Annotated in this window: 49 protein-coding genes and 1 tRNA gene (1 of these 50 running past the window's edge); 22 read left to right on the forward strand and 28 right to left on the reverse strand. The window is 68.4% G+C overall.

What is annotated here, in order from left to right:
• On the forward strand, nucleotides 1–248 hold a 248-nt coding region (locus AC2DFQ_RS10480), incomplete at its 5' end, for an integrase core domain-containing protein (protein WP_484533848.1).
• Here AC2DFQ_RS10480 and AC2DFQ_RS10485 read toward each other — a convergent pair.
• Nucleotides 245–544, reverse strand: a complete 300-nt coding sequence (locus AC2DFQ_RS10485) for a Dabb family protein (RefSeq protein WP_484510228.1) — start codon at nucleotides 542–544, stop codon at nucleotides 245–247. The genes AC2DFQ_RS10480 and AC2DFQ_RS10485 overlap by 4 nt on opposite strands.
• A gap of 66 nt (nucleotides 545–610) precedes the next feature.
• Nucleotides 611–1,231: a histidine phosphatase family protein gene (locus AC2DFQ_RS10490; protein WP_484510227.1), complete on the reverse strand. Its 621-nt coding sequence runs from the start codon at nucleotides 1,229–1,231 to the stop codon at nucleotides 611–613.
• Between the two features lie 149 nt (nucleotides 1,232–1,380).
• Between AC2DFQ_RS10490 and AC2DFQ_RS10495 the strand changes: the two genes are divergently transcribed.
• Both AC2DFQ_RS10495 and AC2DFQ_RS10500 read left to right on the forward strand, forming a co-directional pair.
• The gene (locus AC2DFQ_RS10495; protein WP_484533849.1) at nucleotides 1,381–2,085 is read left to right on the forward strand and encodes a spermidine synthase; all 705 of its coding nucleotides are present in this window, start codon (nucleotides 1,381–1,383) and stop codon (nucleotides 2,083–2,085) included.
• Nucleotides 2,086–2,182: 97 nt separating this feature from the next.
• A complete protein-coding gene (locus AC2DFQ_RS10500) occupies nucleotides 2,183–3,442 on the forward strand; it encodes a maltokinase N-terminal cap-like domain-containing protein (protein ID WP_484533850.1) in 1,260 nt (419 codons plus the stop codon).
• 1 nt (nucleotide 3,443) lies between these two features.
• Here AC2DFQ_RS10500 and treS read toward each other — a convergent pair whose 3' ends face one another.
• The 3 genes from treS to AC2DFQ_RS10515 all read right to left on the reverse strand — a co-directional run bounded on the left by treS (nucleotide 3,444) and on the right by AC2DFQ_RS10515 (nucleotide 7,493).
• Complete coding sequence (gene treS / locus AC2DFQ_RS10505) at nucleotides 3,444–5,741, reverse strand: maltose alpha-D-glucosyltransferase (RefSeq protein ID WP_484533851.1); 2,298 nt, start codon at nucleotides 5,739–5,741, stop codon at nucleotides 3,444–3,446.
• An 86-nt stretch (nucleotides 5,742–5,827) separates the two neighbouring features.
• Nucleotides 5,828–6,394, reverse strand: coding sequence for a GNAT family N-acetyltransferase (locus tag AC2DFQ_RS10510; RefSeq protein ID WP_484533852.1), 567 nt, complete (start codon nucleotides 6,392–6,394; stop codon nucleotides 5,828–5,830).
• Between the two features lie 328 nt (nucleotides 6,395–6,722).
• Nucleotides 6,723–7,493 (reverse strand): helix-turn-helix domain-containing protein, encoded by a 771-nt coding sequence (locus AC2DFQ_RS10515; protein ID WP_484510222.1) that lies wholly within the window; start codon nucleotides 7,491–7,493, stop codon nucleotides 6,723–6,725.
• Nucleotides 7,494–7,512: 19 nt separating this feature from the next.
• On the opposite strand from AC2DFQ_RS10515, the gene AC2DFQ_RS10520 reads away from it, so the two are divergent.
• From AC2DFQ_RS10520 to AC2DFQ_RS10545, 6 genes are read left to right on the forward strand one after another with little or no spacing between them, the layout of a single operon-like run.
• On the forward strand, nucleotides 7,513–11,031 hold the full coding sequence (locus AC2DFQ_RS10520; protein WP_484533853.1) for a tetratricopeptide repeat protein: 3,519 nt from the start codon (nucleotides 7,513–7,515) through the stop codon (nucleotides 11,029–11,031).
• 5 nt (nucleotides 11,032–11,036) lie between these two features.
• Nucleotides 11,037–12,059, forward strand: a complete 1,023-nt coding sequence (locus AC2DFQ_RS10525) for a substrate-binding domain-containing protein (protein WP_484533854.1) — start codon at nucleotides 11,037–11,039, stop codon at nucleotides 12,057–12,059.
• Nucleotides 12,060–12,113: 54 nt separating this feature from the next.
• Entirely contained in the window at nucleotides 12,114–13,619 is a 1,506-nt protein-coding gene (locus AC2DFQ_RS10530) for a sugar ABC transporter ATP-binding protein (RefSeq protein ID WP_484533855.1), read from the forward strand.
• Between the two features lie 12 nt (nucleotides 13,620–13,631).
• Entirely contained in the window at nucleotides 13,632–14,669 is a 1,038-nt protein-coding gene (locus AC2DFQ_RS10535) for an ABC transporter permease (RefSeq protein WP_484510218.1), read from the forward strand.
• Between the two features lie 56 nt (nucleotides 14,670–14,725).
• Nucleotides 14,726–15,799 carry a zinc-dependent alcohol dehydrogenase family protein gene (locus AC2DFQ_RS10540; RefSeq protein ID WP_484533856.1) on the forward strand — a complete coding sequence of 358 codons (1,074 nt, stop codon included), beginning with the start codon at nucleotides 14,726–14,728 and terminating at the stop codon, nucleotides 15,797–15,799.
• A complete protein-coding gene (locus tag AC2DFQ_RS10545) occupies nucleotides 15,796–16,767 on the forward strand; it encodes a hypothetical protein (protein ID WP_484533857.1) in 972 nt (323 codons plus the stop codon). Before AC2DFQ_RS10540 ends, AC2DFQ_RS10545 begins: the two co-directional genes overlap by 4 nt.
• A gap of 425 nt (nucleotides 16,768–17,192) precedes the next feature.
• Here the strand turns inward: AC2DFQ_RS10545 and AC2DFQ_RS10550 are convergent, their stop codons facing one another.
• From AC2DFQ_RS10550 to AC2DFQ_RS10560, 3 genes are read right to left on the reverse strand one after another with little or no spacing between them, the layout of a single operon-like run.
• Nucleotides 17,193–18,680, reverse strand: a complete 1,488-nt coding sequence (locus tag AC2DFQ_RS10550; RefSeq protein WP_484510215.1) for an aldehyde dehydrogenase — start codon at nucleotides 18,678–18,680, stop codon at nucleotides 17,193–17,195.
• Nucleotides 18,681–18,691: 11 nt separating this feature from the next.
• The gene (locus AC2DFQ_RS10555) at nucleotides 18,692–19,471 is read right to left on the reverse strand and encodes an IclR family transcriptional regulator (RefSeq protein WP_484533858.1); all 780 of its coding nucleotides are present in this window, start codon (nucleotides 19,469–19,471) and stop codon (nucleotides 18,692–18,694) included.
• A 47-nt stretch (nucleotides 19,472–19,518) separates the two neighbouring features.
• Nucleotides 19,519–20,898 carry an FAD-binding protein gene (locus AC2DFQ_RS10560; protein ID WP_484533859.1) on the reverse strand — a complete coding sequence of 460 codons (1,380 nt, stop codon included), beginning with the start codon at nucleotides 20,896–20,898 and terminating at the stop codon, nucleotides 19,519–19,521.
• A gap of 235 nt (nucleotides 20,899–21,133) precedes the next feature.
• On the opposite strand from AC2DFQ_RS10560, the gene AC2DFQ_RS10565 reads away from it, so the two are divergent.
• Genes AC2DFQ_RS10565 through AC2DFQ_RS10580 form a run of 4 tightly spaced genes read left to right on the forward strand, consistent with a single transcriptional unit; the run spans nucleotide 21,134 to nucleotide 25,408 of the window.
• A complete protein-coding gene (locus AC2DFQ_RS10565; RefSeq protein WP_484533860.1) occupies nucleotides 21,134–22,309 on the forward strand; it encodes a CaiB/BaiF CoA transferase family protein in 1,176 nt (391 codons plus the stop codon).
• A complete protein-coding gene (locus AC2DFQ_RS10570) occupies nucleotides 22,306–23,172 on the forward strand; it encodes an HpcH/HpaI aldolase/citrate lyase family protein (RefSeq protein WP_484533861.1) in 867 nt (288 codons plus the stop codon). Before AC2DFQ_RS10565 ends, AC2DFQ_RS10570 begins: the two co-directional genes overlap by 4 nt.
• Nucleotides 23,169–24,026 carry a cyclase family protein gene (locus AC2DFQ_RS10575; protein ID WP_484533862.1) on the forward strand — a complete coding sequence of 286 codons (858 nt, stop codon included), beginning with the start codon at nucleotides 23,169–23,171 and terminating at the stop codon, nucleotides 24,024–24,026. The genes AC2DFQ_RS10570 and AC2DFQ_RS10575 overlap by 4 nt, the downstream gene beginning before the upstream one ends.
• A complete protein-coding gene (locus tag AC2DFQ_RS10580) occupies nucleotides 24,023–25,408 on the forward strand; it encodes an MmgE/PrpD family protein (protein ID WP_484533863.1) in 1,386 nt (461 codons plus the stop codon). The genes AC2DFQ_RS10575 and AC2DFQ_RS10580 overlap by 4 nt, the downstream gene beginning before the upstream one ends.
• A gap of 93 nt (nucleotides 25,409–25,501) precedes the next feature.
• Here the strand turns inward: AC2DFQ_RS10580 and AC2DFQ_RS10585 are convergent, their stop codons facing one another.
• On the reverse strand, nucleotides 25,502–26,830 hold the full coding sequence (locus AC2DFQ_RS10585; RefSeq protein ID WP_484533864.1) for an MFS transporter: 1,329 nt from the start codon (nucleotides 26,828–26,830) through the stop codon (nucleotides 25,502–25,504).
• 115 nt (nucleotides 26,831–26,945) lie between these two features.
• Here AC2DFQ_RS10585 and AC2DFQ_RS10590 point away from each other — a divergent pair, with 115 nt between their 5' ends.
• The 3 genes from AC2DFQ_RS10590 (at nucleotide 26,946) to AC2DFQ_RS10600 (ending at nucleotide 30,317) form a co-directional block, all read left to right on the forward strand.
• The gene (locus AC2DFQ_RS10590) at nucleotides 26,946–27,185 is read left to right on the forward strand and encodes a hypothetical protein (RefSeq protein WP_484533865.1); all 240 of its coding nucleotides are present in this window, start codon (nucleotides 26,946–26,948) and stop codon (nucleotides 27,183–27,185) included.
• 466 nt (nucleotides 27,186–27,651) lie between these two features.
• Nucleotides 27,652–28,812, forward strand: a complete 1,161-nt coding sequence (locus AC2DFQ_RS10595) for an alcohol dehydrogenase catalytic domain-containing protein (RefSeq protein WP_484533866.1) — start codon at nucleotides 27,652–27,654, stop codon at nucleotides 28,810–28,812.
• Nucleotides 28,809–30,317, forward strand: coding sequence for a CoA-acylating methylmalonate-semialdehyde dehydrogenase (locus AC2DFQ_RS10600; RefSeq protein ID WP_484510205.1), 1,509 nt, complete (start codon nucleotides 28,809–28,811; stop codon nucleotides 30,315–30,317). The genes AC2DFQ_RS10595 and AC2DFQ_RS10600 overlap by 4 nt, the downstream gene beginning before the upstream one ends.
• Before the next feature lie 150 nt (nucleotides 30,318–30,467).
• On the opposite strand, the gene AC2DFQ_RS10605 is transcribed toward AC2DFQ_RS10600, so the two are convergent.
• Together AC2DFQ_RS10605 and AC2DFQ_RS10610 are read right to left on the reverse strand one after the other, a co-directional pair.
• A complete protein-coding gene (locus AC2DFQ_RS10605; RefSeq protein ID WP_484533867.1) occupies nucleotides 30,468–31,070 on the reverse strand; it encodes a DUF998 domain-containing protein in 603 nt (200 codons plus the stop codon).
• A 532-nt stretch (nucleotides 31,071–31,602) separates the two neighbouring features.
• Entirely contained in the window at nucleotides 31,603–31,971 is a 369-nt protein-coding gene (locus tag AC2DFQ_RS10610) for a winged helix-turn-helix transcriptional regulator (protein WP_484533868.1), read from the reverse strand.
• A 65-nt stretch (nucleotides 31,972–32,036) separates the two neighbouring features.
• On the opposite strand from AC2DFQ_RS10610, the gene AC2DFQ_RS10615 reads away from it, so the two are divergent.
• Complete coding sequence (locus AC2DFQ_RS10615) at nucleotides 32,037–34,241, forward strand: LLM class flavin-dependent oxidoreductase (protein ID WP_484533869.1); 2,205 nt, start codon at nucleotides 32,037–32,039, stop codon at nucleotides 34,239–34,241.
• A gap of 265 nt (nucleotides 34,242–34,506) precedes the next feature.
• Here AC2DFQ_RS10615 and AC2DFQ_RS10620 read toward each other — a convergent pair whose 3' ends face one another.
• The 4 genes from AC2DFQ_RS10620 to AC2DFQ_RS10635 form a co-directional block, all read right to left on the reverse strand.
• The gene (locus AC2DFQ_RS10620; protein WP_484533870.1) at nucleotides 34,507–35,403 is read right to left on the reverse strand and encodes a nucleoside hydrolase; all 897 of its coding nucleotides are present in this window, start codon (nucleotides 35,401–35,403) and stop codon (nucleotides 34,507–34,509) included.
• Between the two features lie 19 nt (nucleotides 35,404–35,422).
• The gene (locus AC2DFQ_RS10625; RefSeq protein WP_484533871.1) at nucleotides 35,423–35,608 is read right to left on the reverse strand and encodes a hypothetical protein; all 186 of its coding nucleotides are present in this window, start codon (nucleotides 35,606–35,608) and stop codon (nucleotides 35,423–35,425) included.
• Nucleotides 35,609–35,635: 27 nt separating this feature from the next.
• Nucleotides 35,636–35,764, reverse strand: a complete 129-nt coding sequence (locus AC2DFQ_RS10630; protein WP_484510614.1) for an ABC transporter permease subunit — start codon at nucleotides 35,762–35,764, stop codon at nucleotides 35,636–35,638.
• Nucleotides 35,765–35,888: 124 nt separating this feature from the next.
• A complete protein-coding gene (locus tag AC2DFQ_RS10635; protein ID WP_484533872.1) occupies nucleotides 35,889–36,314 on the reverse strand; it encodes a winged helix-turn-helix transcriptional regulator in 426 nt (141 codons plus the stop codon).
• Nucleotides 36,315–36,355: 41 nt separating this feature from the next.
• Here AC2DFQ_RS10635 and AC2DFQ_RS10640 point away from each other — a divergent pair, with 41 nt between their 5' ends.
• Entirely contained in the window at nucleotides 36,356–37,207 is an 852-nt protein-coding gene (locus tag AC2DFQ_RS10640) for an enoyl-CoA hydratase/isomerase family protein (RefSeq protein ID WP_484533873.1), read from the forward strand.
• Between the two features lie 243 nt (nucleotides 37,208–37,450).
• Here the strand turns inward: AC2DFQ_RS10640 and AC2DFQ_RS10645 are convergent, their stop codons facing one another.
• From AC2DFQ_RS10645 to AC2DFQ_RS10655, 3 genes are all read right to left on the reverse strand, one after another.
• Nucleotides 37,451–38,401 (reverse strand): SDR family NAD(P)-dependent oxidoreductase, encoded by a 951-nt coding sequence (locus AC2DFQ_RS10645; protein WP_484533874.1) that lies wholly within the window; start codon nucleotides 38,399–38,401, stop codon nucleotides 37,451–37,453.
• A gap of 542 nt (nucleotides 38,402–38,943) precedes the next feature.
• Nucleotides 38,944–39,034, reverse strand: a tRNA-Ser gene (locus AC2DFQ_RS10650).
• Nucleotides 39,035–39,109: 75 nt separating this feature from the next.
• The gene (locus AC2DFQ_RS10655; RefSeq protein ID WP_484533875.1) at nucleotides 39,110–39,949 is read right to left on the reverse strand and encodes a class II glutamine amidotransferase; all 840 of its coding nucleotides are present in this window, start codon (nucleotides 39,947–39,949) and stop codon (nucleotides 39,110–39,112) included.
• Nucleotides 39,950–40,121: 172 nt separating this feature from the next.
• Between AC2DFQ_RS10655 and AC2DFQ_RS10660 the strand changes: the two genes are divergently transcribed.
• A complete protein-coding gene (locus AC2DFQ_RS10660) occupies nucleotides 40,122–41,075 on the forward strand; it encodes an L-lactate dehydrogenase (RefSeq protein ID WP_484510195.1) in 954 nt (317 codons plus the stop codon).
• 4 nt (nucleotides 41,076–41,079) lie between these two features.
• Nucleotides 41,080–41,850, forward strand: coding sequence for a hypothetical protein (locus AC2DFQ_RS10665; protein ID WP_484533876.1), 771 nt, complete (start codon nucleotides 41,080–41,082; stop codon nucleotides 41,848–41,850).
• Nucleotides 41,851–41,897: 47 nt separating this feature from the next.
• On the opposite strand, the gene AC2DFQ_RS10670 is transcribed toward AC2DFQ_RS10665, so the two are convergent.
• The 9 genes from AC2DFQ_RS10670 to AC2DFQ_RS10710 form a co-directional block, all read right to left on the reverse strand.
• Nucleotides 41,898–42,557: an HAD family hydrolase gene (locus AC2DFQ_RS10670; RefSeq protein WP_484533877.1), complete on the reverse strand. Its 660-nt coding sequence runs from the start codon at nucleotides 42,555–42,557 to the stop codon at nucleotides 41,898–41,900.
• 78 nt (nucleotides 42,558–42,635) lie between these two features.
• Complete coding sequence (locus tag AC2DFQ_RS10675) at nucleotides 42,636–44,132, reverse strand: M81 family metallopeptidase (RefSeq protein ID WP_484533878.1); 1,497 nt, start codon at nucleotides 44,130–44,132, stop codon at nucleotides 42,636–42,638.
• Between the two features lie 14 nt (nucleotides 44,133–44,146).
• The gene (locus tag AC2DFQ_RS10680; RefSeq protein ID WP_484533879.1) at nucleotides 44,147–45,532 is read right to left on the reverse strand and encodes an aminopeptidase P family N-terminal domain-containing protein; all 1,386 of its coding nucleotides are present in this window, start codon (nucleotides 45,530–45,532) and stop codon (nucleotides 44,147–44,149) included.
• Nucleotides 45,533–45,701: 169 nt separating this feature from the next.
• Nucleotides 45,702–46,739 (reverse strand): LacI family DNA-binding transcriptional regulator, encoded by a 1,038-nt coding sequence (locus AC2DFQ_RS10685; RefSeq protein WP_484533880.1) that lies wholly within the window; start codon nucleotides 46,737–46,739, stop codon nucleotides 45,702–45,704.
• Nucleotides 46,740–46,952: 213 nt separating this feature from the next.
• Nucleotides 46,953–47,801 carry a sugar phosphate isomerase/epimerase family protein gene (locus AC2DFQ_RS10690; protein ID WP_484510189.1) on the reverse strand — a complete coding sequence of 283 codons (849 nt, stop codon included), beginning with the start codon at nucleotides 47,799–47,801 and terminating at the stop codon, nucleotides 46,953–46,955.
• 74 nt (nucleotides 47,802–47,875) lie between these two features.
• A complete protein-coding gene (locus tag AC2DFQ_RS10695; RefSeq protein WP_484533881.1) occupies nucleotides 47,876–49,480 on the reverse strand; it encodes an ABC transporter substrate-binding protein in 1,605 nt (534 codons plus the stop codon).
• A 94-nt stretch (nucleotides 49,481–49,574) separates the two neighbouring features.
• The gene (locus AC2DFQ_RS10700) at nucleotides 49,575–50,408 is read right to left on the reverse strand and encodes an ATP-binding cassette domain-containing protein (protein ID WP_484510187.1); all 834 of its coding nucleotides are present in this window, start codon (nucleotides 50,406–50,408) and stop codon (nucleotides 49,575–49,577) included.
• Nucleotides 50,405–52,228, reverse strand: coding sequence for a dipeptide/oligopeptide/nickel ABC transporter permease/ATP-binding protein (locus AC2DFQ_RS10705; RefSeq protein ID WP_484533882.1), 1,824 nt, complete (start codon nucleotides 52,226–52,228; stop codon nucleotides 50,405–50,407). The genes AC2DFQ_RS10700 and AC2DFQ_RS10705 overlap by 4 nt, the downstream gene beginning before the upstream one ends.
• The gene (locus AC2DFQ_RS10710; RefSeq protein ID WP_484510185.1) at nucleotides 52,225–53,169 is read right to left on the reverse strand and encodes an ABC transporter permease; all 945 of its coding nucleotides are present in this window, start codon (nucleotides 53,167–53,169) and stop codon (nucleotides 52,225–52,227) included. The genes AC2DFQ_RS10705 and AC2DFQ_RS10710 overlap by 4 nt, the downstream gene beginning before the upstream one ends.
• Nucleotides 53,170–53,424: 255 nt before the next feature.
• Here AC2DFQ_RS10710 and AC2DFQ_RS10715 point away from each other — a divergent pair, with 255 nt between their 5' ends.
• Nucleotides 53,425–55,041, forward strand: a complete 1,617-nt coding sequence (locus tag AC2DFQ_RS10715) for a thiamine pyrophosphate-binding protein (protein ID WP_484510184.1) — start codon at nucleotides 53,425–53,427, stop codon at nucleotides 55,039–55,041.
• A complete protein-coding gene (locus AC2DFQ_RS10720) occupies nucleotides 54,953–56,569 on the forward strand; it encodes an aldehyde dehydrogenase family protein (RefSeq protein ID WP_484533883.1) in 1,617 nt (538 codons plus the stop codon). The genes AC2DFQ_RS10715 and AC2DFQ_RS10720 overlap by 89 nt, the downstream gene beginning before the upstream one ends.
• Before the next feature lie 42 nt (nucleotides 56,570–56,611).
• Here AC2DFQ_RS10720 and AC2DFQ_RS10725 read toward each other — a convergent pair whose 3' ends face one another.
• Nucleotides 56,612–57,671: the 3' portion of an aldo/keto reductase gene (locus tag AC2DFQ_RS10725; RefSeq protein WP_484533884.1), read on the reverse strand. Its footprint extends 917 nt past the window's final position; 1,060 of the gene's 1,977 nt are visible here — the last part of the coding sequence; its start codon lies off the right edge, out of view; it ends in the stop codon at nucleotides 56,612–56,614.

Raw genomic sequence — 57,671 nt, forward strand, 5'->3', positions numbered from 1 at the left:
GGAGTCAGCACCGCCGAACTAGGCCATATACCCCCAAGCACAACGGCAAGGTCGAGCGTTACAACCGGATCCTCGCCGAGGAATTTCTCTACGCCCACACCTGGCACTCAGAACAAGAGCGGACCGACGCGGTCGGCACGTGGAACCTGCATTACAACTACCACCGACCTCACGGCGCGCACGACGGAATGCCGCCAGCATCCGTGACTCGATCACGCGTCAACAACGTCTTGGCCTCCTACAGCTAGACCTCGAAGTCGACCGCCAGCCGGGTGCGGTACAGACGGGCGATCACGGGCGAGACGGCAACATGCGCCTCATGGTGGCGGTACTCCTCGAAGTCCTCGAGGTTGTCGAAATCCATCGTCAGCACCAGATCGGCGTTCTCATCCTGCAGCACGGTGTTCGCATCCAGCCGCATGCTCCGGATGGCCGCGATGGCGTCGGGCAGCGGAGACATCGCGTCGATGATCTGCTGCTGCATCCGCGTCCGCTCCGCCACGTCGTCCGAATCGAGCCGCCACATCACCACGTGCCTGAACATCACGTCTCCCCTGAGTGGCCCCAGCGTAACGCAACGGAGTTGCGGCTAATGCGCGCTAGGACCCCCTCACCGCCCGCGCACGTGGTTCCACTGCGCGATGACCTCCGAGCCGTGCTCGTACCCGAGTTCGCTGAGCGCCGACGTGCCCAGGAGGAAGTAGCGACCACCCGCGGCGGTCAGACCGAGCCACACCCCCGCGAGCGCGCGCAGGAAGTGCCCGTGCGAGAACAGCAGTACGTCCTGGCCGCTGCGGACGAGAGGACGGATGGTCTCGAGCAGCGACTCCGCACGGGCGGTGACCTGAGCGACGCTCTCGCCCGGCGTGGCGCCCGCCGGTGTCCCGGCGTCCCAGACCATCCACGGGCGGCGGATCTGTTCGCCGATCTCCGCGCTTGTCAGCCCCTCGTACGCCCCGTAGTCCCACTCCACGAGCCGCGCATCCTGCTGCGCGTCGGCGAAGCCCGCGCGACGTGCGGTGTCCACAGCCCGGCGAAGCGGGCTGGAGAGAACGAGGTCGAAGCGCCGGGAAGCGAGGAGCGTCCCCGCCAGCTCGGCCTTGTACGCGCCGGTCTCGGTGAGCGGGATGTCCGTCAGTCCGGTGTGGCGGCCGTTGCGGCTCCACTCGGTTTCGCCGTGCCGCACGAGCACGATGCGTCCTTCGGATCCGGCCCTCGCTGTCTCGCTCATCCCCTCATCCTGCCCCGGGGAAGACCCGCCACGGCGCGATGGAGGCGAGCTGCGCACTTCGCGGATTCGGTCCGATCAGAGAGGATGAAGCGGCGACGCGCCGGTCGTCCGACGCCATCACCCCGAAAACCAGAGAACGAGAGCCCCACATGATCGCTCGATTCGAGGAACTCGACTGGCAGGAGACGCGCATGGGCGAGCTGACCCTGCGCCGCCGCGCAGACCCGGCGACAGGTGAGCTGATCTACGAGGTGAAGTTGAAGGACGAGTACCTCATGTCCAGCCTGTTCACCCGCGCCGAGGAGGAGCTCGCCACGCTCGGCCTCGCCGCCGCAGACGGTACCGACCTCGACGTGCTCGTCGGGGGCCTGGGCCTGGGCTACACCGCCGCGACCGTGCTGCACGACAGCCGCGTGCGGAAGCTCGATGTGATCGAGGCGCTCCCCGCGGTGGTGGGGTGGCACGAGAGGGAGCTGCTCCCGATGTCCGCACAGCTGGTCCGCGACCCGCGGACGACCCTCGTTCACGGCGACTTCTTCGCTGTGGCGCGCAGCACACCGGGGCCGGAGGACGCGCGGTATGACGTCATCCTGCTTGATGTCGATCACTCCCCGCGGCACACCCTCGATCCCAGTCACGCCGACTTCTACACCGCGACGGGACTCGCATCCCTCTCCCGGCATCTCACCGACGGCGGCGTTTTCGCCCTGTGGTCGGATGACCCGCCCGACGCCGACTTCATGGCGACGCTCGCGTCGGTTCTCGACGACTGCGCAGCCCACGTCGTGGCGTTCGACAACCGCCTCACCGGGGGAACGTCGTCCAACACGATCTACGTCGCAACCCGGGGTTAGGTCGCCCCGATCGGCACGGGTGACCGTCGACGTACTACGCCTGTCCCGCGCCCGTCCACCCCTTCCCCGCGGACCCCACCCCAGGCCATGGTGGAGTGTGCAGTTCACAGACGACCTCGGCGCCTGGGTGGCGCGACAGCGCTGGTACGCGGGCAAGAGCCACCAACCTCGGTTCCGGATCCTCGACGCGCAGCCTGCCCCCGGTGCCACGCGCTACCTGCTCATGGATGACGCGGGCTCGCTGCCGGCGCTCTATCACGTGCCCTTGGCGCTCGTCGCGTCCCCCACGGACACCGATACCGTCGTCCACCACGACGCAGACGGCTATCTCGTGGATGCGACCCAGCATCCGGACTTCACCATCGCGATGCTCGCCGAGATGGGCGTGGACGTCAGCCGGGTGACGGGTTCGCGGGTGCTCACGGGTGAGCAGTCCAACACGTCGATCGTCTTCGACGAGGACGGGCAGCCCACGATCATCCTCAAGCTGTTCCGCACCCTTCATCACGGCGAGAATCCTGACGTCACCGTCCAGCGCGTGCTGAGCGACGCGGGCTCGCCGTTCGTGCCGCGATTCCTCGGGAGCCTCGAGGCGGAGTGGCCGGACGTCGGGCGCGAGCCCGGCGTCGCGCACGGCACCCTCGGCTTCGCGCAGGAGTTCCTCCGCGGCGTGCGTGACGGGTGGGCCGTCGCACTCGAGGCCGCCCGAGACGGGGGGGACTTCACCGAGGCCGCGCGCGATCTGGGGACTGCGGTGGCCGGGGTGCATGGAGCCCTCGGCGCGGCGCTGGAGACATCGGATGCCCGGCCCGACGACGTGGCGGCCACGGCGGCCGCGTGGCGGCGGCGGCTCGCCACCGCCGCGGCCGAGGTGCCCGCTGTCGCCGACCGGTTCGCTGCGATCGACGCCGTCTATCAGGCAGCACTCGAGCGCCCCTGGCCCCGGCTGCAGCGCATCCACGGCGACCTGCACCTCGGGCAGGTGCTCGCGGTACCCGATGGCGGGTGGCGCATCGTGGATTTCGAGGGCGAGCCCCTCCGCCCGATGGAAGAGCGCGCGATCCCCGACCTTCCTCCCCGTGACGTCGCCGGGATGCTGCGATCCTTCGACTACGCGAGCGCGGTCGGCGGCGGACCCGCGGCGGCCGACTGGGCGGCGGCGTGCCGGGCGGCGTTCCTGGACGCCTACGCCGGCGCGCCCGGCTCCGTCGACCTCGACCCCGTGCTCCTGAGGGCGCTCGTGCTCGACAAGGCGGTCTACGAGGCGACCTACGAGGCCCGCAACCGGCCCGACTGGCTGCCGGTGCCGCTCGCGGGCATCGACGCCGCCCTCGCGCCGGAGTCCCTCGCCTCCTGAGTCAGTCGGCGACGGTCTCCACCGGCTGGAGCACGAGGAACAACGCTCCGTACGGGGGCAGCGAAACGGCGAAGCTCTGCAGGTCGTCGACGCGCCCGATCGTCTCGCCCGAGGCCGCGTCCACCACATCGCTGTGCGGCACCAGCTGCTCCGACCGCACGGTGCCCTCCGTCGGCTCGGAGCAGAAGTTCAGCACGGTCACCTGCATCGGGGCATCCGCCTGCGCGTCGCCGTTGTCGAGGCGGTGCACGAGCACGAGCATCCCGGGATGCGCGACCTCCGGGACATCGACCTGCGACGCGGTCGCGATCCCGTACTCCCGGCGGAGGTCGAGGATGCCGGCCAGCCGCGATGCGAACGACGTCGGGTCATCCAGCTGGGCAGGCAACGGGCCGTAAAGCGCGCGCCCGCGCGGCATGCCCGCCGGCGAGCGGGTCGCCCCCGGATCGACGTCGAGCAGATCGTGGGCGCCGCGCTCGATCCACCGCGTGTCGCCTGCTGCGAGCAGGTCGGCGACCTCGTTGGCCGGGATGGTGAGCATCCCGGTGAGGTCCCAGCCGGAGAGGGCGAAGACGCCGGGCTGCCACGCGTTGTACGCGCAGAGCAGGAGGTGCGCGTCGCGGATGGCGGGCACCTCCGCGTCGGTGATCTCCTCGAGCCGCTCGATCCCCCGCGTCGCCGCGATGAGCGAGGTCGACGTGCAGGCGATGCCGTTCTGGGTGAAGACGCGGTTGTAGTCGGCGGTGCCGGTGAGATGCTCGGTGAGGTCGGCGCGCACCTCTTCGGCGAGCTGACCGCCGGAGATCTCGCGCCCGCGGAAGCGGTAGAGATCGTCGTCGTGCCGGGTCGCCCAGTGGACGAGTTCGTAGGTGAGCTCGTCGTGGTTCTGCATCCCGTGCACGAGCTGCACCGGCTGGACGCCGAGCTGGAGTGACGTCGTCAGCGCAAGCCGGAGGAACTCGGTCTGACCCGTTGCGAGGGCGTGGTGGTAGCCCGGACGCCCGATGAAGTCGTAGGAGAGGTCAGCTCCGACGGCCGCGGTGTCGCGGATGTCCTCGATCGTGAGGTTGAGCTCCTGGAAGGTGAAGCCGCCCACCTTGCGCACCATTCCGGCGATGATGTGGTTCGCCGCGTGGGAGAGCGGATGTCCCTCCGACCAGCCCGGAAGACCCTCCGCACTCTTTTCCACGCCGAGGAAGCCGTTCGCGTCCAGGCGCAGGGCGCTCGTGCCGAGCTCGCCCAGTGAGTGCAGGGCATCTCCGATGACCAGACGCATGCCCGCGAAGGTGGGGTCCAGCCAGTTGATGGAGGGCTGACCCTGCTTGAAGTAGTGGAGGTACACCCAGCGGCGCGTGATGCCGTCGGGGCCGATGACGGGCGCGGTCGCGCTCCAGTTCGTCTCCTTCACGCCCGGCGTGTAGAAGATGACCCGCTGGAGAGCACCGATGATGTACCCGCGTCCCTCGAGCTCCTGCTCGGTCGCGGGGTCGAGGTTGACGCTGTCGACCCCATCGGGCACCTCGGGGAGAAGGTCCCAATCCTCGGGCGGGATCTCCACCATGTGGTAGATGCCCGGGTAGTCCTTGAACCCCATCTCCGCCAGCCGGAAGTCGGCGCCCTTCCCGGTGTGCCCGGGCACGATGTCGTCGATGATGCTGCCGCCGTGGCTTTCGGCGACGTCGCACAGGGCACGGAATTCCTCCTCGACGCCGAACGCGGGGTCGATCTCCGTGCTGATGCGGTCGAAGTGGCCGTCGACGCTCGGGGTTTCGAGCCATCCGGCGATGCCGCCCGCCCTCTTCACCGGTCCGGTGTGCACCGCGGTGATGCCGACGCGCTCGAACGCCGTCCACAGCTCCTCGTCGCCGAGCGCCGCGAGGAACGACTGCCCGGGCCGGGTGATGAGCGAGATCGGGTATGCCGTGAACCACACATCGCTCGTCGCGATGGCCCGTCGGGCATCGGGGCGTGCGTAGGGGTTGCGCCACATCGCCGGCTGTCCGGCGAGCTGGCGGGCGAGGACATCCGCGTCCTTGAGCATCGACTGACGCACGAGCCACTCGACGTACGACGGGTTGGTGCCGTTCGCCGTGCGCGGGTCGGTCTTGATGCGACGCACGCTCCCACCGCGGAACTGGTCGCGCGGGCGCAGCCTCCGGGGGCGCGCGGGATAGCGCTGCTCGTCGTAGCTGATCTCGATCTTCTCGGGATCGGTTTCTTCGGTGTCGAACGTGCCCGTTCCGGGCAGGTCGATGGGGCCGGTGTAGAGATCCTCCGGCCGATGCGCGTCGGGTGCCATTCCTCAACGCTATTGGAATCCGATCCCCCTGGGCCGAGGGGTGGCGTGTACCTCCGCGAAGCACTATGAAACGAGCGCGACTGGCGTCATGCTCCGTCGGGCGCCGGCGAGCCGGAGGGGAGCGTCTTGTGGAAGATCAGGAACCGACACGGGGTCGCCAGTTCCGACGCGAGGTGCGGATATTCGACGTCGAACTCACCGGTGCGTACCTGCCGATAGCCGATGCGTTGATACCACTCGAGGAGGAACTCCTTGGATGGATGCGACCACTCCCGGGGGACGAGAACCTCCAGCTGCATCGTGCGCAACCCCGCCTCTTCTGCCCAGCGCTCGACGAACTGCACAAGCCGCCGCCCGACCCCCTGCCCACGCACGGCGGGGTCGGCGACGAGCATGCCGAATTCCCCCGTCTCGGTACCCAGCTGTTGCACGCGAACCGCGCCGACGATGACGCCGTCCCGGTCGGCCACGGCGATCTCGCCACGACGGATGAGGTCGTCCATCTCCTCCCGGTTCGTGCGCGCCGCTCCGTCGCGCCACATACCCGCCTCGCTGACTTCGTACACGTCGTTGACGAGCGTGACCAGGTGATCGATGTCGTGATCCTCGCCGGGCTGCAGCATGTGGACGAGGGCGTCGGCGGCGTTTGGCATAGGCGTTCCTTCCGAGGGGTGGTGGGTCGACGAGTCGGATACCGACTCGTTCCGGCCGCGCGTGGCTCGCGCCACGTCGGTTCATGCGGCGGCGCCTTCGGTTTGCGGGAGACCACGCACAGCGTAGAGCGAATCCCCGGCGAAGAGTCGGGTCTCCCAGTGAACGGTGAGGCACGAGCTCATCAACGCGTCCGCCCGCGGCGAGTGGGCGCGGGCTTAAGCCGCGTGCGGGATCCGCAGCGGCCGCTGTCATCGGTGCCTTCTTCGGCACTCGAATGGCCCGAACGGCTCTGGCCGGGTGGTCGGACGCTGCTCGAGCGGCTGTCGGTCAGCCCTTTTCGTGGCGTCGATACGCCAGGGGCGTGATTCCGTGTAGGACCTTGAACTGTCGGGAGAAGTAGAACGGGTCTGAGTAGCCCACCTCGACAGCGATCAGGGCGACCGGCCAATCGGTTGTGTCGAGTAGCAGTCGCGCCTGCGACATGCGAACGCCGGTCTGATAGCGAAGCACCGGCGATCCCACCTGCTTTCGAAAGAGCGCCGCGAAGTGCGAATCGCTCATTCCGGCGATGCGCGCAAGTTCCTTCACCGAGGTCGATTGTGCTGGCTGCTCCTGGATGCGGCGCCGCGCCTGTTCGATCAGTGCCGATCGTCCGCCCGGTGCCGTGCGGCTCGCGCAGAGCAGCACCATGAGGTGCCAGATCGCGCCGGCGACAGCGAACAGTCCTGCCTCGGTGGGATAGCTCTCGAGTGTTGTCACGATCTCGTCAATGAGCGCGACCTCGCGAAACGGATCTGCCGACTCTCGAACCGGAGACAGGGAGGTGATGTGAGCGCGAGAAAGCAGAGCCGGAACCTGGAGGCCATCGACATGAACCCACCAGAGCGTCCATGGGCTGTCCGGATCGGCACCGTAGGCGTGCGCCGTCCCGGGGGGAATCACGAGTACCTGGCCTGCGCGCACTGCATGACGTGTGCCGTCGATGGCGCACCAACCTGCTCCCTCCGTGCAGACGATCACAATCGCTTGTCGCACGCCTCGTCCACGACGCACGCCGTGCGCTCGCGCCTCAGGGAAGTAGCCGGCGTCGGTCGCCACCAGTTGGTCGGTGGGGGGAGTGTGCAGGGCCGCCACGACCTGCGGGCGAGGAACGACGACCAGGCGTTGTCCTGGAAAGCCTTCGCGTATCGACAAGTCGCCTCCGATCATTGTTTTGTCCAGTTTGTCAGTCGCATCGGGCATTCTGCACCAGCATCTTGGCGTCTACCGTCAAGGCATGCTCGACGCCGAGACAAGCAGCGCTTCGCGAATCGTTCTGCCGCCCGCCCCCCCGGAGGCGGCTGATTCTCCCGTGTTCGCATGGTCCGAGCCAGTGATGATCGACACGTACGCGCCGGAGCTTCCCGATGAGCTGCCCGCCTTCCTGGAGAAGCGCGTCTACCAAGGCTCCTCCGGCCGGGTCTACCCTCTCCCGTTCCACGAGCGAGTTTCGGCGCGCAAGGCGCCCCAGGAATGGCAAGCGGTACACATCGAAAACCGCTGGGTGAGGCTCATGATCCTCCCTGAGCTGGGCGGTCGTATCCACATCGGCCTGGACAAAACGAACGGCTACGACTTCTTCTACCGCAACAACGTCATCAAGCCGGCGCTTGTCGGCCTGGCGGGACCCTGGGTCTCGGGTGGCGTGGAATTCAACTGGCCTCAGCACCACCGGCCCGGAACCTTCCTCCCGACAGACGTGCAGATCGAACACGACGACGATGGATCGGTCACTGTCTGGTGCTCGGACCACGACCCATTCACTCGGATGAAGGGCATGCACGGCGTACGACTCCGTCCCGATAGCGCCGTAGTCGAAGCGCGGGTGCGTCTCTACAACCGCAGTGAGACATCGCAGACCTTTCTGTGGTGGGCGAACGTGGCGGCCGCTGTGGGGGACGACTACCAGTCCTTCTTTCCGACCGATGTGCGCTTCGTGGCCGACCACGCCAAGCGCGCGATCGCATCGTTTCCGCGCGTCGACGGTCTCTACTACGGCGTCGACTATCCGGCGAGGGTCGACGCCGAGCACCCGGATGCTGACCGACTCGACTGGTACCGCAACATCCCCGTGCCGACGTCGTACATGGTCACCGACACGGCTCACGATTTCTTCGGCGGCTACGACCATTCCGTGCGGGCGGGTTTCGTTCACGTGGCAGACCGGCACATCTCGCCGGGTAAGAAGCAATGGACGTGGGGCAACGCGCCGTTCGGGTGGGCGTGGGATCGCAACCTCACCGACGAAGACGGCCCGTATGTGGAGCTGATGGCGGGGGTATACACCGACAATCAGCCGGACTTCGCCTACCTCGCGGCCGGTGAGACCAAGTCCTTCAGCCAGTTCTGGTACCCCATCCAGGAGATCGGACCGGCGCACATCGCGGACAGGGAGCTGGCCGCTCGGGTAGACGTGGAAAACGGTGAGGTGCGCATCGGTATCGCTCCTGCCGCCCGCCTCACGCAGCGGCGGGTGACCGTCTCCTGCGGCGATCACGTGCTGGTCGATGTGACGCGCGACCTCGAGCCCGGAGAGCCCGTGCATCTCCGCGCAACTCTTCCGCTCGACGCGGGGGCGCACGAGGTCCTCCTCATCGTCAGCGCCGACGACGGGTCGACACTTCAGTTCCGCCATGTGGAGGCCACGGAACAGGAGCCGCCAGCCCCGGCTGTCGAGCCGCCGGCGCCCGCCGACATCGAGACGATCGACGAGCTCATCCACGTGGGGTCGTACCTCCGGCAGTACCGCCACGCGACTCGGTCGCCGGAGCCGTACTGGCGCGAGGCGCTCGCGCGTGACGGTGGTGAGACGCGGGCTTTGGCGGCCCTGGCCTGGCACGCCTACGGGAACGGGCAGATTGGCGAGGCACGCGAGCTTTTCGCCGCTGCCGTCGAGCGGCAGACGCGGTGGGTCCCGACCCCTGCGTCGGGAGAGTCGCTTTACGGATTGGGTCTCGCCCTCGCGAGGTCCGGCGACGACGAGGGCGCGATGGCCAGATTCGCGCGCGCGGCGTGGGATGCCGCCTATGCCACTCCCGCAGGATTCGCGTTAGCCAGGCTCGAGGCGAAGACCGGGCAGAGCACGCGAGGCATGGAGCGCCTGAGCGCGCTGATCGAACGCGATCCTGAACATGGGCAGAGCCGGGCACTGCTCGCCGCACTCCTGATCGAGTCTGGCGACGACGCCTCGGCATCCGCGGTTCTGGACGAAGCCCTGAGACGGGATCCGCTCGATCAATGGGCGCGGCACCTCGCACATCAGCCGCTGAGTATCGACGCACGAACCGTGCTCGACGTCGCTCGCGAGTATGCGGCGGCGGGGCTCTACTCGCGTTCTCTAGAGGCGCTCGAGGATGCGGAGGCTGCGGTGCCTCACCGGGCGATCGGCCAGTCACAGGTCGCGCCGTTGATCGCGTACGAGCGTGCGCGGGTCCTGAGCATCCTTGGCCGCGGTGACGATGCAGACCGCGCCCGAGAGATCGCCCGTAACCTGGATGCGCGGTGGTGCTTCCCGTCGGGGCTGGACGACCTCGTGACCTTGTCGAATGCGCTCGCGACGGACGGGAGCGATCCTGTCGCGTCCCTCCTCCTCGGCCATTGGCTCTATGACGCCCGGCGGTATGACGACGCCATCGGCGCATGGCAGAACGCGCTGGTCCACGGAATCGGGCAGCGCGGCGCGACAACCGCTCACCGCAACCTGGGTATTGCGTTCTTTAACGTTCGACACGACGCCGCTGGCGCCCGTGAACACTACCGCCGGGCGCTCGAGCTCTCGCCACGCCATGCGAAACTCCGTTACGAGGCGGATCAGCTGTGGGCGCGCACCGGCGCGTCGGCGCGCGAGCGACTCGCCGCCCTCGACGAAGCCGCGGATCTCATCGAGGAGCGTGACGACCTCGCGGTGGCGTACGCGGGATTGCTCGTGGACACCGAACGTGCCGACGACGCCCGCGCGTTCCTAGAACGCCGAAACTTCCAACCCTGGGAGGGGGGCGAGGGCCAGGTTCTCAGCGTGTGGGAGGCGGCCGCCATGCGACTCTCCGAGTCGGCGCTGCGTCGCGGGGACTCAGAGAACGCTGTCGCGTTGCTGGTCAGTGCTCTGCGCCCGCCGACGAACCTCGGCGAGGCCCGTCACCAGCTGGTGAACGATGCGCACCTCCGGCTGGCCCTCGGCGATGCCTACGCTGCGGCTGGCGACCTCAGGGGCGCGCATGAGCAGTGGGGGATCGCCGCGTCCTTCACCGGCGACTTCACGAACATGAGTTCGCAGCCCTACAGCCGCCAGACGGCCTACTCCATTCGAGCTCTTCGGCGTCTGGGGGATGACGCAGGGGCCGACGCACTGTTGTCGTCTCTCAAGTACTGGACCGAAGTCCTCGCGGCCACTCCCGCCCGGATCGACTACTTCGCGACAAGCCTGCCGACCATGCTGCTGTTCGACGACGACCCGCAGCATGTGCGGGATCGCGAAGTGGACGAGCTGCGCACGATCATCGCCGAACTCGAAGCGGCCGATGCAAACACGCCCCGCAAAGGCGGGCGTACCCTCGCTTCCGGCGCAGACGCCGGAGCGCTGAACACAAGAGAAAGGTGAATGCGATGACCATTCGACAAAGGCGTCTGTGGGGGATGGGCGGTTTGTCCGCCCTCTTGGCCGCGACGATCGCTCTGACCGGATGCGCCGGGGCGGGAGCCCCGGGCGGCAGCGGAGGCGAAGGCCAGGCGGAGACGATCCGGATCGGTGCGCTCTATCTCGACTCGCAGGGCTACTACGGTGGCGTCAAGGCCGGTGTCGCTCAGGCTGCGGAAGAGAGCGGTCTCGATGTCGAATTCCTCGAGACGACGTCTGCGGGTGACGTCTCGAAGGAGAGCACCTTCATGAATACGCTGGTCTCTTCCGGCGTTAGTGCGGTCATCATCTCGGCTGTCTCGGCGGAGGGGAGCATCCCCGCCATCAAGCAGGCCTACGACGCCGGGATCCCCGTCATCTGCTACAACACGTGCGTTACGGACGAGGCGACAGAAGCGTACGTGACCGCCTACATCCTGGGTGACCCCGTAGAGTTCGGACGGATGCTCGGCGAGGCTGCTGCGCAGACGTTCACCGAGGCGGGAATCACCGCACCGAGGATGGGCGTGATCAACTGCGAGCAGTACGAGGTGTGCCAGCAGCGTCTCGTCGGCTTCGAGACAGCCCTGACCGAGGCTCTTCCCGACGCCCAGATCGTCGCGAACCAGGAAGGCGCGGAGGTCGACCGGGCTGTCCCCGTGGCCGAGCAGATGCTGTCGGCCAACCCCGACCTGGACGGTCTCTATGGAGAGGCCGGCGGTGCGACGATCGGCGCCTTCAAGGCCGTGGGCACACGCGGTCTTGGGGGGCAGGTCTCGGTGTTCGGCTCGGACATGACGACCGAGATCGCCACGGAGCTCGAATCGGGCGAGGTGCTCAAGTACGTCGTCGACATCTCCGGCATGGAGGTCGGGTTGCTCGCGTTCGCCGCCGCCCAGGACGCGATCGAGGGCAATGCTCCGGCGGAGAAGGTGGTTGCCGCGCCGATCACGCTCTACGCGCCTGGCGACGCCGCCGAGTGGCTCGAGACGCACCCCGACGGACTCCCGTAATCGATCGGGGCTCACCTCGCCTGCGGGGTGAGCCCCCCACCCGGAGGAGGGCCGATGGAGGCCGAGAGACAGACCGACGTCGTCGCCGAAGCGATCGGAGTCACCCAGCAGTATCCGGGCGTGACCGCCCTGGACGATGTGGATTTTGCGATCGCCCCAGGCGAGGTGCGGGCGCTCCTCGGCCAGAATGGCGCGGGGAAGTCGACGCTGATCCGTCTGCTGTCTGGGGTGGAGACCCCGTCCTCGGGTGAGATCCGCGTCGGCGGACAACCCCTCGGAGCGGGCGGCGTTCGGGAGGCGATCGAGAGGGGAGTGGCTACCTGTTACCAGGAGCTGAGCCTCATCAGTGGCCTCACCGTCGCAGAGAACTTCTTCCTGGGTCGCTGGCCGGTCGGCGGCTTCGGCATCTCGTATTCACGAATGGCGAGCGCGGCCCGAGATGCGCTGGAGCAGTTGGGGGCGTCTATCGACCCGAACGCCGTCGTCTCTTCGCTCAGCCTCGCGGAGCAGCAGATCGTAGAGATCGCCCGGGCGCTCCGCGAGAATCCTCAGCTTCTGATCCTGGACGAGCCGACAAGCGCTCTGGCAGCCTCCGAGGTGAGCATCGTCCTGGACACCGTGCGGCGTATCGCCGGACGCGGGGTGGCCGTGATCTATGTCAGCCATCGGATGGACGAGATCCGTCAGATCGCCGATTCGGCCACCGTGATGCGCAACGGTCGGGTCATCGAGACGGTCTCCCTCGAGGGCAGCGACACCTCATCGATCATCAAGCTCATGATCGGGACGGAGGAGTCGGCGCCGCCGGCGCGACCGGCTCGCGCGAAGGGTGAGGTCGCGCTGTCTGTGCGCTCGCTCTCGCTCCCGCCGAAGCTTGAGGACGTCTCCTTCGACGTGCGGCGCGGTGAGATCCTCGGCATCGCCGGGCTGCTGGGCTCGGGCCGTACAGAGCTGTTGAGCGCCATCGCCGGGCGTGAGCGGGTGGGCGGTGGCGAGATCTTCGTCGGCGGAGAGCGCGTCGCGCGTCTGACGCCCGCGGGAATGCGCCGGCGTGGAATCGGGATGACCCCAGAGAACCGCAAAGCGCAGGGTGTGATCTTGGGGCTCGGTATCGACGAGAACATCGTGATGTCGGACTTCTCACGCGTGAGCCGGGCGGGGATGCTCTCGAGCGGCGCGATCAGCAGGGCAAGCCGCGCTCTGGCGTCCCGGCTGGCCATCAAGGCGCACGACCTCGAGCAGCCCATCGGCACCCTTTCGGGCGGCAACCAGCAGAAGGCGGTCATCGCCCGTTGGTTGCACGCGGACAGTACGGTGCTCCTTCTTGATGAACCGACCCGCGGCGTCGACGTCGAGGCAAAAGCGCAGATCTACGAGATCATGCGAGACGTTGCGGAGGCGGGCAAGGCAGTCGTCTTCGTGTCGAGCGAACTCGAAGAGCTTCCTCTCGCGTGTGATCGCGTGTTGGTGCTCGCCGGAGGCGGGATGACCCGCGAGTTCCATGCTCCCGACATTCCCCTTTCCGAACTTCTCGAGGCCTCCATGGCCACCCACGTCTGAGGCGAAAGAACCATGACAAACACCACCGAACAGACAGCGATGGGTCAGCGCGACCCGGAGCTGACCCGCTTGGGCGCGGTCGCTCGGCGATTCCGGACCAACACCACTCTGATCAACATCGTCGGGCTGCTGGTCGCGATCGTCGCTCTATACGCCTATCTCTCCTTCAATGCGTTCGGGTTCCTGAGCCCTGCGAACCAGTTGGGGTTGCTGAGAGACGCTGCGCTTGTGGGTATCGCTGCGACCGGAATGACTCTCGTCATCATCGCGGGCGAGATCGACGTCAGCGTGGGCCCCGCTGTGGCCCTGTCGTCCGTCATCGTCGCCTTCGGTATTGCGGAATGGGGGCTGCCCACGGGATTGGCGATCCTCGTGACATTGCTACTGGGGACGGCATGGGGTGCGCTCGCGGGGGTGCTCCGCGCTCGGTTCCTCGTCCCTTCGTTCATCGCGACGCTGGGGCTGTGGAGCGTGCTCCGCGGAGTCGCACAGTTCTCGACCAACGCCCTTCCCGTGCCGCTGCCTGTCGATGACCCGATCATGACGGTTCTGTCGGGCAGCTTGCTCGGTGTCCCCACGCCGGCATGGGTCATGCTCGGCGCGTTCCTTGTTTTCGGGTTCATCGCCCGCAAGACGCCCTACGGTCGAAGTGTCTTCGCGGTCGGTGGCAACGCCGCGGCCGCCCGTCTAGCGGGCATCAAGGTGAATCGCGTCCGGGTCATTCTCTTCGCCACGATGGGATTACTCTCGGCGATTTCAGGGGTGCTGCTGGCCGCCCGGCTCGGCTCGGGCAACGCGGGCGCTGCCGTCGGGCTCGAATTCGATGTGATCGCGGCCGTCGTCATCGGAGGCACGGCGATGGCCGGGGGAAGGGGCAGCCTGATCGGCACCTTCCTCGGTGTCATCTTCATCACGCTGATCGGAAACGGGCTCGTGCTGCTGGGCGTCAACTCGTTCTTGCAGGACGTCGTGCGCGGCGCGATCATCGTCGCCGCTGTTCTGTTGAACGTCACGCTGTCGCGCCGCCGCGCTACTCGACTGGAGGACTGACCATGACCGGCAGAGAAGGTCTCGCGAGGGAGGCGAGCGCGCCCGAGGGACAGGTCATGAAGGGCGTTTTCCTCCCCGGCGACGCAACGGCAGAACTGCGCTCATACGCAGTGCCGACACCTGGGCCGAACCAGTTGCTCGTACGCGTCGGCGCCTCGGGCATCTGCGGCAGCGACATCGGGTACATCTATCGCGGCTACAAGACGCACAAGGGCCTCGATGGTGCCCCCGCCTACAAGGGAGTAGTTGCCGGTCACGAACCAAGCGGACGTGTCGTCGCGGCAGGACCGGGGGTCGCGCGGTTCACGGTGGGCGACGACGTCCTCATTTACCATATCCATGGATGCGGCGTGTGCCGCAACTGTCGGGCCGGCTACTACATCAGCTGCACCGATCAGGCGCAGCGCAAGGCATACGGCTGGCAGCGGGACGGCGGCCACGCCGACTACGTTCTCGTCGACGAGACCGAGTGCATCCCGCTCTTCGCGCCGCTCACATACGCGGACGGGGCGCTCATCGCGTGTGGGTTCGGTACCGCCTACGAAGGCCTGCGTCGCGCGAACATGCATGGCGGCGAGGATCTTCTGGTCGTGGGCTTGGGGCCGGTGGGTCTGGCGGCGGCCATGATCGGGCGGGTGTTGGGCGCGCGCCGGGTGATCGGGGTCGAGCGCAACGCCGAACGAATCGACTTCGTTCGCGATCTCGGGCTGATCGACGACTTCGTCGTTGCCGATGACTCGGCGGCCGACCGCATCGCCGAGCTGACGGCTGGTAAGGGCTGTGAAGTGGCGATCGACGCCTCGGGAAGCCAACCCGGGCGGGCGACGGCGATCGCCGGTGTCGCCGAGTGGGGGCGGGTGTCGCTACTCGGCGAGGGTGGCGATCTTCATACCGAAGTCTCTGACGCGCTCCTGCACAAGCAAGTGACGATCAATGCATCATGGGTGACGTCTCTGCAGGGAATGGAAGACCTGGCGCGCATGCTTTCGGAGGCGGGGGTGCATCCGGAGCTCGTCGTGAGCCACCGCATGAGGTTGGCAGACGCTGATGAGGCCTATCGCCTCGCCGCTGCCGGCACGACCGGCAAAGTCGTTCTTGTGCCCGACGACGCACCCTCCGGCCTCGCGTGACTCTGCAGATCGACAAGATCGACACGGGTGATGCGGACCTCGTCCTGTGGCGTGTCGATACCGGCGCCGTCCAGGCGGTGTTCCTCCCTTCGGTCGGCGGACGCCTTCTTTCGTTGCGCGCTTCCGGCCACGAATTGTTGTGGGTGAACCCGCGATTCTTCGATGAGCACTTCGCTGCGCAGTCGCCTCGCGCCGCGTGGCCCGCCGTAGACGGATCGTTCGCTTCATGGGCGAACATCGGCGGCTCGAAGACGTGGCCGGCCCCCCAGGGCTGGGCGGGGGCGGGAGAGTGGCCCGGCCCCCCCGATGAGGTCCTGGACTCGGGACGCTACTCCTTCGCATCTCGGGTGGAGGATTCTGCCCGCATCGCGACGGTGAGTATGACCAGCGCGCCAGACGCGCGCTCCGGGCTCACCATCACTCGAGAGTTCCGATTCGTCGCCGGTGAGGGATCCTTCGAGCAGACGACGACGTTCACCAACACATCTAGAGGCGAGGTCAGGTGGGCGATCTGGGAGGTTGCCCAGGTAGCGACGCAGCACGCGGCCGGAACCTCGCTGGAGCGCGCAGCGGTAGAAGTACCTGGGGCGTCTGTGGACGCGGTCGTGGATCTCGGCATGTATGTCGGAAGCCCGCGCGTGAGCGAGTCTGAACGCGGAATACGGCTCGCAGTGACGCCCGGCGTCGCGAAGTTCGGCTTCCCGAACGCCGAGGGTCGCGTGTCTTTCCGAAGCGAAGACCGCCCGACTCTCGAACTCGCGACCACCGTTTACCCCGACCGGGAATACCCGGACAGTGGATCTCGCGTGGAGGTATGGACGCAAAGCCCGATCGACGAGCCGCTCCCCGAGCCGAGCGGGCTCCGGCCCGATGCCTGGCTGGTGGAACTCGAGGTGCTCTCGCCGTTCCATGTACTCGAGCCCCGCGAATCTGCGCGTATGTCCATCGCCTGGAACACGACCGACTGACGGGAGCGCACCTCCGTCGACGGACCCCTCCCCCACACTTCGCCACATGTCCGCGGTGCAGATCGACGGTGCGCAGCCCGCTCATCGAGACACATCTTCGAAGTCCTGGCGTGATCCCCTTTCACACCGTCCCAACGGGTGCTCGAGCCGGGCACGGCCCGCACGTTGTCGTCGGGTGTAGAGGACCTCGCTCCGCTGCACCTCGTCGAGCTGGTTGAAATGACGAACCACGCCGCTGAATGCCACCGGCATCTCTTACGCGACGCGGGTCGCGTTGCCCAAGACGGTGTCGCCGTTGGTCACCGTAGCCATTCGAGCCGCAATCCCGTCGGCTAATCCCGTTCCGATCTCGGCGAGAGGGCGGCGCGCACGCCGTCGAGCCGCCGCCCGGCGGGAGGGTGCCCTTCTCGTGGGGTGGGGCGTGCTTAGGCCCGCGGGTTGAAGGGATCGGTGATGGTGTTGCCGTAGTCGAGCCACACCGACTTCGTCTCGGTGTACTCGTACACCGCCTCGGGTCCGTTCTCGCGGCCGATGCCGCTGCTGCCGAACCCGCCGAAGGGGGCGGCGTAGCTGGTCTTGCGGTAGTTGTTGACCCAGATCGTGCCAGCCCGCACGAGGCGGGTCATCCGGATCGCGCGCGCGATGTCGGTAGTCCAGACCCCTGCAGCAAGACCGTACTCGGTGTCGTTCGCGATACGCACGGCGTCTGCCTCGTCTTCGAAACGGATGAGGCTCGCGATCGGGCCGAAGACCTCTTCGCGGGCGATGCGCATGTCGTTGTCGACATCGCCGAAGATCGTCGGGCGCACGAACAGACCGGCGGCGAGCGCGGGGTTGTCGGGACGCGAGCCGCCGGCGAGCAGCGTCGCCCCGTCATCCTTCGCGATCTGGATGTACTGCATCACCTTGTCGTACTGAGCCTTGTTCGCGACGGTGCCCATCTCGGTTTCGGGGTCGAGCGGGTCGCCAAGGCGGATCTTCTCGGTGCGCTCGACTAGGCGACGCGAGAACTCGTCGTAGATGGAGCTCTGCACGAGTACCCGCGAACCCGCCATGCAGGTCTGGCCCGTGGCCGCGAAGATGCCGGCGATAACTCCGTTGACGGCGTTATCGAGGTCGGCGTCGGCGAAGACGATGTTTGGCGACTTGCCCCCGAGCTCAAGCGAGACCCGGGCGAGGCGGTCAGCCGCCGTCGCCGCGATCTTCTTTCCCACCGCCGTCGAGCCGGTGAACGCGACCTTGTCGACGAGCGGGTGCGCGGCGAGCGCGGCGCCGGCATCGCCGAACCCGGTCACGACGTTCACGACGCCCTCAGGAAGACCCGCTTCCACGAGCAGTCGCGCAAGGATGAGCGTCGAGACCGGGGTGACCTCCGACGGCTTGATCACGATCGTGTTGCCGGCGGCCAGTGCCGGGCACAGCTTCCACAGCAGCAGCGCGAGCGGGCTGTTCCACGGGGTGATGGCCGCGACGACACCTATCGGCTCGCGCAGCGTGTACACCTGCAGGTTGGGCACGCTGGTGGCCAGAGTGTCGCCGGTCATAGTCTCGGCCACGCCGGCGAAGTAGTAGCAGTGCGACGCGAGCGCCTTGGTCTGACCGAGCACCTCGCGGATCAGCTTGCCGTTCTCGAGCACCTGCACGCGGGCGAGCTCCTCGGCGTTGCGGGCGATGAGGTCGCCGAACGTGCGCAGGATCGTGGCGCGCTGCGCCGGCGTCGACGAACGCCAGGGCCCCGCGAACGCGCGGGCGGCCGCGGTCACGGCGCGATCGACGTCGTCCGCGTCGCCGCGCGGTACCTCTGCCCAGTCGCGTCCGTCGAACGGGTTGACCGAGGCGAACGTCGCCCCCGATCCCGAGGGCGTCCATTCGCCGTCGATGAGGAGCTGGTAGCTCTCCGTCTCCACAGTCATCTGTCAACCTTTCACTTCGATTGAGGGGTGTAGGCCCGGGTGAACCGCCCCGTCGTCGCCTGCGATTCGCGCAACAGCGCTTCGCGGATGCCCGGCACCGCGTCGTCGTCGAGCTGCGACGCGGAGCCCATGACGTTGACGGCGCCGATCACGACGCCGTGGTCGGTGAACACGGGCGCCGCCATGCCGCCGGCTCCGGAGATACGCTCGTTGCGCGAGACGGCTACTCCGGACTCGCGCACGACCGCGAGACGCCGTTCGAGTTCGTCGGGGTCGACCGTCGCGGCGGGGCCGTGGTCGGCGGGCATCGGCGACGACAGCACGGAGGCGATGACATCCGCCGGGAGATGCGCGAGGATCGCGCGCCCGCTCGAACCGAGCTGCAGGCTGTAGGGGCGCCCGAGTTCGACCGAGTACCGCAGCTCCGAGCTCGACATGCGCTGGTCGACGTACACGCGGCGGGTGCCGGCGAGGGCCGACACGGTCGCCGTGAGACCGGTGAGCTCGACGAGACGGTCGAGCGAAGGACCGGCCGATTCGGCAAGCCTGCTAGCCAGGGTGCTCTGATTGCCCAGCAGTAGGGCGGCGGTCCCGAGCAGGTACCGCTGCTTGCCGTCCTGCCCGACAAGTCCGCGCGACATCAGGGCGCGCAGCACCCGGTGCACTGTGGCGGGGCCCACGCGGACCCGGCGGGCGAGGTCGTTCACACCCACGGGCTGACCCGATTCGGCGAGCGCGAGCAGGATGTCGGCGACACGGCGTGCCGACTCGGTGCCTTCTTCACGTGTCATGCCCACCACTCTCCCGCGTCCGGCGGCCTTTCGCGTCTGCGTCCCGCTCACGCGAGGGCGGGGACGCCAGCGGCCCGCCCGGCGCGGATGCCGAACGTCACCGCGCGCAGCACCGAGGAGGCGCCGGGGTAGCTGTGGTGATAGAGCCCGGCGGCCTCGCCCACGACGAACAATCCGGACACGGGCGACCCGTCCTCACGCAGCGCGCGACCGGTCGTGTCGGTGCGCACGCCGCCGAAGGTGAAGGTGATGACGGCGCTGATCGGCCACGCGCCGTAGGGCCCGCGGTCGATCGGGCGCGCCCAGTTGGACTTCTTCACGCGCAGCCCCGTGGTCGCGGCGCCGTCGAGACGGGAGACGTCGAGCTCGCCCGGCTGGGCAGCGGCGTTGTACTCGTCCACGGTGGCGCGGAGCGCATCGGGGTCCAGCCCGAGCAGGGTGGCGAGCTCATCGATGCTGTCGGCCAGGATCGGCTCGGTCTCGGAGAGCACACCGGGCCGCCAGTCCGAGGTGAGCAGACGCTGGTCGACGATGAGGAACGACGTCTGGTTCGCGTCGCGCCAGATGTGGTACGCGACGTCTTCGAACGTCTCGTCGGGGGTGTCACGCCCCTCGTCGAGGAACCGCCGCGCGTTCTCGTTGACGAGGATGCCGTAGGGGTAGACCATCACGAGCGCCTCGCTCTTGGTGGCGCGCGGGTCGGCGGGTTCGCCGTGGAACATGTCGAACTGCCCGGCCGGTGCCGCACCGGCACCCAGCGCCATACGGATTCCTTCGCCGCGGTCGTACCGCCCGCCCTCGCAGATGGGGGTGAGGGAGCGCCCACGCTCACCGAGGTGCTCGGCGAGCATGGCGGTGTCGCCCTGGAATCCGCCGGTGCCGAGGATGACCGTGCCGGCGCGCCACTCGTGCGGGGCGCCGTCGAGCGTGCCAGCGACGCCGACGACATGCTCCCCCTCGGTGATGAGGTGCGACACCTCGGCGTCGTAGACGATCTTGCCCCCGCTGCTCTCGAACGAGGCGGCCAGGCGGTCGACGATGGCACGCCCGCCCCCGCGGGGCATCAGGCGAGTACCGTGCGACGTGAGGAAGTAGGTCTTGTCGGCGGCCATCTCAACGCCGTGCTCGCGCAACCACGCGACCGAATCGGCGGCGGCGGCCGTCAGGTGCTCGACGATCGCGGGGTCGGCCTGGCCGAGGCTGTAGTCGATGATCCGCGAGGCGAAGTCATCCGTGGGGGTGCCGTCTTCGTGCAGGCGGAAGAACGCCTTGGTCCAGCCGGTGTTGCCGCCGCGATCCTCGCGACCGGACCGCTCCAACACGACGACCCGCGCATGGGGGTGCGCCTCGATCGCTGCGACCGCCGCGGACAGACCTGCGGATCCGCATCCGACGACCACGACGTCGATTGTGGTGAGTTCGGTCATTGACTGCTCCTTGATCTCATCCTTGAATTGCCATTCCGGCTAGCGGAACCTCATGACGGTTGCGACCTGACAACGACATAACCACCAAAGATCCCGATATGTCAATGATCTACGGCCACGACGGGTTGCCCGATCGGCGCTCCCCGTGACATCCTCATTGGGGACGACGCAAAAAGCGTTTCTCTGATCGGAATGTCGGAGGGCTCATATGGACAGCCAGGATCGCCGCGGGCCTTTGAGCGATCTCAAGGTCGTCGACGTCGCGACGCTGTTCGCCGGCCCGGGGGCCGCCACCGTCATGGCCGACTTCGGCGCGGACGTGATCAAGATAGAGCACCCCGCCAAACCCGACGGTGCGCGCACGCACGGGCGCTCCCGCGACGGGCACGGCCTCTGGTGGACGAGCCTCGGTCGCAACAAGCGCACCGCGACGCTGAACCTGTCGATCGATGCTGGCCGAGAGGCCTTCCTGCGCCTCGTCGACGATGCCGACATCGTCGTAGAGAACTTCCGCCCCGGCACGCTGGAGCGCTGGGGGCTGGGTTACGACGTACTGAGCGCCCGCAATCCGCGCCTGATCCTCGTGCGGGTGACCGGGTTCGGCCAGTTCGGCCCCGCGTCCCGTCGTCCGGCCTACGGCACGCTCGCGGAGGCGATGAGCGGGTTCGCCTACTCGACCGGCTCTCCGGACGGGCCGCCGACGCTTCCGCCGCTGGCCCTCGCCGACAACATCGCCGCCCTCGCCGCCGTCATAGGCACCCTCACCGCCGTGCACGCGCGCGTCACCTCGGGGCGCGGGCAGGTCGTCGACCTCGCGATCATCGAGCCGATCCTGGCGATGCTCGGACCCCAGATCGCGTTGTACGACCAGCTCGGCGTGATCACCGAACGCCAGGGCAACAGGTCCGAGAACAACGCGCCCCGCAACACCTACCTGACGAAGGACGGCGACTGGGTCGCGATCTCGTCCTCGAGCACTTCGATCGCCTCGCGCGTGATGACCCTTGTCGGAATGCCCGAGGTCATCGAGGCGGACTGGTTCGACTCCGGCGGGGGTCGTGCGGCGCACGCGGACCTGCTCGACGGCGCCGTTGCCGCATGGATCGCCGCGCGTGGGACGAGCGATGTGCTCGCCGCGTTCGAAGGGGCGCAGGCCGCCATCGCGCCGGTGTACGACATCTCGCAGGTCGTCGCCGATCCGCAGCTCAACGCCATCGGCGCCATCGCGACGGTAGACGACCCCGACCTGGGCCCGGTGCGCATGCAGAACGTTCTCTTCCGTCTCTCCGACACGCCCGGGACGATCCGGCACACCGGCCGCGCGCACGGCGCCGACACCGACGACGTCCTCCGCGAGGCGGGGTACGACGATGAACAGATCCGACGACTACGCGAGGAGGGTGCCGCGTGAGCCCCATCGTCAGCTGGCTGTACGTGCCGGCGATCCGCCCCGAGCTGTTCGCAAAGGCGTTCGCCGCGTCGCCGGGCGTCGTCATCGACCTCGAGGACGCCGTGCACCCGAGCCGCCGCGCGGAGGCACGGGAACTGCTGGTGGATGCCGTCGAGGCGGCGGGCGGCGCATCCGACCCCCTCGTCGTGGTTCGGGTGAACCCCGTGGGCACCGAGGACTTCGCCCGCGACATCGCGTGTGTCGGCCCCTTGATCGCCGCCGGGCGAATCGCCGGCGTCCGTGTGACGAAGGTGGCCGGCGCGGACGACGCCGCGCGTGTCGTCACGGCCGTGCGGGACTTCGCCGAGGAGGCCCTGGTCGTCTGCCAACTCGAGTCGGCCGCGGCGATCCAGGCGGCCTCGGCGGTGGCGGCGACCTCGGGCGTCACGGGCGTCATGATCGGCGAAGGCGATCTGCGGGCCGACCTCGGCCTCCCTGCGGGTGCCGCGGGCGACCCCGGGCTGCTGCTGTCGCGACAGACCGTCGTGCTCGCCTCACGTGCGGCGGGCCTTGGCGCCCCGATCGCCGCGGCCTTCACCAACGTCTCAGACCTCGACGGCCTCCGACGCAGCTCCCTCGAATTACGGGCGTTGGGATACTTCGGCCGCAGCTGCCTGCACCCGCGGCAGATCCCCGTGGTACGCGAGGCCTTCCGCCCGCCCGATGCCGAGGCCGAGTGGGCCGACAATGTCATCGTCGAGGCCGACGCGATGGACGGCGTGGGCGACGCCTCGCGGGCCCTCGCCGACGGCTCGTTCATTGACCCGGCGATCGTCGCGCACGCGCGCTCGATCGCTGCTCAGCGGGAAGCAGCATCCTCATGACCCTCGCCTCCACGACCCAGGATGCCCCCGGCACCCTGGGCACCCTCGCCACCGGCGAGCGCGTGCGGGTGATCGACCTCGGGCAACCGCTCTTCACCGGCGTCCCCTCCTCGCCCAGCCACCCCGGCTACCGTCACACACTCATGCGCCGCCACGGCGATGCCGTGCGCGAGGACGGCACCAGCGGGGCCAACGACCTGCTCGTGCTCGGCACGCACACCGGCACCCACGTGGACGCGCTCGCCCACATCAGTCACGAAGGCCGGCTCCACGGCGGAGCCGATGCCCGCACGGCGCAGGAGGGCGGCGGATTCGACGAGCTCGGCGCCCACCGGATCGCCCCGGCGCTCTGCCCCGGTGTGCTCCTCGACGTCCCGGCAGCGCGCGGCGTCGCCCGGCTCGAACCGGGCACGCCGCTCACCGCCGACGACCTCGCGGCCACCGCCCTCGCTCAAGGGACGCAGATCGCCGAGGGTGACGCCGTGCTCGTCCGCACCGGATGGGGTGCGCTGTGGCACGACCCCGCGACCTTCCTCTCGCACGACGGCGGCGTGCCCGGCCCCGACGAGTCCGGGGCACGATGGCTCGCCGATCACGGTGCCGCGCTCGTGGGTTCGGACACCACGGCGTTCGAGCACATCCCCGCTGGGCTCGGTCATGCTCGGCTTCCCGGGCACCGCGTGCTACTGGTCGAATCCGGCATCCCGATCATCGAGATGCTCGCCCTCGAGGATCTCTCACGCTCGGGCGTGCGTCAGTTCACGTTCGTGCTGCTGCCGCTGCCGCTCGTCGGCGCGACCGGGTCGCCGGTGCGCCCCGTCGCGCTCGTGCACGACAGCGGGATCGCCCGGTGAGCGGCGCGACGGCCCATCTCGCCGACTTCTTCCGCCGCACTGCCGACGCCCCGTCCGACGGGGCGGTCGCCGATGCCCGGTCGCGGGTGCGCGACACGGTGGGCATCTCGGTGGCGGCGCTCCACACCGACCCGGCACGGGCCGTATCTACCCTCTCTCGACGCTGGGGAGGAGCGCCAGAGGCGTTCGCACTGGGGATCGCCGACCCCCTTCCGGCACCCTCGGCGGCACTGGTCAACGGCACCCTGGCGCACGCGCTCGACTTTGACGACACGCATCTTCCCTCGATCCTGCATCCGAGCGCCACGGTGGTCCCCGCCGCTCTCGCCGTCGCCGACCTCACCGACCCGAGCGGTCGCGAGCTGCTGGGAGCGGTGTCGGCAGGCCTGGAGGTGTGCATACGACTCGGAATGGCCGGCGACGACGCGGCCGCCAGCAACAACGCCTTCTTCGAGCGGGGCCTCCACGCGACCTCGATCTGCGGTGCCCTCGCGAGCGCCGGCACCGCCGCCACCCTGCTCGGGCTGGATGCCGCGGGCATCGCCCACGCGATCGGGATCGCCGCATCCATGGGCAGCGGCATCCTCGAGGCCAACCGCGCCGGGGGGTCGATCAAGCGGGTGCACTGCGGCTGGTCGGCTCACGCGGGCGTGAGCGCTGCACTGCTGGCCCAGGAGGGCATCACCGCTCCCCCGTCCGCGCTCGAAGGCCGCTTCGGATTTGTCCACGCCTACACCGGTGCGCACCCGCCCACCGCGGGGTGGATGGACGGCCTCGGCGAGCGCTGGGCGCTGGAGGACTGCTTCATCAAGCCGTACCCCGCCAACGTGTTCACCCACACGGGCATCGACGTCGCCCTGCGGCTGCGCGAGCGGGGCATCCGGCCCGAGCAGATCACCGGTGTGGTGCTGTCGGTGCCGTCACCGGTGATGCGCACCATCTCGGAGCCGCGGATCGAGAAGATTCGGCCGCGCGGCGGTTACCACGCGCAGTTCAGCGGCCCTTTCACCTTCGCTCTCGCCCTCACGCGTGGGCAGGTCACACTCGGCGACTTCACCGACGAGACCGCCGCCGACCCGGGCCTTCGAGCACTGGCCGAGCGCGTCGAGTACCGGGTCGACGCCGAGGTCGACTCCCTCTACCCCGGGCAGTTGCCGACCGTGGCACACGTCACGCTCGACGACGGCTCGCGCATCGACGAGCGCGTGCTGGCGAACCAGGGCACGCGCTCGCGCCCGTGGGAGGAGGGGACGGTCGACGCCAAGTACGCCTCCACCGTCGTCGGGTTGCCCGACGACCAGCGTGACGAGCTCGCGCAGCGCCTTGACGCCCTCCCCGAGCTGCCCGGCACGGCCGGCCTTCTGCGCGGCATCGGCGTCTGACGTCGACCGGCCCCGCCGGGGCCGACGGAAAGCGGGGCAGGGCCGGTTCGTCACCGGTCCCGCCCCGCTTCTCGTGGGGGTGGATGCTGCGCGTCAGCGGTTGAGCAGCGCCGCCGTCTCGCGGGAGGCGCCGTCGGCGGTGGCGGCCTGACTGGCACGGATGCGGGTGTACCCGACGACCGCGAGGATCGAGGCGACTCCGGCGACCGTCGCCATGAGGGCTACCGGGACCCACGACTGGGTCGCCGCGAACAGCGCCGCCGCGACCAGCGGCACCGGCGCGCTGAAGACGAGCGCGCCCAAGGCGTTGGATGCGGCCACGCCCGAGTAGCGGTATTCCACCGGGAACAGGTCGGCCACCATGCTCGAGAGCACCGAGTAGGTGGTGACGTGGCCGATCAGCAGGGTGGCGAGCACCGCGACGAAGACGAGGACGAGGTTGCCAGTGTTGACGAGGGGGAAGAAGAGGAACCCCAGCGCGAGCGCGGCCACCGCTCCGATGGTGAAGATCCTCGCCGGTCCGACGCGGTCGGCGATGTTCGCCACGACGGCGAGCGCGACGGTATCGACGAGCGCGGCCATCATGATGACCAGCAGCACCGTGCCCTGCGGCAGGCCGAGCACCGCCGTGCCATAGGAGACGAAGTAGGTGCCGACGATGTAGAACACCACGTTCACCGAGGCGTTCAGACCGATACCTACCAGCAGCGGGAACTTCGCCCGCTTGGCCACCTCCAGCAGCGGGGTGCGCGCCTGGCGGCCGGAGGCCTTGACCTTCTGGAACTCGTCGGACTCAGCCACGCCCATGCGGATGACGAAGCCGATCAGCACGAGCACGAATCCGGCGAGGAAGGGGATGCGCCACCCCCACTCCAGCCGCGCTTGCTCGGGCAGGAGCGAGACGAGCGTCATGACTCCGGTGGCGAGGACAAGACCGATGGGGCTGCCCATCTGCGGCGCCGCGCCGTACAGGCGCCGACGCGCGGGGGGCGCATTCTCGACCGCTACCAGCACGGCGCCGCCCCACTCGCCGCCCACTGCGAGCCCCTGCGCGAGGCGCAGGACGATGAGCAGCGCGGGTGCGAGCAGGCCGACCTGCTCGTACGTCGGGAGCGCACCGATGAGACCGGTCGAGATGCCCATCAGCAGCAGTGTCGTGATGAGCGTCGCCTTGCGCCCGACGCGATCGCCGAGATGACCGAACACGAAGGCGCCGATCGGGCGGGCGAAGAAGGCGACTCCGAAGGTGCCGAAGGCGATGAGGGTTCCGAGCACCGGGTCGGAACCCGAGAAGAACACGGCGGGGAAGTAGAGAGCCGCGGCGGTTCCGTAGATGAAGAACTCGTACCACTCGATGGCGGTGCCGACCAGGCTCGAGACCACGGCGCGACGTCCCTGCGTCGCCGACCTCGTTGCGCTCATGGGACTTCCTTTCGAACTTCATTGTTCCGTTCAGAGGAACGCTAGTCCCCGCTGAGATCCGAGGAAAAGCTAGCACATACCTGACCGCGTCGGAGTATATGGTCCCATGAATCGAATGTTAAGCAATCTCGTTTCTTCCAGCGAAACGAGTCGCTCTTACCCGCACCGCCTGGATGGTCGCACGTGGTTCCACGCGGGCGACTTCCGCGAGTGTGGCTTCATCAACGCGTTCGGCGAACTCGGCGGGCAGGACGAGAACGTTGCCGCCGCCGTCCGCGAACACAAGGCGTCCTTCCAGCGCCGCGTCGCCGAACTCGCCAAAGAAGCTGGCGGCTCCCCTGCCCTCTGGCGGTGACGGTGGGATGTGAACCCTTATCGGATCCCGTTTCAGAGATGCGTCAGGGTTGGGTCTACGAGCCGCGATAGCGACTCGTTCCGGCCGCATGGCGCAAGCCTCGTGCGACGACATCTTCAGCGAAATGGGGATAGGGCTTCGCGCTTGAGGCGCCGCGGAAGCTCCTCATGGGTTGAAGCTATGCGACGAAAGGTGGCACGTGCAATCGGCCTGGTCCGGGTGAGTGCGCTTACTACCGGGTGCGCTTCCGAGCCCGGTGCAGATTCCCGAGGATGCCGACGTGGATGGCGTGAACGTGGGACAGGTGCCCGCCGTCGACGCTCAGGAGGTAGAGATTTGGGGTTGTTCTCGCGGAGCTTGTCGAACTAATACTTCGCCGTCCGCCAGGATAAATATCGCTCCCGCGTCATATCCAGCTCGACTGGCGCTCCACTAGATCAAACGATTGCCCCTGGAAGGACTCGACGTGCCCGACGCCGTGCATCCCCTGCCTGCCACCATGAGCGCTGCCATCTGGAACGGCGACTCCGCATCGCTCCGTATCGAACAGATTCCGGTACCGCGCCCCTCCGCAGGCGAAGTGCTCGTCCAGGTTGCCGCCTGCGGCGTCTGCCACACCGATCTGCACGTCCTCAAGAGCGAAGTGGCCTTCCCCGCGCCCGCCGTGATCGGACACGAGATCAGCGGAATCGTCGCGGAGGTCGGCGCGTCGGTGGACGGGTTCGCCGTGGGCGACCGGGTCGTCGGCGCCTTCATCATGCCCTGCGGGTGGTGCGATCAGTGCCTCCGCGGTCGCGACGATCTGTGCACCACATTCTTCGGCGAGAACCGGCTCAAGGGCAATCTCCTGGACGGCACGTCGCGCCTGACGCGATCGGATGGCTCCCGACTGTCGATGTACTCGATGGGAGGGATGGCCGAGTACGCCGTCCTGCCTGCGACGGCGCTGGCCGCCTTAGACCCCGCGCTGGCGCTGGAGCAGTCCTGCGTGCTCGGGTGCGCCGCGTTCACCGCCTACGGCGCAATCGCCGCCGCAGGCCTCGAGGCGGGTGAGTCCGTGGCGGTTGTCGCGGTCGGCGGCGTGGGGTCGAGTCTCGTCCAGATGGCCGCTCACGTCGGTGGCGCTCCGGTCATCGCACTAGACGTCGCCGACGACAAGCTCGAGGGCGCCCGCGCGCTCGGAGCCACCGACACGGTGAACATCCGCGTCGAGGACCCTGTCACGGCGGTCCGCGCGATCTCCCCCGGGGGTGCGGACGTCGTCTTCGAGGCGCTCGGCCGCCCGGAGACGTTCGAGCTCGCGCACTCCCTCCTGGCGGACGGGGGACGGATGATAGCCGTCGGCATCGCCGCGGGACAGGCGACGGCGGCCATCCCAATCACCCAGCTCGTGCGTCGCGGGCAGACCATCCGCGGCTCTTTCGGCGCGCGCACCCGCGGCGATCTCCCCGCGGTGGTCGCCGTCGCCGCCGACGGCGGATTCGACGTCGAGCGGGTCGTCACCCGCACGTACTTCCTCGCCGACGCCGACGCGGCCTACCAGGACCTCGCCGCCGGACGCATCACGGGGCGCGCCATCGTGGTGATGGGCGCCGTTCACCCTGACCCCGAAAGCGACAATTCATGACGTCACCAGAACCGCAGACCATCAGCCACTGGATCGACGGGGCTCCGCACCCGTCGAGCTCGAACCGCACCGCGCCGGTGTACGACCCCGCGCGAGGGGTCGTCACCAGCAGAGTGGTACTCAGTGACGACGCCGATGCGGAGGCCGCCGTCGAGGCCGCCGCCCGCGCCTTTCCGGGATGGCGCGACACGTCGCTGGCACGCCGGCAGGCGATCGTCTTCCGCTTCCGGGAGCTGCTGGCTGCGCGCAAGCGCGACCTCGCCGCGATCATCACCGGCGAACACGGCAAGGTGCTCAACGACGCCGAGGGCGAGGTACAGCGCGGACTGGAGGTCGCGGAACTGGCCACGGGATTTCCTCACCTGATCAAGGGCGACTACTCCGACAACGTCTCCACCGGGGTGGATGTCTTCACGTTGCGGGAGCCGCTGGGCGTCGTCGGGATCATCAGCCCGTTCAACTTCCCGGCCATGGTGCCGTTGTGGTTCTTCCCCATCGCGATCGCTGCTGGCAATACGGTGATCCTCAAGCCCAGCGAACGCGATCCCTCCGCCGCCATGTGGCTCGCGGAGTTGTGGAAGGAGGCAGGGCTCCCCGACGGCGTGTTTAATGTGCTGCACGGCGACAAGTCCGCCGTGGATGCTTTGCTGCAGCATCCACAGATCGAGGCCCTCTCATTCGTCGGGTCCACCCCCGTCGCCCGCTACATCTACACCGAGGGCGCCCGCCACGGCAAGCGCGTGCAGGCTCTGGGCGGCGCTAAGAACCATATGCTCGTGCTGCCCGACGCCAACCTCGACCTCGTGGCCGATCAGGCTGTGAACGCCGGCTACGGCTCGGCCGGCGAACGGTGCATGGCGATCTCAGTCGTGCTCGCCGTCGAACCGGTGGCTGATGTCCTCATCGCCAAGATCCGCGAACGGATGTCGGGCCTGCGGACCGGCGACGGGAGGCGATCGGTCGACATGGGGCCGTTGATCACTCGCGAGCACCGCGACAAGGTCGCCTCCTACATCGACATCGCGGAGCAGGACGGCGCGTCCGTGGTGGTCGACGGGCGGGATACGCAGGTCGACGGTGACGCCGACGGCTTCTGGCTGGGTCCGACCCTGCTTGATCGGGTGCCGACGACCAGTCGCGCGTACCGCGAGGAGATCTTCGGACCGGTGCTCTCCGTGATCCGAATCTCCAGCTTCGAAGAGGGAGTCCAGCTGATCAACTCGGGCGAGTTCGGCAACGGCACCGCCCTCTTCACCAACGACGGTGGAGCGGCGCGGCGGTTCCAGCGCGAGGTGCACGTCGGCATGATCGGCATCAACGTGCCCATCCCGGTCCCCGTCGCGTACCACTCCTTCGGCGGCTGGAAGAACTCGTTGTTCGGCGACGCGAAGGCGTACGGCCCCCGCGGCTTCGACTTCTACACGCGCGAGAAGGCGATCACATCGCGCTGGCTCGACCCCGCTCTCCATGGCGGGATCGACCTCGGATTCCCTCAGCAGGCATAGCTCTCGAACGCTCATCGAACGCGCTGCGAATAGTCCGCGTAGTTTCGACTGCGAGAAGCGGGACGAATCCACCCTGATCACCCTCCTCACGGAGGCTGACCCGGGGGGGGTTCTCCGTCGACTGGGACCGAGGTTCTGAAACGTTGCTCGTCACACCGCGGACAGCACGTCGGCAGCCGCGAGCACCACCCATCCCAGGTAGGCGAGAACGCAGAACCTGTCCGGCCATCCGATTCGGATCTCAGGCGAGCCGCCCTGCCCGCGGGCGGGGGCAGCGGCGATGAGGAACCACACCAGGCCGGCCAACGGAACAACGAATGCGATCGCGAGCGTCCAGCCGCGCGCGGACGCCACTCCGACCCCGGCCAACAGCGCGGCAAGGGGAAAGCCGGCGAGCAACACACCGCCCAGCACCGTGTGCGCCCTGCCCACGGGCGTGGCCTGAGCGCGCGGAGTCATGATCGGATCGGCGTCGATGAACGCGGCACCGAGCGCGCCCAGTGCCACAGCGGCAAGGCCGATGGTCCACGCGCCGCCGAACGGCCACAAGGCGAAGCACGTCGCCGCAAGGCCGATGGCCATCGTGACGAACGCGAGGCGCATCACCCACCCGAATCGCCCGACGGAGTACTCGCTGATCATCCGCCACGAGGGGTCGTACCCGGGCTCCAAGACGTGAAGGACCGCAATCAGCCCCACTGTGATCCCGCCGGCGACGAACACCGTGACGGCGGCGATGGCTGCGACGCTCACTTTCGGACAGCCACCCCTTCAGCGACCACGCGTATCCGCTGCGCTCTTCCAACCCCCATTGAACGGGATGGAAACCACCCTCTGATCAGGGATTATTGCGGTGACGCTGGGATTTGAACTCTTATCGGATCGAACTTCAGCGGTTCGCGCCGACGTTACTTCCGTGTCGTTCCGCAACTCGCGACCTTTCGCCGGTACGCAATGGTAGCGCTGGAATGTCCTCAGCTTTGCCCACGGCTTGCTCACGGCAAAGAACCCGCGCGCGGCTTCTGCTAACGCGGGCCGCGATCGGCTGACGCTGCCCCGAGCCGACCCTCGATGCCACACCGACCTCGCCGTCGAAAGAAACTCCCAGTCGCGATGCATTATGACGACCGCGTTCGCGGAAGCTCCGGCCGAGCGTAGGAGTTCGTACCTCGTCATGATCTACGAGCACTAACGACACCCGCGTCAGCGTGATTCCGTCAAGCGCGACGACTTTCGCCGCCCACCGGGTGCACTGTTGCCGGCTGACGCAACTGCGGATAGGCGCTTAGTCCTCGAAGTCGTCCCAGCGCTGCACGAACCCCGAGATCGGCTCGATGGCCGACAGAAGGTCGTTGCCGCGCTCGGTCAGGTGATACCGCACGCTGACGGGGATGGTCGGGATGACCTCTCGCTCGACCAGCTGCGCCGCACCGAGCTGCCGCAGGCGCACGGTGAGCATGCGGGCGGACAGACCGGGGACCGCGGTGAGGATCTCGCTGAACCGTTCCGCCCCGCGGGCGAATGCGAGGAGGATGCCTGCCGACCAGCGCTGACCGACGACCTCGAGCATCTCACCGGCCCGCTGGCAGTCCCGCTCGTCGGCGTGTTCCCATGCGGTCGTCTGCTTGGCAGGGGAGGCGGATGTCGCAGTCACTTACTCATGGTAAGTGGCTTACACGACGTTTGCATCGATTCCGCGAAGAAGCACAGCATGGCCGCATGCCTGATTACGGTCACCCGTTGAAGTTCGGGAGCTTCATCACTCCCCGAAACGACATCCCCCAGCTCCCCGTCGACCTCGCGATCCTGAGCGAGGAGGTGGGCCTCGACGTCGTTACCTTCCAAGATCATCCGTACCAGCCCACGTTCCTCGACACCGCGACACTGCTGACCTGGGTCGCGGCGCGCACCTCCCGCATCCACGTCTCAGCGAACGTGCACAGCCTGCCGCTGCGCCCCGCCGCCGTGCTCGCGCGCGCGAGCGCCAGCCTGGACCTGCTCAGCGGCGGCCGCGCTGTTCTCGGACTGGGGACGGGAGGGTTCGGCGGCCCCATTGCGGCGATGGGTGGCCCCGATCGCACCGTCGGTCAGGCCGTGAGCGCCCTGGACGAGGCCATCGATGTCATCCGCGGTATCTGGGCCGGCAACGACCCGACGCCGCTGTACGTGAACGGCGAGTACTACCAGATCACAGGCGCCAAGCGTGGGCCGAACCCGGCCCACGACCTGCCGATCTGGGTGGGCGCCTACAAGCCGCGCATGCTTCGGCTCGTCGGACGCAAGGCCGACGGCTGGCTCCCGAGCCTGCCGTGGCTGGAGATGGGCGTAACGCGGGCGAACGAGATCATCGACGAGGCGGCCCGCGGCGCCGGGCGCGACCCGCGCGACATCGTGCGGCTGCTGAACATCTTCCCCCAGACCACCACCGACGAGCTTGCCCGGCTCGCGATCGAGGACGGTGTGAGCACCTTCATCGTTGCGAGCGATGACCCCGCCGAGATCCGCCACTTCGCACAGGTGGTCGCGCCCGAGGTGCGCGAGCGTCTCGAAGAGCACCGGGCGCGCGAGGCGACGCCGGGAGGCGGCGGTCGGCCGGTGCCGAGCTTCGAGGGTGACGACGTACCGGAGTCGCTCGCCGCGTCCGCGCTCGCCCCGGGCCAAACGGGGTACACCCGATACACGTCCGGGTACTTCCGCGGTGCGCGCCCGGGTCTCGTACTGCGGCCGAAGACGCCGGCGCAGGTGCAGGATGCTGTGCGTTTCGCTGCCCGTCACCGCGACGTGCCGCTGGGCATCCTCAGCGGCGGCCACGGACTGTCGGGCCGCTCGCTCAACAACGAGGGCATCGTGATCGCCGTCGACGCGCTGAACAGCATCGAGATGCTGGGAGGCGGGCATTTCCGGACCGGGCCGGGCGCCGACTGGGCCGAGGTGGCCCGTGCGCTCGCTCCGCACGGGCTCGCGCTCACGGCGGGAGACTACGGCGGCGTGGGGATCGGGGGCCTCGCCACCGCCGGCGGCATCGGCTGGTTCGTGCGCGAACACGGACTGACGATCGACCACCTGCGCTCCGTCGACGTCGTCACTGCGGACGGCGCGCTCGTGCGGGCCAGCGCGGATGAGAACCCGAACCTGTTCTGGGCGATGCGCGGGGCGGGCGCGAACTTCGGCATCGGAGTGTCGTTCGAGTTCGAGGCGCACCCCCTCGGCCCGTCGGTCGGCTTCGCGATGCTCACGTACGCGGTCGACGACATCGCCGGGTTCCTACAGGACTGGGGGACGGCGCTGGAATCGGCGCATCCCAGCGTCACCGGAACGCTCATGATCGCCGCGCGCGGGCGGGGAGCGGGCCCAATCGCCGTGCAGGCACTGCTCGTGGTCGACTCGGACGACCCCAACACTGTCGTAGAGCGACTGCAGCCCTTCGCCCCGCTGGCACCGCTCGCGAGCCAGTCCGTGCAGTTGGTGCCGTACTCCGCCCTGCTGGAGACGCCCCCCGGTGACCAGCAGCAGGGCCGCGGCGAACCGCACTCGCACTCCGCGCTGTCCCGCCATCTGAGCGAAGAAGTCGCCGCCGCTCTCGCCGACCTGCTCGGAGCGGATTCGCCGTTCATCCTCTCGGTACGCTCCGCCGGCGGTGCGGCCGGGAACACCGCGCCGGATGCCACCGCCTACGCCTGGCGCAGCGCGAACTTCCTCATCGCGACCCTCGGTGGACGCACTCCCGACTTCGAGGCACGGTGGAGGCGAGTACGCGACCGCGCGGAGGGCATGTACTTGAGCTTTGAGACTGACACCGGCCCCGAGGCTGTCGCCCGCGCTTTCCCTCCCGCGCACCTAGAGCGGCTGCGTGACCTCAAGCGTCGCTGGGACCCGACGGGCCTGTTCCGAGACAACTTCTACATCGTGCCCGCGGAGGGCTGAGCTGACCCCCATCCGCCCCACGGGCCGCGACCATCCGGTGACAGGTCACGTCCGGTGGGGGTGGGGGCGAAGGTGCCTAAGGTGACGACTCGTGAGCGCCTGCATTGATCTCGAAACCCGGGGTTCTGCTGTCATTCCGCGGCAGCAGCACGCGAACTTTCGTCAACTTTGCCCACGAGCTTGCTCACGGGTGGAGGGAGATCTCCATCCAGTTCCGCCGCAACCGCGAGGTGCCGCGCGAACACCTCGCTTCACCCGATTCTTCTCACCGCTGCACCCCGCTCTCTTGCCGCGCGTTCGCGCTTCCGGCGCAGACTATGCGTCGAACGATCTCACTCCGGACCGACTCAGGATCGGCGGTATCGAGCACGACGACGTTCCCGGTGGTCTCGAAGTCTGGGTTCGTCACCCCGTCCTCCTGGACGCGAACCGACGCCGATCGCTCGGTGAACAGTTCAGGTCGCGCGAGCCACAGAGCGAGGATCGGGTCGTGCGGTGTATTCCGGTCCTCGCCATTGAATTTCCACCACACGCCGATCTCGTCGGCGATGACCTGCCCGAAGGGGCCGGCGTCCGCGATCTGCTGCACGTCGTGCCGATCGAGCGACACTTTGGTCGTGAGGTCGAGCCCGCCCGCAACGATGCGCATGCGAGAGACGAACACACGTCGCGCCGCGTCGACGTCGCTCAGGATGTTGTGCTCAGCGGCCGCACCCACTCGGAAGTCTCCCCCCATGACGACGAGCCGCCGCACGTTGCGCTCGAACTCCGGGTCTTCGTCGAGTGCTGCGGCGATATTCGTCAGCGGACCGATGGCGAGCACGTCGAGCGACCCGGGATTGGCCGCCGCAGCCGCCACGAGCGCGCCCACTCCGTCGTCGTCCACGGTCTCGTGCTCCAGGTCTGGGAACAGCGCTCCTTCATGGCCGGCCCACCAGACGGCTCGGCCGCTGCGGGTCGACTCTGTCCCGGCGGCGATGGAAGGAACATCCTCGACCGCCGCGATCCTCAGATACCGACGCGTGAGCTGGGCCCGCAGCCGGGTGTTCCCGTAAACCGTGGAAACACCCACGAGGTGCAGCTCGGGCGAACCCAGGATGAGCGCCAGCGCCAGCGCATCGTCGACGTCAGAGCCCATGTCGGTGTCGAGAAAGAGTGTCATAGTGTCCGTTCTGTGATTATCAGCCCTTGCTCCCGGTGGAAGCGAGGGAGGCGGTGAAGTGGCGCTGGAAGACGAGCAGCAATACGAGCGGCACGATCGTGAGGAGAACGGCGCCGGCGAAGATCGCGCCGAAGTCCACCTGCTGCGAGGTGGCCAGGTTAGCGAGCGCGATGGGCCCGAGCATGACCGACGGCCGCGTCGCCACCAGCAGCGGCCACAGATAGGTGCCCCGTTAGGAGAGGAAGAGCGTGAAGCCCGCGCCGATCAGGGCCGGTCGCGAAAGCGGCAGATAGATGCGCCAGAAAATGCCCCACCAGGACAGGCCGTCCATTCGCGCCGCTTCGCCCCATCCCGCGGGGATCCCGGTTTACGGCAGGCGGGGCGGAAAGACGCCACGCAATGATTCACGCGAAGCGGCAGGTGCGCACTGAGCAGCAGGGCGACCGGGCCCGAGCGTGATCTGTCAGGGCACGCCCCGGGTGGAGTCAGCTGATCGAGCTGGTCTCAGTGGGGGTGGCGCTGGCTTCCTCGTCATATGCATCCCTGTGTCGTTCGACTTCGGCGAGGTGGTCGACCGTCCAGGCGCGCAGGGTCAAGAAGGGCTCCTCGAGCGTGCGACCCAGTGGCGTGATCCGGTACTCCACGGCAACCGGGCGTTGCTTCAGCACCCGACGCTCGACGAGGCCGTTGCGTTCCAACCGTCGTAGCGCCTGCGTCAGCGATTTTTGAGTGATCCCGTCGAGCTCTCTCCTGAGCTCGTTGAAGCGTTGCGGCTGCTGGCACAACGCGGTCAGCAGCAGCTGACCCCACTTGTCCAGGAGCTGATCCAGGAGCTCCCGCTGCGGGCCGACGATGGTCCCGAGGTCAGTCTGATCCTCGCGGATACCAGGTTTCTTTGAAGTACCTGCCATGTACCAGGTATACCCGATATACCCCAATCCAAAGGAATCCCATGACCGAACAGTCCCTGCCCAGCCTCCATCTCAAGCGCCAGGACGGAGTGCTGTGGGTCTCGATGGATGTTCCGCCCGTCAACCTGATCACCGCCCAGCTCCTCGTCGACCTGGACGCCGTCGCTGCATCGGCCGAGAACGATCCCGACCTGCACGTCATCGTGGTCCAGAGCGCCAATCCGGAGTTCTTCATGGCACACGGTGACCTGTCGTTCGTGGCGGACCCCGCGACGTACGCCGCCCTCCCGATCGCCGAGGAGACGCTTGTCGGGACGGGCCCGATGATGCGGCTCCATGAGCGCTGGCGGCGTCTACCTCAGACCACCATCGCCAAAGTGGCGGGACTCGCCCGCGGCGGTGGATCCGAGCTGGCTTCCAGCCTGGATCTGCGATTTGCTGCCCTCGAGACGGCGGCCTTCGGCCAGTTCGAGGCGCTGATCGGCATCGTTCCCGGATCTGGTGCAACTGCTCATCTACCCCGCCTTGTGGGTCGCGCTCGCGCCCTCGAGATCGTGCTGACGGGCGGGCTCGTCGACGCGGCGACTGCCGAGCGGTGGGGATGGGTGAACCGAGCTCTGCCCGCCGCAGAGCTGGACGAATTCGTCGACCGGGTCGCACTGACCATCGCGACCCTGCCGGAGGGTGTCCGCGCCGCGGCGACCGAAGCAATCGACGCGGCCGACGGCACGCTCGAGGACGCACTGCGCGCGGAAGACCGCCTGCTCGGGGAAACGTTCACCCCCGCGTCTGGAGAGCTTGCCGCGGCAGCGCTCGCGGCCGGGGTTCACACGCGCGAGGTAGAGCTGAACCTCGAAGAGGTCCTGCGGGCGAACCTCGTCCGCCACTCGTGACGATCCGCTCTGCCGCTGGTCGGCTGGCGTTGGAGGCGTCGAAGTCGGAGTCGGTGTCGGCTTCTGGGACGTCTTGCTCAGGAGCCGTTCCGATCTGAGACACAAGCCCTGCGCTACCCGTAGCTCGGGAGTTCGCGGGGCCCACAACGGCGAGAGAGTGCGCTGCGGCTACGCCGCGTGAGCGACGAGCGCCCGGCCGATCCGATTCGGCAGGGCGCTCGATCTGTGTAGAGACCGCTCAGTTCAGTTGTCGGCTTGAAGGACCGGGCCGAGGAGCATGCCTCCGTCGACGAGGTAGTCCGCGCCGGTGATGAATGCGGCGTCGTCGGACGCCAGGAACAGCACGAGCTTGCTGATCTCCTCAGGCTGCGCGGTGCGGGTGGTGGCGAACTGGTCCAGCGACACGTTCTGGATGGCGGGCCGCTCGCCGGGCGCGACGGGCTCGGTGATCAAGGGTGTGTCCACCACTCCGGGGCTGATGGAGTTCACACGGATGTTGTCGCGCGCGAGCTCCATCGCGGCTGTCATGGTCAGCCCACGGACACCCCACTTGCTGCTGACGTAGGGGGCGAACATTGGTGTTCCGACGTGGCCTTGGTTTGAGGCGACGTTCACGATCGCGCCGCCACCGGCGCGGACGATCGACGGCCCAACGGCGCGGATGCCGAGGAACAGGCCTTTCAAGTTCGTATCCAGGACACGGTCCCACTCGTCGGGGTCGGAGTCGGCAATGGTGTGGGCGGTGTGGACGATGCCTGCGTTGTTGATCAGGATCGAGATCGGTCCGAACCGCGCCTCCGCCGCGTCGACGGCGGCCTGCCAGGCATCGGGGTCGCGGACATCGAGCTCGACAAACAGCGCGTTGTCGAGCTGCTGGGCGGTGGCGTTGCCTTGCTCTGTGCGGAAGTCGGCGAGGACGACGTTTGCTCCTTCGGCAGCGAACGCACGCGCGTGGGAGGCGCCCTGGCCCCGCGCGGCACCGGTGATGAAGACGGTCTTGCCAGCGAATCGCGACATGGTGTTTCTGCTTTCTTTGTAGGGGTTGCGGTGCGGGAGATGGTCAGATGAAGGCGCCGCCGGAGACTTCGATGCGTTCGGCGGTCGTCCAGCGCAGGTCGTCGGATCGATCGCCCGCCTCACTGCATCGTCCACAACCATCTCCGGTAAGTAATCATTTACTTTATCGTGGATCATGTCAACCCCATGACGAAACGATCGGAGGGGCTTGCCGTGACGAGACCCTCAGCCGTGCCCCGGGCGCGCGATGCCGCCGCCACGCGTGCTCGAATCCTGGAGGCCGCGTGCACCGAGTTCGCCGCCGCCGGGTACGCCGGGCAGTCGGGTCGATCGCACCGCCCCAGCCGCGGATTTCAACGTGCGGATGATCTCCGCCTACTTCGGGGACAAGAGCGGCCTGTACGCTGCCTGCTTCCGCCACACCATCGGCACGATCGCCGCCGACATCCCACCCCGTGTCTGGACTACGTCGCCCCAGCCCTCGGCCGCGCGCGATCCGTCGCGGGCGTGCGCGTCCAGGAAGGTGGACAGCCTGTCCGTAAGCCCGACAGGCGAGCCCCCAACACTCAGGCCGCCCGGGCTAGGCCCCGGCTGGCGAGGGCCCCGCTAGCTTTCCGTTCACGCAACGGTCTTGCTCAAATCTTGCTCACGAGGCGTTCCCGGCCAAGACGAAAGCCCCGCGATCCCAGTGTTCACATGGGTTCGCGGGGCTTCTACGCTGGCGGTGACGGTGGGATTTGAACCCACGGTAGGGGGTTACCCTACACAACTTTTCGAGAGTTGCACCTTCGGCCGCTCGGACACGTCACCGCCGACGAGTTTATGCCACACTCCCCCGCGCCGCCAATCGGCCGGGTCAGGTCGCCGATGCCGACCCGCCACCGGTCACGCCGCGAGGAACGGTTCGTGGTGATATCCCGAACGGTCCACGACGATCACCGTCGCCTCCGGCACCTCCAGGAAGGCGCCGGGGAGATCATTGAGCGGCTCCGAGACGATCATCCGGGCCTGGTCGCCGAACCGGGACAGACGGTCGAGGCCGGGGAACATGCGGCGGAGGGTCGGCATGTCCGCGGAGTGGAACAGGGTCGGCGATCGGCCGTCCGAGGAGTACCGGAACGCCCAGAGCCTTTCACCGTCGGCGATCGCGACCGTGCCGCGCACGGGAGACGACACCCCGGCGGCCCGACCGGTCTCCTCGACCGTCCGGATCGCCTCCGCCATCGCCCGGATGGGGTCATCGGCGAGCCCGTACGTGAGAGCGAGGTGGAACAACACCTCGGAGTCGGTGGTTCCGAGGATCAGCGGATAGAGCAGCGGGTCGATGGCGAGGACGAGTTCGCGCTGGATGAGCGAGAACCCGTCGATCGCCCCGTTGTGCATGAACAGCCATCGGTCATGCCGGAAGGGGTGGCAGTTGGTCCGTTGGATGGGGGGCCCGGGCGCCGCTCGCACGTGTGCGAAGAACAGCGGGCTGCGCACGGCCTGGCAGATCTCGCGGAGGTTCTCGTCGTGCCACGCCGGCTCGACATCCCGGAAGAGCCACGGATGCGGCGGGCCATCAGCATGCGCGGGGTACCACCCGAGCCCGAACCCGTCGCCGTTGACGGTCTCCGTCCCCATGGGCGAGTTCAGCGACATCGCCACCACGGAGTGCTGGGGGTCCAGGACGAGGGACGAGGGCTCCAGAGGCTCCCCCGAATAGGCCAGCCAGCGGCACATCATCGCTCCGACTCTCGGCGGTCGCGTGCGCCGGACGGCCGCCCGCTCGGGGGCATCGTACGGCGGGCATGCCCCCGCCGCCATGGCTTCAGGATGCCGCCCTCCGCCTCGTCGGGCATCGCTCGGCGTCTGAACCCCCGTAGCCGGACGATGGCGCCCCTGCGAGACTTGCCGTATGAGCGTTATCGAGAACTCGAAGCTGACGGTGGTGGGCGCGGGCAGCGTCGGGTCGAGCGTGGCGTATGCCGCTTTGATCCGTGGCTCCGCGCGACATGTCGCCCTCTACGACATCGCCACCGCCAAGGTCGAGGCCGAAGTGCTCGACCTTGGCCACGGCACCCAGTTCACGGGCACGAGCGACATCGTGGGCGGAAGCGATATCTCCGTGGCCGCCGGCTCGCACGTCGTCGTGATCACCGCGGGGGCGAAACAGAACCCCGGTCAGACCCGTCTCGAGCTCGCCGGCGTGAACGCCCAGATTCTCCGCTCCATGATGCCGCAGCTCCTCGAGGTGGCTCCCGACGCGATCTACGTCATCGTCACGAACCCGTGCGACGTGCTCACCGTCCTCGCCCAAGAGGCCACGAACCTGCCCCCCGAGCGCATCTTCTCCTCGGGCACGGTCCTGGACACATCGCGGCTGCGGTGGAAGCTCGCGCAGCGCGCGGGCGTATCCACCGCCAACGTGCACGCGTACATCGTGGGCGAGCACGGCGACACGGAGTTCCCGCTGTGGTCTCGTGCCACCATCGGCACCGTGCCCATCCTCGATTGGGAGGCGCCGGGTCATCCCCGCATGAGTGTCGAGGAGCTCGACGCCATCGCCGTGGAGGTGCGCGACGCGGCGTACAAGGTCATTCAGGGCAAGGGTGCCACGAACTATGCCATCGGCCTCTCCAGCGCCCGCATCGTCGAAGCGGTCCTCCGTGACGAGCACGCCGTCATCCCGGTGAGCACCGTGCTGCGCGACTTCCACGACCTCGACGGGGTGGCGTTGTCCGTGCCGTCGATCGTGAGCTCGTCCGGGGCGGTCCCGATCCGGGAGACGTCGTTCTCGCCCGATGAGCTCGCGTCGCTTCAGCGGTCCGCGGATGCGCTGCGCACCGTGGCGGCAACGCTTCGGGAGTGAGGAGATGTCCTCGCATGTGAGGCTGCCGATCCTGGAGGAGACCGGGTACGCGGTGCTCGACCCCTACGATCAGTCGGCCGACCCGCCGGAATGGCTCGACCTCGAGTACGTGGACTGGCGCTCCTCCGGCATCACGCGTTTCGCGCCTCTGACCAGCTACGCCGGCGAGATCGAATGCAACGGGTTCTGGAACCACACTCCCCCGCGCACCGACAAGGACGGCGTGTGGATCCCCTCCCAGGTGGAGAAAGCGCCGCGGCTCACCGCGCGCGCACGGGAACCCGGGGCGAACGTCGGCCGCTGCCGGGTCGTGGAACTCCAGCCGAACACCTACGCGGATGCGGTGTGGAATCTGCACCACGACGACAACAACCGCATGAATCCCGAGGGCACGGGGTGGGTGGTGCGCGGCTCCTTCAACCTCACCGACGACCCGGACTCCCTGCTGCTGCTGCGCGAAGACCGCTTCGACGCAGCCACCGAGGTGCGTCTGCCCCTTCCCGCCGGATCGCGGGTGGTCATCGACACCCAGCGCTTCTGGCACGCGGTGTGGCACCGCGGGGATGCTCCGCGCTACAGCCTCATCACGTCGTGGGAGTCGGGGCCCGAACTGGAGGCGTACATCGCCGAACGATCGGGGCGGAGCCGGACGGACGGCGTCCCGCTCGACCCGGTGCTCGTCGAGGAAGCGCAGACCGAACTGTATCTCCGCACCGACGAGCGCCGGCGGATGTTCGACAGCCTGTTCCAGGACCAGGCCGGGCGACCCGGCTGACCGCACCTGGCCGCCGAGGCCGGGGGCCCGGACCCACCGCGCCCTTCTCAGCGGCGAGCGCGCATCCCCGCAAGGATCTCGACGGAGAGTTCCGCCAAGCTCGCGAAGAAGCGGCGACCGTCCCGCGGAGCGATCGCGCCGGCATACGACGGCACGCACGCCACCGCGAGGCCGGCCGCCTCCGCGCTGGACACGCCCCGCTCTGAATCCTCGATCGCCACGCAGCCGGCGGCCGCCACTCCCAGCATCCGCACCCCCCGGAGATAGGGTTCGGGATGCGGCTTGGACTCGGCCACGTCCTCGCCCGCGACGATGGCGTCGAAGCGGAATCCGATGACCGCCTCCGCCGCCTGGGCCACCTCGCGGTGCGCCATCGTCACCAGAGCGCACGCCCACCCGCACTCCCGCAACTCCCGCAGGAGGCGGACCGCTCCCGGGCGCAGGGCGGGGTCCGACTGGATGAGCGCGGCTACCTGCGCGGAGATCAGATCGCCGATCTCCGCCGCCGTCCGCTCGCCCGAGCGGTGGGCCATGCGCTGGGCGTACGCGGTCGTCGGGCGGCCGATCGACCACTGCGCGTCCGCATCCGACCACGCGATCCCCAGGGTCCGCGCCACATCGACCTTCGCCGCCGCCCAGTGGTGTTCGGTGTCCAGGATGGTGCCGTCCAGATCCCACAGCGCCGCTCCCGCTACGGACCGGGGCACTCCACCCTGGGCGGCGACGTCATCCCGGGGCAACGGAGCCGTCGGCATGGCCACGGATGAGGCGGCGGAGGTGGGCTGTCACGACCGGGGAGATGGGATGAGCCGCGGCGTGAGGTCGGCCTCGAACTCGTCGTCGAACGGGTATATCGGCCGCTCCAGCCGCGCATAGTCGAGCCGGGTGAAGTCGAGGTCCGTGGCACCGGGGGTGATCGCCATGAACTGGCTGCCCGCGTCCTGCACCTGGCCGGGGAAGAGGTAGCCGTTCTTGACCACGACGGCGTCGTAGCCGCCGGGCTCGATGAAGGCCTGCCCCTGCATCGGACGCTTCACGAATGCGGGCTCGGTGGCGCGAAGGAACGGGCTGCGGAAGCGCTGCGCGGTGACGTGGATGGTGCCCCGCGACAGCAGCGCCCCGACGACCCCGTCGTCGAAGGCGCCGTCGATGAACCGTTCGACGCGCCATGGCCCCGGCACCGGCTCGGAGAACCGGTCGTCGACCATCGAGCCCAGGCGGTGGTCGATCATCCCGCCGATGCCCGCCGCTTCGGCGGCATCGACGGCGGCCGGGTCCCAGAGCCCGGCGATCAGGATGCGCTTGCCGGATGCGGCGAGGTCATCCCGCCCGACGGTCCGGGCGAGCGCGTAGCTCACGTCGCCGGAGGCGCCCGCGGTGATGTTGTCGCCGGAATCGCTGATGTACAGCGGCGCACGCGGGTTCGCCTGGACCAGATGGTCGATCGCCTCGTCGTACGACCCGAAGCGCTCGCTGACGATCCCGAAGTCGCGCCGTGCCCCCCAGTACTTCTCGGCGAGCTCGGCCGCGCAGGCGAGGACGGCGCGTTCGTCGTAACCGGTCACGAGCACGGATGCGGTGCACCGGGCCTCGTCCGCCCAGACGAACCCGACCCAGATCCCGGCATCCACCACGCCGTGACGGGCGATGGTGGGGATGAGCGAACCGAACACCGAAGCTGCCGGCTCGTAGACCGTGCTCGTCCGCTCCCCCGGCAGCAGCACCGGCACCCGCACCCACGCCTTCAGCGGCGACCGACCCCGGTGGATCGTCTCGATGAGCACGCGGACCGCCCGCTCGCGCGTGGCCCACGTGTCGATGTGCGGGGCGTGCCGGTGCACCGCAGCCAGGTCGAGCAGGCCGGCGAGCTCCTCCGACATGTTCCCGTGCGGATCCATCGACGCGGACAGGATCGTGTCCGCTCCGACGATCTCACTCACCTTCCGGACGAAGCGCTCCTCCGCCCGGTCGCGGCCCTCCACGGTCATGGCTCCGTGCAGGTCCAGGTACACGCCGTCGAAGGGGCCGTTCTCGCGCAGCCCGTCGAGGATCTCCTCCTCGAACCGGTCGTACACCTCCGGGACGACGGGGCCGGCCGCTGCCGCCATCGCGCGGAGGAGCGGCACCCACGTCACGCCGTCGACAATGTCGCCCAGCCGCGCAGGCCACTCGTACTGCTCGAGCAGCTCCGCCCCCCGCTGCTGCAGGAAGTACTGCTCGCCCGCCCGATCGAGGGAGAACGTGTCCGACTCGGTGCCGATACCGGCGATCGCGATTCGCATCGGGGCGCCTGCCGTCAGCTGCGCGCCATGGCCAGGTGCGGGGCCAGCCAGAAGGGCGTCAGCCAACCGGCGGTGTCGGAGAGGGGGAGGACCTCCTCGTGCAGGGTGATGCCGAAGGTCTCGGCCAGCACCGTGCGGCGCCGCGCGATGCGGGCCCAGGCGTCGGGGTAGAACCCGGCCAGCTGTTCGCGCAGCTCGGCATCGGCCAGGACGATTCCGTCCTCGATCTGGGCCGTGTGGTACGGAGCGGCGGGCATCGGGATGATGTCCAGTTGCACCGCGGAACCGGATGCGAAGGCGAACGTCGAGCCCGCGCGCACCGGCGATCCGGGCCATTCGTCGAGTCCGATGAAGTGCCCCGGGTTCAGGTACACGCCGAAGAACGGGTCACCGATGCGCGAGTAGGTGACGTCGTACAGCTCTCCCGCGGTGAGGCCGATGCGGATGGTCTCATACCAGGCCGCCGCCGTCGCGTAGTAGGGAACGACGAGCCTCTCGAGATAATCGGCGGCCCCGTCGGGCAACTGGTCCGCGCTCTCGACGAGGAATCCTGCGCGGGCGGTGTTGCTTCCCCACAGCCCGAGTCCGGTCGCGACCGGATCGCCGACCTGCAGTTCGCGCCCGCCGGGGCTGGCCACCCCGTACCTCGTGTTCGGCCCGCCGAGCATCGTCGGGTGATAGTTGAACGGCAGCATCACCGGGTTGAGCAGCTGCGAAGCCTCCAGCTCAGTCATCCCGGGGCGGACGCCGTTGATGACGCGGGAGACGGCCTGAGAGGCGTGACTGGCGGCGAACTCGAAGTAGGCCAGCTGATGGACGTCGTTGTGGTAGCGGATTCCGCTGTCCAGGCCGACGAAGATATCGGTGGCGTTGACGTACGAATCGACGAAGCCGGCGATCTCGGTCACGACGAAGTGCGGGACGTCGATCCATCCCGTTGCCTCCGCCCCCGTCCAGTACTTCCACCCCACGAGCCCGACGGTGCGGACGGACGAGTCCCCGAGGCCGGCTTCGCGCAGCAACGAGCTCATCGTCACGTCGCCCGGGTCGGGCTGGCCGACGAGGCTGAGCTTGGCCAGGCGCACCACGTCGATGTCGAACGGGACGATGTCCGCATAGGCGACGTCTTCGTTGCCGACGATCAACCGCGGCGTGCGTCCGGGGATGAGCACGAGCAACGCTTCCTCGTACCGGGGGTCGAACCCCGTCAGGAACGCCATGTTCGCAAAGTGCTCGCGGTCGGCATACAGGACGACAGCGTCGAGGCCGCGCTCCTCCATCGCCGCGTACACGCGGGACAGCCGCTGCTCGTACGTCGCTGCCGGAACCACGGGCACGTGTCGCGGCGCTTCGAAAGCCGGAAGGGCGACCTCCTTGAGTTCAAAACCCCATGACGCCATAACCACTCCTGTTCCACGCGACCGCAGCCGACCGGAGCCGCCGACCGTCGATGCGGGTCGGCCTGGGACGCCAGTCCTGATGCTTCAGTCTTGTCGAGAACCGAAGTGTTGTCAAAACATTGCGCAATGTAGAGCGCCAGCACACAACACCGCGCGCGGTGGGCTCAGATCATGCCGCGGGCGGCGCGGCGCTGGAGTCGCGCTGCACGAGAGCCACACCGATCACGGCGTTGGTGACGGGGCGCTCGGCGTCATCGATCCGGTTCATCAACAGCTCCACCGCGTTGGCGGCCATGCTGTCCACCGGCGTCCGCACAGTGGTGAGACCGGGCGTGACCAGGGCGGCGTCCGGGATGTCGTCGAACCCCACGATCGAGAGATCTTCGGGCACCCGAACGCCGAGGGATCGCGCGGCGCTCATGACGCCCAGTGCGATCGTGTCGCTCGCGGCGAACACCGCGGTGGGCGGCTCGTCGGCGGCCAGCAGGTGGGACAGGGCCGTCACCCCCCACTCGGTGTTGAAGGATCCGTGGAGCACCAGTTGCGTCTCAACGGGAAGTCCCGCGCGCGAGAGCGCGTCCCGGAACGCGCGGGTCCGCTCCTGCACGGAGCGCAGGTACTCGGGGCCGGTGACGAGGCCCACGCGTCGGTGCCCGAGGTTCGTGAGGTACGTCACCGCCTGGTATGCCCCGGCATAGTCGTCCACCAGCACGGAGTCCACCGGCGGCGCATCGTCCAGGGCCTCGTCGATCACGACGACCGGCCGCCCGTCGCCGATCAGTTCGGCGAGCCTCCGGTTGGAGCTGAAGTTGCCGGCGTAGATGATGCCGGCAACGCCGATGCCCGCCAGCGTATCGACGTAGTCGAGCTGCTTTCTTGCGTGATTGAGGGTCGAGCAGATGAGGACGGACGCGCCCTGTCGCTCGGCGACCTTGACCACGGCGTCGGCGATCCGGCCGAAGTAGGAGTTGCCGATCTGCGGCACCACGAGACCGATGACGCCGCGGCGCGATTCGACGTTGCGGCCGGCTCGAGCGGGCCTGGTGTAACCGAGCTCGCGGATGGCCTGCAGCACCCTCGCCTCGGTCTGCGGCTTCAGGGCGAGCTGACCGGCGAGATACCTCGACACAGTCGACACCGACACCGAAGCCGAGGCGGCGATGTCGTGCAGACTCGGCTGTCGCTCACCGGCGCGGCTGTCGCTCAAGGGCCCCTCAACCTCCATCTCGAGTGCGGGACGTGCCCGCGCCCACCGATCGTAGCGCAGTGTTGCGCAACAGTGTCGGTCGTGAATGCGTAGCGGTCGGAGGCGCATGCGTGACGCCGAGGAAAGGAGCCGGCCCACGCGCCTGGGGCGCGTCGCCGAATAATACCCCATGGGGGTGAAACACCCCTCGGGCGACACCGTGGTGGAGGTGCGCTACTCGGCCAGCGCGATCCGCAGGGCGTTACGCGCCTCCCGCACGCGGTCCTCCTCCGGCTGCGCCGACAGGGCGGTGCTGAAGGGTTCGGCCATGACCGGGCCGTCATAGCCGATCCGGCGCAGTGCTCCCACGAGGCCCGCGGTGTCGATCGTGCCGGTCGACGCCGGTTGGGCACGCTCGAGGTCGAGTTGCTCGTCGACCCGCACTCCGGCCGGCGCGTCATCCAGGTCGACCCCCAGCACCTCGCCGGGCAGCAGAGCGAGAATGTCGTCCACCGTGTCCTGTGCGGTGTACCAGTGGAACGCGTCCAGGAGCAGGCCGAAGACAGCCGGGCGTGCGGTCGCGGCGATGACCTCCCGCATCCCGGCGAGGTCATGGATGAACTCATACCGCCGCCCCCGGCGCCACGTAGACGGTCCGACGTACTCCAGGGCGAGCCGAAGGCGATTCTCCTCGAGGATCGGCGCGATCAGGTTCAGCCGGTTCACGTGCAACGCCAGATTCTCCTCGTAGGGGAGGAGGTCCCCGGCGGGGGCGAACCACGTTCCCACGGTCGTCACCCCCACCTCCGACAGCACCGCGGCGACGCTGCGGAAACCCGCCAGGCGGGAGCGGAATTCGTCGTGGGAGCCGTCGCCCACCCGGATCGGCAGGGTTCCGACACCCCACGCGAGACCGGCATCGCCGACGGCTGCCGTGAGGGCCCGGCGTTCGCGACTCGTCATGGAGGAGAGGAGGTGCACGGAGGGGTCGACGCCCGAGTAGTCGTATCGGACGGCGAGGTCGATCAGACGCTCGAATGAGGCCTCGAACAGCAGGCGTCGAGCACTGAGGACGGTGAACATACCGGCACTCCGAACAGGTGCGTGGAGGTGGGGTCGGGCGAGTGGATCGCCCGACCCCACCGGCTACTCGACTGTCAGCTCGCCGGAACGACGAACCACGCGAGGTCCGCGGTTCCCGCGGTGGGCACGTGCGCGGTTCCCGTGATCTTCGTGTCGTCCGAGATGTACGGGTAGGAGCTGTGCAGGATGTTGCCCGTCCAGGAGAGCTCCTCCGTCGCGTAGCGGTACACGTCGGCGATGGCTTCCTGCTGTTCGTCCACCGGTGCTGCCAGAGCCGCCTGACGCAGTGCGTCCAGGTCGGCATCGCGGACCTCGAACGGGTTGAGCTGGTTCGCCCCACCGTAGAAGCTGTTCATCACGGTGAAGGGGGTGAGCTGCCCGTAGCCGTAGTACGTCACCGGGAACTTCTTGGCCAGGATGTCGCTGATGGCCTGGCCCTTGTCCGAGTAGACCTCGAGGGTCGCGTCGACCCCGATGTCGGCCCAGTTCTGGACGACGGCCTGCATGAGGATGTCGGCCGTGGGGCTCGTCTGGTCCACGCCGACGGTGAAGCTCAGTCCGTCGACTCCCGCCTCGGCCAGCAGGTCGCGGGCACGGTCAGGGTCGTACGGGTAGGCCGCGTTGACATCCTCATCGAAACCGAGAGTGCCGGACAGCGCCAGCTGCGAACCCGCCGTTGCCGTGTCACCGAACGCTGCCTTCGCGATGCTCTCGCGGTCGATGGCGTAGTTCAGCGCCTGGCGCACGCGCACGTCGGCGAGCTCGGGAACAAGCTCACCCGCGCGGTCGACGAAGTTGACACCCAGCAGGCCGAGACCCACCAGCTCGACGTGCAGGCCCGCTGCCGTGGCCGCTTCGTAGGTCGCGGCGTCACCGCGCGTCAGGTCGGCCTCACCGTTCTGCACTGCCTGAAGGGCCGCGGCGGAGTTGGCGACGACCTTGATGACGACCTCGTCCCAGGCGATGCGGTCCTGGTCCCAGTACTCCTCGTTCGGCGTGTAGACGTACGTGTCGTTGGCGACCGTGCGCTCGCTGTCCAGAACGTAAGGACCGGCACCGAAGGTGTTGCTCTTGAGTGCCTCGGGGTCTTCCAGCCCAGCCGGGCTGACGACCGAGCCGAGCAGGACGCGGTTGCTCAGCATGGCGGGCAGCGCGGGGTTGGGAGCCGAGCTCTCGAAGAGGATCGTGTTCTCTCCGCTGACCGTGATGGACTCGAGCGAGTCCCAGTACGTGGCAGCGTTGACGCCGCTCGCGCGAGCGTACTCCAGCGATGCGATGACACCCTCGGGGGTCATCTCTTCGCCGTCCGAGAAGGTGACTCCCTCGCGCAGAGTGAGCTCGAGCTGCTGGTTGCTCTCGTCCAGGAACTCCCACTCCGTGGCGAGGTCGGGAATGAGCTCACCTTCGGGCGAGATGCGGATGAGGGAGTCGTAGGCGAGGTTGACGAACCAGTTGTTCTGCGGATCGACGTTCTGCAGGTACGGGTCCAGGCTCACCGGCGGAACGGTGGAGGCGACGGTCAGGACCTTCGGGCTGTCGTCCTCTTCGCCTTCGGTGCTGCCCGCGTTGCCGCCACCCCCGCACGCGGTGAGAAGAAGAGCGACGGCGCCGACGGCACCGACGACGGCGAGGCCGCGCTTGCGCCGGCTCGGTGGGCGGAATTTCGGAGATGCGAACATAGGTGGTTGCTCCATGTGATTGTGATGGTCGCCCGGCGGGTGACGGGGGTGTGGGAACGAGGTACCGAACCTCCCTTCGGTGCTCGTGGTGCTCTCAGGTCGCGGGAACAGGAGGAGCCAGCGTCTCCCAGACGCGTCGCCGTTCCCGCTGCACTTCGGGATCCGGGTACGGCTCAGCGGCGAGCAGCCGCTGCGTGTAGAGCTCTGTCGGGCGGGTGTAAACGTCTTCGGTGACGCCCTGTTCGACGATCCGACCACGACTCATGACGGCGACCCGCTGGGACAGGAGGCGCACGATGGACAGATCGTGGGCGATGAAGAGATAGGAGACGCCCGTCTCGGCCTGAATGGCCCGGAAGAGGTTGGTGATCTGCGCCTGCACCGACAGATCCAGCGCCGAGACGGGCTCGTCGCAGATCACGAGCTTGGGGCTGGCCATCAGGGCGCGCGCGATGGCGATCCGCTGCTTCTGCCCGCCCGAGAAGCTCCCGGGCATCCGATCCATGGCCGCGGCCCCGAGCCCGACCCGGGTGAGCAGTTCCTGGGCGCGGTCGATCGCGACGGAGCGCTTCATGATGCGGTTCGCCACGAGCGGTTCGATGAGGATCTGCCCCACCTTCTTCGCCTCGTTGAGCGAACTCCGGGGATCCTGGAACACCACCTGCAGCTCGGTGCTGATCGCGCGGCGCTCTCGCCGCCCGATGTGGGTGATGTCCTCGCCCTGGAAGACGATCCGGCCGCCGGTAGGGCGAGCGAGCCCGAGGATCGCCCGCCCTACGGACGACTTACCGGATCCTGATTCCCCGACGATTCCGAGCGTCTCGCCCACCCCGACGGTGAAGCTCACGTCGTGGACGGCGGTGAATGCCTTCCGGCCGGAGCCGTACGTCACATCCAGGTTCTCTACGGTCAACAGTGGCGCGGTCATGTCGTCACCTTTTCCTGCTCGGCGGCCCTGGCCTGCTCGCGCTCCATGATCGGGGTGAGGAAGGAGCCCTCGATCACGGGCAGCTCCTTGCCAGGCTCGGCCCCGTGCGGGTTCGACTTGAGCAGAGCCGCGGTGTACGGATGCCGGGGGCGCGCGAAGATGTCCGCGGTGTCGCCGGTCTCGACGATCTCGCCCTTGTACATGACCATCACGCGATCGCAGAGGTCCGCGATCACGCCCCAGTCGTGCGTGATCAGCAGGAGCGACATACCGGTCTGCTCCTGCAGGCGGCGGAGGAGACCGAGGATGCCGGCCTGGACGGTGACATCCAGCGCCGTCGTCGGCTCGTCCGCGACGAGGAGTTCGGGGCGGCCGGCGAGGGCGAAGGCGATGGACACGCGCTGCGCCATGCCACCGGAAAGTTCGTGCAGGTACTTCTTCGCCACCGACTCGGGGTCGGGGAGCTCGGTGAGGCGGAGAAGCTCGATCACGCGCTCGCCGGCCTGGGCCTTGTCCAACCCGTCGTTGAGCCGGACGGCCTCGCGCAGCTGGTCGCCGACGCGGTGGTTCGGCCCGAGCGCAACCATGGGCTCCTGCGCGACGTAGGCGATGCGCTTGCCGCGGTACTTCGACAGCACGCTCTCGGTCTGCCCGACGAGCTCGGTGCCGTCGAATCGCACCGACCCGGCGGTAACGACCGCGCCCTCACCGACGACGCCGAGGATGCCGAAGGCCACCGTCGTCTTGCCCGAACCCGACTCGCCGGCGACGCCGAGGGTCTCCCCTCGCCGGATGTCGAAGGAGGCCTCCCGCACGATGGGAACGATGTCGTCGCCCGCCCGGTAGCCCACGTCCAGCCCCCGCACCGACAGGAGAACGTCGTCCGCCGGGTCCTCCCCCGTGGGCTGCGGGACGCGGCGAGCGCGCGAGGGTGCCTTGGTGAGCTTCGACTGCCCCCAGCCGAACGAGCTGGCGTCGCGCACGGAGTCTCCGATGACGCCGAAGGCGAGGGCGGTGAGCGCGATGACCAGCCCGGAGGGGAACAGCATCCACGGGGTGGAAGCGATCACCTGGGCTGCCTGGGCGATCATGTTTCCCCAGCTCGGGTCGGGGATCTGCACGCCGAAGCCGAGGAAGCTGAGCGCACTCTCCACGATCAGGGCCTGCGCGGCGAAGACTCCGGCCTGGACGATGATCACGCCGCGCGAGCGCGGAAGGACGTGGGAGAAGATGATGTACAGCGGCGACAGCCCCGAGACCCGGGCGGCGTCGACGAAGAGTTCGTTCCGCACGGCGATCGCACTCGCACGGACCATCAGGATCAGCACCGGGGACGCGAGGGCGCCGAAGACGATCATCGCCAGGAACGTGTTGCCTCGGTACACCGAGAGCACGACGAAGAGCACGATGATGTTCGGCAGCGCGATGACGATGCTGACGACGGCCATGACGACACGGTCGGTCCAGTTGCTGAAGTATCCCGCGATGAGACCGAAGACCAGTCCCAGCGCGACATAGACGACGACCGCCGCTCCCACGGCCATGAGAGTGGGGCCGGCACCGAACATCAGGCGCGACAGCACGTCGCGGCCGAGCTGGTCCGTTCCCAGCCAGTGGGCCGCTGTCGGACCCTGCGACCCGTTGGCCAGGTCGTTCTCCAGCGGGGAGTACGGGGCGATCATCGGCGCGAGCACGGCCGCTCCGACCACGAGGACGAGCCAGCTCACGGAGAGGATCAGTCCGACGGATGGGCGACGCCGCGGGCGCCGGCGGGTCGCGAGGGCGATCGCGACCGTGGAGTTCGGGTTGGTCAGGCTCACGCGAGTGCCCTCACTTTGGGATTGAGCAACGAGTACAGAACGTCGGTGAGGACGTTGGCGATCAGGATGATGACGGTGAAGGCGAGGACGGCCCCCTGCAGCACGGCCAAGTCGTGGTTCAGTGTCGCGCGGGCCACGAGCGATCCCATACCGGGGATGGCGAAGACCGACTCCAGGACGACCGTGCCGCCGATCTGTGTGACGAACGTGGCCGAGACGGCGGAAAGGATCGGAATCGCGGCATAGCGGAGCCCGTACTTCATGATGAGCGTCCGCGGCGGCATGCCATTGGCCTGCATGAAGCGCATGAAGTCCCGGCTCAGCGCCTCCGACATGGACTCGCGCGCCTGCTTGGCGATGAGGGCGAGCCCGGCGAAGGAGAGGGCCATCACGGGCATCACCAGGTGCAGGAGCCATTCGCCGACCGAGACGCTGGGGGAGACATAGCCGACCGAGGGCAGGATCTGCAGCGTGCCGGCGAAGAACACGATCAGGATGAGTCCGACCCAGAAGTTCGGCAGCGAGATGCCGAGCATCCCGATGGAGTCGAGCACACGTGCGGCCCACCCCTTGCGGACGGCGGCGTACACGCCGAACGCGACGCCCACGACGGTGGCTACGAGCGTCGACAACAGCGCCAGAGACAGCGTGGGCCAGATGCGCTGATCGAGACTGCGCACGATCGACTCACCGGTGTACAGCGAGACTCCCAGGTCGCCGCGGAAGATGCCGGCCAACCAATCGAAGTACTGCTCCCAGATGGGACGGTTCAGTCCCAGTTCCTCGTTCAGCGCAGCGACCCGCTCGGCGGTCGCATTCTCACCGAGAATCGACGTGGCCGCATCTCCGGGGACCATCGATGCCAGCACGAAGGTGAGCGCGGTCATCACGAAGAGGACCGGAATCGCCAGGGCGATTCGTCTGAGGATGATCCCTACCACTGACTCTCCCATTTCTCCGGCGCGAGCGCCGTTGCGCTACGTTGCGCTATTCCACCCGATTCAGGTTTCCCGCACGTTTCGTGCGTGAGGCGATATAACTCGGGGTCGCCTGAAGGCGAGCAGGACACGGACCCGCCGTCGAGCACGCTACCTTTTGTAGCGCCGCAGCGCAACGTTTAGCAATGCGTTGCGCTAGACTTGTGTTTCCGTCCGAGAGCGGCTGGTCCTCGCGCCGCTGCGTCGCGAAAGGCCACTATGCCCACCTCCACCGGCGGCGATCTGCTCGTCTCCGCCCTCCGCAGTGAGGGCGTCTCCACCGTCTTCGGCCTTCCCGGCATCCAGCTCGACCCGGTGATGGAGGCGATGTACCAGCAGCGTGAGGACATCGACTTCCTCGCCGTCCGTCATGAGCAGTCGGCGACCTACATGGCCGATGGGTACGCCCGCGTCTCCGGGGAGCCGGGTGTTGCCATGGTGGTCCCGGGGCCGGGCGTGCTCAACGCCGGTGCCGGCCTGGCGACCGCGTACGCCTGCTCCTCCCCCGTGCTCCTGATCGCCGGCTCCATCGAGTCGTCGATGCGAGGCCGGGCACTGGGGGCGCTGCACGAGATCCCCGGGCAGAGCGAGCTGCTGTCCTCCCTCACCAAGTGGTCGGCGATCGCACGCCATCCGGACGAGGTGCCCGAGCTGGTGCACGAGGCGTTCTTCCACCTGCGCTCCGGGCACCCTCGACCCGTCGCGCTGGAGGTGCCGCCCGACGTCATGCGCGCGACGACCACCGCGCAGACCGGTTCTCCCCGGACGCCCCACCGCATCGCCCCCGACCCCGCAGCCGTCCGCCACATCGCGGAAATGATCGGTCGGTCCCGGCGGCCTCTCCTGTACGCCGGCGGCGGAGCGCTCGCCTCGGATGCCGGTACTCCCCTCATCGCCCTGGCGGAAGCACTCGGCATCCCGATCGTGACCACGCGAAACGGGCGCGGCGTGCTGGATACGCGTCATCCGCTCGTCTTCGACCCGCTCTCCCTCCGTCGCTTCTCCCGTGACGCCGACCTCGTCATCGCCTTCGGCACGCGCCTGGGAAGCGGCGACGGAGGCGCCTCCGAGATGGGCGACGCACCTCTGGTCATGGTCAACGTCGATCACGGGGCGTTCCGCTTCCCACGCCCCGTGGACGTGCCGCTGTACGCGGATGCCGCATTGGCGGCCGAGGCCCTCCGCGCGGAGATCGACGCCTCGGGCGCGCAGACCGAGTTCGAATGGGGCGACATCCCCGCGCAGATCGGCGCCTGGACCACGGAGCAGTTCCAGGTCATCGCACCGCAGATGGAGTACCTCGCCGCCATCCGGACCGCGCTCCCGGACGACGGTGTGCTGGTCAGCGAGTACACGCAGGTCGGATACGTCGCGAGCATCGCTTTCCCCACCCACCGCCAGCGAGGCTTCATCTCCCCGGGATACCAGGGCACGCTCGGCTACGGCTTCGCGACCGCGCTGGGCGCCCAGGTCGCCGCCGGCTCCTCCCCCGTCGTCTCGATCAACGGCGACGGAGGGTTCTCGTGGACCCTTTCGGAGTTGTCCACCGCCAAGAAGTACGGCATTCCCCTCACGGTGGTCGTCTTCAACGACGGCTACTTCTTCAACGTCCACCGGATGCAGCGGGAGAACTTCGACGCCCACCACATCGCGACCGACCTCACGAACCCCGACTACGTCGACCTGGCCCGCGCGTTCGGCATCGAGGCTCAGCGCGTGCACGGGCCCGCCGATCTGGGGGAGGCGATTGCGGGAGCGACGAGGTCGGGGCGGCCGCACCTCATCGAAGTCGCGGTCGGGGAATTCCCCAGCCCCTGGCATCTCATCGACATTTGACCTTCTCGACCACACCCGGAAGCAGGCGACGATGATCAACGACACCGACCAGGCGGAACTGGAGCGAGTCGTCGCGCGGGCCGCGGCGGCAGCGGCGGGGATGGCCGAGACCAGCCCTGGCCTGCGTGCGGCCGCACTGACCGCAGCAGCGCACGCGCTCGAGTCGCATCGTGACGAGCTCGCGCGGATCGCTGCCCCCGAGACGGGCCTCAGCCTGGACCGGCTCACCGGGGAGGTCACTCAGGCCGCGGTGCAGCTGAAGATCCATGCCGGCGCCATGAAGAAGGGCGAGTTCCTCGACGCGCGGATCGACCTGCCCGATGACGACTACGGCCTCGGGCCGCGTCCGGATCTCCGCCGTTACCTGGTGGCGGTGGGTCCCGTGCTCAACTTCGCCGCGAGCAATTTCCCCTTCGCCTTCTCCGTCGCCGGCGTCGACACCGTCGCGGCGCTCGCGGCCGGTTGCCCCGTGATCGTGAAGGCTCACCCGGGCCACCCCGAGACATCGCTGCGCACCTTCGATCTCCTCGCTGCCGCGCTGGTGGGAGCAGGGCTCCCCGAGCACTCGGTGCAGGTGGTGTTCGGGCAGGAGGCGGGACTGTTCGTGCTTCGGCATGAGAGCATCCAGGCCGCCAGCTTCACCGGATCGGTTCGAGCGGGGACGCACCTGGCGCGCATCGCGGCGGAACGTCCTCGGCCGATCCCGTTCTTCGGCGAGCTGGGAAGCGTGAACCCCGTCGTCGTCACTGCGGCGGCTGCGGCGGAACGCGGCGGTGACATCGCCCGCGGATTCGTCGAGGCGTTCAGCTGGTCGGCCGGGCAGGTGTGCACGAAACCCGGTGTGCTGATGGTTCCGCGCGGATTCGACTTCGACGCCGAGTTCCACGCGGCGGCGGTGGGCGCCGATGAGCACCGCCTCCTCCACCCCGGCATCGCCTCGGCTTTCGCCGAGCGTCGCGTCGACATGTCCGGCGTCCGCGGCATCCGCATCATCGCGGCGGGTGACTACCGTGCGGACGAGGACGGCCACGGGTGGGTGCGCCCGACCGTCCTGGGCACGGACATCGACACCCTCCTGCGCGACCCCGCGCTCCCCGACGAAGCGTTCGGTCCGTTGGGCCTCGTGGTCGAGTACGACGACATCGCCCAGGTGGATGCCGCCCTCGCTCAGCTGTTCACCGGCAACCTCACCTCGACGATCATGCGCAGCCCGTCCGACGACCTCGAGCAGCTGCGCGCTCTCACCCTGACGATGCAGGCGCGCGCGGGGCGGGTCGTCTTCGACGCCTGGCCGATGGACGTGCACATCACGTGGGCCCAGCAGCACGGCGGCCCCTGGCCCGCCTCGACGAACGACTCCTCGGTGTCGACATCGGTGGGACCGTTGGCCGTGCGCCGCTTCCTGCGCCCGTCCGCGTGGCAGGACGCCCCGGAGGAGCTGCTGCCCGCGCCCCTTCAGAGCGCGAACCCGTGGGGCGTGCCGCAGCGGATCAGTCGACCCGGCGAGAGCGCGACCTGGCCGGTGTGACACCCCGGTGCCCGCGCGCCCCCCGGCGCGCGGGCACCCGCCTCACTCGCGCAGATCCAGCCAGCGCACCTCGTCGGCCGTGAGCTCGATGCCGAGCGCATCCATCGACGTGCGCGTCTCGGTCAGCGTGCGCGGGCCGAAGAGCGGGAAGGTGGGGAACGGCTGGTGCAGCACGTAGGCCAGCGCGATCGCCGTGGCCTGCACCCCCCGACCCTCCCCGAGCTCGCGCGCGCGGCGCAGGCGCTCGAAGTTGCCCTCGCCGTAGTAGCACCGCACGAGCTGCTGGTCCGAGAGGTCGGCCCAGTCCCCTCTGCTGAAGAACCCACGCGCCTGGGAGGACCACGGGAACAGCGCGGTCTGCGTCCGCTCCAGCCACTCCTTGGACGCGGGGTCCGTCGCATGGCGGCACCCCGCCCACGGCAGGTCGTAGGCCTCGGCCAATCCGAAGTGATTGCTGAGCAGGGTGAACCCCTGCTTGCCCTCGGCGGCGGCGTACGCGTTCGCCTCGTCGATGCGCTCGATGCTCCAGTTCGAGCCCCCGAAGGCACGGATCCGCCCGGCGCGGTAGTGCTCATCCAGGACGTCGATGAATTCGCCCACCGGCACGTCGGCGTTGTCCCGGTGCAGGAAGTACAGGTCTGCGTGGTCGGTCTGGAGCCGATCGAGGCTGGTCAGCAACTCCGTCGTGACGGCCTCGGGATTGCAGTTCGGTGTGTGGGCGCCCTTGGCGATCACCACCAGGTCGTCGCGGTTGCCGCGGGTGCGCATCCACTGGCCGAGCAGAGTCTCCATGATCCCCCGCCCGTACTCGTGGGCGGTGTCGAAGGTGTTGCCACCCTGCTCGACGTAGTCGTCGAACATCACGGTGGCCTGCGCGAGCGTCCGCTGGTTGTCCACCCCCATCACGAGGCGGGAGATGTCCTTGTCCACACCGGGGACGCGGCCGTAGGACATCGTGCCCCGTCGGGGTGGGCGCACGCGTCCGCTCACCGGCGGCATCGACGCATCACCGCGCTCGAAGGGATACTGCACGGACAACGCATCCCGCCACCGTTGCTGCAGGTCGGCCACACCCTGCGTCTCGCTCCACGGCATCTCCGGT

The sequence above is a fragment of the Microbacterium sp. Z11_20 genome (assembly GCF_057197605.1).

Bases quoted from the DNA above. Each gene is read 5' to 3' on its own strand.
- AC2DFQ_RS10620 (WP_484533870.1), bottom strand. From the start codon at position 35,403: ATGACACTCTTTCTCGACACCGACATGGGCTCTGACGTCGACGATGCG.
- treS (WP_484533851.1), bottom strand. From the start codon at position 5,741: ATGGCACCCGACGCGCATCGGCCGGAGGATCTCTACACCGGCCCCATC.
- AC2DFQ_RS10690 (WP_484510189.1), bottom strand. From the start codon at position 47,801: ATGTTCACCGTCCTCAGTGCTCGACGCCTGCTGTTCGAGGCCTCATTC.
- AC2DFQ_RS10510 (WP_484533852.1), bottom strand. From the start codon at position 6,394: ATGCCAAACGCCGCCGACGCCCTCGTCCACATGCTGCAGCCCGGCGAG.
- AC2DFQ_RS10600 (WP_484510205.1), top strand. From the start codon at position 28,809: ATGACGTCACCAGAACCGCAGACCATCAGCCACTGGATCGACGGGGCT.
- AC2DFQ_RS10715 (WP_484510184.1), top strand. From the start codon at position 53,425: ATGCCCACCTCCACCGGCGGCGATCTGCTCGTCTCCGCCCTCCGCAGT.
- AC2DFQ_RS10700 (WP_484510187.1), bottom strand. From the start codon at position 50,408: ATGACCGCGCCACTGTTGACCGTAGAGAACCTGGATGTGACGTACGGC.
- AC2DFQ_RS10540 (WP_484533856.1), top strand. From the start codon at position 14,726: ATGAAGGGCGTTTTCCTCCCCGGCGACGCAACGGCAGAACTGCGCTCA.
- AC2DFQ_RS10485 (WP_484510228.1), bottom strand. From the start codon at position 544: ATGTTCAGGCACGTGGTGATGTGGCGGCTCGATTCGGACGACGTGGCG.
- AC2DFQ_RS10635 (WP_484533872.1), bottom strand. From the start codon at position 36,314: ATGGCAGGTACTTCAAAGAAACCTGGTATCCGCGAGGATCAGACTGAC.
- AC2DFQ_RS10660 (WP_484510195.1), top strand. From the start codon at position 40,122: ATGAGCGTTATCGAGAACTCGAAGCTGACGGTGGTGGGCGCGGGCAGC.
- AC2DFQ_RS10590 (WP_484533865.1), top strand. From the start codon at position 26,946: ATGTTAAGCAATCTCGTTTCTTCCAGCGAAACGAGTCGCTCTTACCCG.
- AC2DFQ_RS10645 (WP_484533874.1), bottom strand. From the start codon at position 38,401: ATGATCCACGATAAAGTAAATGATTACTTACCGGAGATGGTTGTGGAC.
- AC2DFQ_RS10495 (WP_484533849.1), top strand. From the start codon at position 1,381: ATGATCGCTCGATTCGAGGAACTCGACTGGCAGGAGACGCGCATGGGC.
- AC2DFQ_RS10575 (WP_484533862.1), top strand. From the start codon at position 23,169: ATGACCCTCGCCTCCACGACCCAGGATGCCCCCGGCACCCTGGGCACC.
- AC2DFQ_RS10550 (WP_484510215.1), bottom strand. From the start codon at position 18,680: ATGACTGTGGAGACGGAGAGCTACCAGCTCCTCATCGACGGCGAATGG.
- AC2DFQ_RS10640 (WP_484533873.1), top strand. From the start codon at position 36,356: ATGACCGAACAGTCCCTGCCCAGCCTCCATCTCAAGCGCCAGGACGGA.
- AC2DFQ_RS10530 (WP_484533855.1), top strand. From the start codon at position 12,114: ATGGAGGCCGAGAGACAGACCGACGTCGTCGCCGAAGCGATCGGAGTC.
- AC2DFQ_RS10525 (WP_484533854.1), top strand. From the start codon at position 11,037: ATGACCATTCGACAAAGGCGTCTGTGGGGGATGGGCGGTTTGTCCGCC.
- AC2DFQ_RS10680 (WP_484533879.1), bottom strand. From the start codon at position 45,532: ATGGCGTCATGGGGTTTTGAACTCAAGGAGGTCGCCCTTCCGGCTTTC.
- AC2DFQ_RS10675 (WP_484533878.1), bottom strand. From the start codon at position 44,132: ATGCGAATCGCGATCGCCGGTATCGGCACCGAGTCGGACACGTTCTCC.
- AC2DFQ_RS10695 (WP_484533881.1), bottom strand. From the start codon at position 49,480: ATGTTCGCATCTCCGAAATTCCGCCCACCGAGCCGGCGCAAGCGCGGC.
- AC2DFQ_RS10490 (WP_484510227.1), bottom strand. From the start codon at position 1,231: ATGAGCGAGACAGCGAGGGCCGGATCCGAAGGACGCATCGTGCTCGTG.
- AC2DFQ_RS10615 (WP_484533869.1), top strand. From the start codon at position 32,037: ATGCCTGATTACGGTCACCCGTTGAAGTTCGGGAGCTTCATCACTCCC.
- AC2DFQ_RS10665 (WP_484533876.1), top strand. From the start codon at position 41,080: ATGTCCTCGCATGTGAGGCTGCCGATCCTGGAGGAGACCGGGTACGCG.
- AC2DFQ_RS10560 (WP_484533859.1), bottom strand. From the start codon at position 20,898: ATGACCGAACTCACCACAATCGACGTCGTGGTCGTCGGATGCGGATCC.
- AC2DFQ_RS10655 (WP_484533875.1), bottom strand. From the start codon at position 39,949: ATGATGTGCCGCTGGCTGGCCTATTCGGGGGAGCCTCTGGAGCCCTCG.
- AC2DFQ_RS10585 (WP_484533864.1), bottom strand. From the start codon at position 26,830: ATGAGCGCAACGAGGTCGGCGACGCAGGGACGTCGCGCCGTGGTCTCG.
- AC2DFQ_RS10555 (WP_484533858.1), bottom strand. From the start codon at position 19,471: ATGACACGTGAAGAAGGCACCGAGTCGGCACGCCGTGTCGCCGACATC.
- AC2DFQ_RS10535 (WP_484510218.1), top strand. From the start codon at position 13,632: ATGACAAACACCACCGAACAGACAGCGATGGGTCAGCGCGACCCGGAG.